The sequence below is a fragment of the Macrococcus sp. PK genome (genome assembly GCF_022501545.1).
Classification (GTDB): Bacteria; Bacillota; Bacilli; order Staphylococcales; family Staphylococcaceae; genus Macrococcoides; species Macrococcoides epidermidis.
In genome coordinates this window covers 1-57,671 of sequence record NZ_JAEPRF010000016.1, presented here as the reverse complement: position 1 = coordinate 57,671, position 57,671 = coordinate 1, and the positions used below count along the sequence as shown (strand labels likewise).

56 protein-coding genes and 3 pseudogenes (1 of these 59 running past the window's edge) are annotated in these 57,671 nt (G+C 32.8%); 15 read left to right on the top strand and 44 right to left on the bottom strand.

Translation table 11 applies throughout. The annotated features are described in order from the left end of the window. The 3 genes from JJJ02_RS10775 to JJJ02_RS10765 form a co-directional block, all read right to left on the bottom strand. Positions 1–390 carry the 5' portion of an LURP-one-related/scramblase family protein gene (locus JJJ02_RS10775; RefSeq protein WP_240838929.1) on the bottom strand. It extends 117 nt beyond the left edge of the window, so 390 of the gene's 507 nt are visible here — the first part of the coding sequence; its start codon is at positions 388–390; its stop codon lies beyond the left edge, outside the window. A gap of 87 nt (positions 391–477) precedes the next feature. Beyond that, positions 478–987, bottom strand: coding sequence for a hypothetical protein (locus JJJ02_RS10770; RefSeq protein WP_240838927.1), 510 nt, complete (start codon positions 985–987; stop codon positions 478–480). Then, on the bottom strand, positions 988–1,902 hold the full coding sequence (locus JJJ02_RS10765) for a hypothetical protein (protein ID WP_240838925.1): 915 nt from the start codon (positions 1,900–1,902) through the stop codon (positions 988–990). A gap of 142 nt (positions 1,903–2,044) precedes the next feature. On the opposite strand from JJJ02_RS10765, the gene JJJ02_RS10760 reads away from it, so the two are divergent. Then, positions 2,045–2,809, top strand: a complete 765-nt coding sequence (locus JJJ02_RS10760) for a hypothetical protein (RefSeq protein WP_240838922.1) — start codon at positions 2,045–2,047, stop codon at positions 2,807–2,809. 78 nt (positions 2,810–2,887) lie between these two features. Here JJJ02_RS10760 and JJJ02_RS10755 read toward each other — a convergent pair whose 3' ends face one another. Then, positions 2,888–3,457 carry an alpha/beta hydrolase gene (locus JJJ02_RS10755; RefSeq protein WP_240838920.1) on the bottom strand — a complete coding sequence of 190 codons (570 nt, stop codon included), beginning with the start codon at positions 3,455–3,457 and terminating at the stop codon, positions 2,888–2,890. A 129-nt stretch (positions 3,458–3,586) separates the two neighbouring features. Then, positions 3,587–4,546, bottom strand: a complete 960-nt coding sequence (locus tag JJJ02_RS10750) for a ring-cleaving dioxygenase (protein WP_240839037.1) — start codon at positions 4,544–4,546, stop codon at positions 3,587–3,589. A 192-nt stretch (positions 4,547–4,738) separates the two neighbouring features. On the opposite strand from JJJ02_RS10750, the gene JJJ02_RS10745 reads away from it, so the two are divergent. After that, complete coding sequence (locus JJJ02_RS10745; RefSeq protein WP_240838918.1) at positions 4,739–5,692, top strand: VOC family protein; 954 nt, start codon at positions 4,739–4,741, stop codon at positions 5,690–5,692. 99 nt (positions 5,693–5,791) lie between these two features. Here the strand turns inward: JJJ02_RS10745 and JJJ02_RS10740 are convergent, their stop codons facing one another. The 9 genes from JJJ02_RS10740 to JJJ02_RS10700 all read right to left on the bottom strand — a co-directional run bounded on the left by JJJ02_RS10740 (position 5,792) and on the right by JJJ02_RS10700 (position 13,833). Next, positions 5,792–6,256 carry a hypothetical protein gene (locus JJJ02_RS10740; protein WP_240838916.1) on the bottom strand — a complete coding sequence of 155 codons (465 nt, stop codon included), beginning with the start codon at positions 6,254–6,256 and terminating at the stop codon, positions 5,792–5,794. A gap of 4 nt (positions 6,257–6,260) precedes the next feature. Beyond that, the gene (locus JJJ02_RS10735) at positions 6,261–6,452 is read right to left on the bottom strand and encodes a helix-turn-helix transcriptional regulator (protein ID WP_240838914.1); all 192 of its coding nucleotides are present in this window, start codon (positions 6,450–6,452) and stop codon (positions 6,261–6,263) included. A 105-nt stretch (positions 6,453–6,557) separates the two neighbouring features. Continuing rightward, positions 6,558–7,079 carry a hypothetical protein gene (locus tag JJJ02_RS10730; protein WP_240838912.1) on the bottom strand — a complete coding sequence of 174 codons (522 nt, stop codon included), beginning with the start codon at positions 7,077–7,079 and terminating at the stop codon, positions 6,558–6,560. Between the two features lie 80 nt (positions 7,080–7,159). Beyond that, positions 7,160–8,758, bottom strand: coding sequence for a ribosomal protection-like ABC-F family protein (abc-f, locus tag JJJ02_RS10725; RefSeq protein WP_240838910.1), 1,599 nt, complete (start codon positions 8,756–8,758; stop codon positions 7,160–7,162). A gap of 185 nt (positions 8,759–8,943) precedes the next feature. Then, positions 8,944–10,320 (bottom strand): branched-chain amino acid transport system II carrier protein, encoded by a 1,377-nt coding sequence (gene brnQ / locus JJJ02_RS10720; RefSeq protein ID WP_240838908.1) that lies wholly within the window; start codon positions 10,318–10,320, stop codon positions 8,944–8,946. Positions 10,321–10,454: 134 nt separating this feature from the next. Next, positions 10,455–11,039: a DUF1349 domain-containing protein gene (locus JJJ02_RS10715; RefSeq protein WP_240838906.1), complete on the bottom strand. Its 585-nt coding sequence runs from the start codon at positions 11,037–11,039 to the stop codon at positions 10,455–10,457. 73 nt (positions 11,040–11,112) lie between these two features. Beyond that, positions 11,113–12,870: an ABC transporter ATP-binding protein gene (locus JJJ02_RS10710; RefSeq protein ID WP_240838904.1), complete on the bottom strand. Its 1,758-nt coding sequence runs from the start codon at positions 12,868–12,870 to the stop codon at positions 11,113–11,115. Between the two features lie 98 nt (positions 12,871–12,968). Then, positions 12,969–13,319: a hypothetical protein gene (locus JJJ02_RS10705; protein WP_240838902.1), complete on the bottom strand. Its 351-nt coding sequence runs from the start codon at positions 13,317–13,319 to the stop codon at positions 12,969–12,971. Between the two features lie 67 nt (positions 13,320–13,386). Further along, a complete protein-coding gene (locus JJJ02_RS10700; RefSeq protein ID WP_239242173.1) occupies positions 13,387–13,833 on the bottom strand; it encodes a MarR family winged helix-turn-helix transcriptional regulator in 447 nt (148 codons plus the stop codon). Positions 13,834–13,958: 125 nt separating this feature from the next. On the opposite strand from JJJ02_RS10700, the gene JJJ02_RS10695 reads away from it, so the two are divergent. Continuing rightward, on the top strand, positions 13,959–14,387 hold the full coding sequence (locus JJJ02_RS10695; protein WP_239242174.1) for an organic hydroperoxide resistance protein: 429 nt from the start codon (positions 13,959–13,961) through the stop codon (positions 14,385–14,387). 271 nt (positions 14,388–14,658) lie between these two features. Here JJJ02_RS10695 and JJJ02_RS10690 read toward each other — a convergent pair whose 3' ends face one another. From JJJ02_RS10690 to JJJ02_RS10670, 5 genes are all read right to left on the bottom strand, one after another. After that, positions 14,659–15,222, bottom strand: coding sequence for a TetR/AcrR family transcriptional regulator (locus tag JJJ02_RS10690; RefSeq protein WP_239242175.1), 564 nt, complete (start codon positions 15,220–15,222; stop codon positions 14,659–14,661). A gap of 345 nt (positions 15,223–15,567) precedes the next feature. Next, entirely contained in the window at positions 15,568–16,446 is an 879-nt protein-coding gene (locus JJJ02_RS10685) for an SDR family oxidoreductase (RefSeq protein ID WP_240838900.1), read from the bottom strand. A 268-nt stretch (positions 16,447–16,714) separates the two neighbouring features. Next, positions 16,715–17,155, bottom strand: coding sequence for a helix-turn-helix domain-containing protein (locus tag JJJ02_RS10680; RefSeq protein WP_240838898.1), 441 nt, complete (start codon positions 17,153–17,155; stop codon positions 16,715–16,717). A 123-nt stretch (positions 17,156–17,278) separates the two neighbouring features. Beyond that, entirely contained in the window at positions 17,279–17,935 is a 657-nt protein-coding gene (locus JJJ02_RS10675) for a helix-turn-helix domain-containing protein (protein WP_133446963.1), read from the bottom strand. Positions 17,936–18,063: 128 nt separating this feature from the next. Further along, the gene (locus JJJ02_RS10670) at positions 18,064–19,257 is read right to left on the bottom strand and encodes an NAD(P)/FAD-dependent oxidoreductase (RefSeq protein ID WP_240838896.1); all 1,194 of its coding nucleotides are present in this window, start codon (positions 19,255–19,257) and stop codon (positions 18,064–18,066) included. A 263-nt stretch (positions 19,258–19,520) separates the two neighbouring features. Between JJJ02_RS10670 and JJJ02_RS10665 the strand changes: the two genes are divergently transcribed. Next, positions 19,521–20,969 carry a YhgE/Pip family protein gene (locus JJJ02_RS10665; RefSeq protein ID WP_240838894.1) on the top strand — a complete coding sequence of 483 codons (1,449 nt, stop codon included), beginning with the start codon at positions 19,521–19,523 and terminating at the stop codon, positions 20,967–20,969. A 43-nt stretch (positions 20,970–21,012) separates the two neighbouring features. On the opposite strand, the gene JJJ02_RS10660 is transcribed toward JJJ02_RS10665, so the two are convergent. Then, positions 21,013–21,837, bottom strand: coding sequence for an arylamine N-acetyltransferase family protein (locus JJJ02_RS10660; RefSeq protein WP_240838892.1), 825 nt, complete (start codon positions 21,835–21,837; stop codon positions 21,013–21,015). Between the two features lie 187 nt (positions 21,838–22,024). Between JJJ02_RS10660 and JJJ02_RS10655 the strand changes: the two genes are divergently transcribed. Then, positions 22,025–22,546 (top strand): NADPH-dependent FMN reductase, encoded by a 522-nt coding sequence (locus JJJ02_RS10655; RefSeq protein ID WP_111715983.1) that lies wholly within the window; start codon positions 22,025–22,027, stop codon positions 22,544–22,546. A gap of 58 nt (positions 22,547–22,604) precedes the next feature. On the opposite strand, the gene JJJ02_RS10650 is transcribed toward JJJ02_RS10655, so the two are convergent. The 3 genes from JJJ02_RS10650 to JJJ02_RS10640 all read right to left on the bottom strand — a co-directional run bounded on the left by JJJ02_RS10650 (position 22,605) and on the right by JJJ02_RS10640 (position 24,668). Continuing rightward, positions 22,605–23,291 carry an LrgB family protein gene (locus JJJ02_RS10650; protein WP_111715981.1) on the bottom strand — a complete coding sequence of 229 codons (687 nt, stop codon included), beginning with the start codon at positions 23,289–23,291 and terminating at the stop codon, positions 22,605–22,607. Then, the gene (locus tag JJJ02_RS10645) at positions 23,278–23,664 is read right to left on the bottom strand and encodes a CidA/LrgA family protein (RefSeq protein WP_240838890.1); all 387 of its coding nucleotides are present in this window, start codon (positions 23,662–23,664) and stop codon (positions 23,278–23,280) included. Before JJJ02_RS10645 ends, JJJ02_RS10650 begins: the two co-directional genes overlap by 14 nt. A 92-nt stretch (positions 23,665–23,756) precedes the next feature. Continuing rightward, positions 23,757–24,668 carry a LysR family transcriptional regulator gene (locus tag JJJ02_RS10640; protein WP_240838888.1) on the bottom strand — a complete coding sequence of 304 codons (912 nt, stop codon included), beginning with the start codon at positions 24,666–24,668 and terminating at the stop codon, positions 23,757–23,759. Positions 24,669–24,850: 182 nt separating this feature from the next. On the opposite strand from JJJ02_RS10640, the gene JJJ02_RS10635 reads away from it, so the two are divergent. Further along, positions 24,851–25,324 carry a pyridoxamine 5'-phosphate oxidase family protein gene (locus JJJ02_RS10635; RefSeq protein ID WP_240838886.1) on the top strand — a complete coding sequence of 158 codons (474 nt, stop codon included), beginning with the start codon at positions 24,851–24,853 and terminating at the stop codon, positions 25,322–25,324. 161 nt (positions 25,325–25,485) lie between these two features. Here JJJ02_RS10635 and nagA read toward each other — a convergent pair whose 3' ends face one another. Further along, on the bottom strand, positions 25,486–26,628 hold the full coding sequence (nagA, locus tag JJJ02_RS10630) for an N-acetylglucosamine-6-phosphate deacetylase (RefSeq protein WP_240839034.1): 1,143 nt from the start codon (positions 26,626–26,628) through the stop codon (positions 25,486–25,488). Positions 26,629–26,769: 141 nt separating this feature from the next. Between nagA and JJJ02_RS10625 the strand changes: the two genes are divergently transcribed. Further along, the gene (locus JJJ02_RS10625; RefSeq protein WP_240838884.1) at positions 26,770–28,203 is read left to right on the top strand and encodes a protein adenylyltransferase SelO; all 1,434 of its coding nucleotides are present in this window, start codon (positions 26,770–26,772) and stop codon (positions 28,201–28,203) included. Between the two features lie 46 nt (positions 28,204–28,249). Further along, entirely contained in the window at positions 28,250–28,954 is a 705-nt protein-coding gene (locus tag JJJ02_RS10620; RefSeq protein ID WP_240838882.1) for a M15 family metallopeptidase, read from the top strand. 117 nt (positions 28,955–29,071) lie between these two features. Here JJJ02_RS10620 and JJJ02_RS10615 read toward each other — a convergent pair whose 3' ends face one another. The 7 genes and pseudogenes from JJJ02_RS10615 to JJJ02_RS10585 form a co-directional block, all read right to left on the bottom strand. Then, positions 29,072–29,890 carry a catalase family protein gene (locus JJJ02_RS10615; protein WP_240838880.1) on the bottom strand — a complete coding sequence of 273 codons (819 nt, stop codon included), beginning with the start codon at positions 29,888–29,890 and terminating at the stop codon, positions 29,072–29,074. A 675-nt stretch (positions 29,891–30,565) separates the two neighbouring features. Next, positions 30,566–31,717, bottom strand: coding sequence for a zinc-dependent alcohol dehydrogenase (locus JJJ02_RS10610; RefSeq protein WP_111715968.1), 1,152 nt, complete (start codon positions 31,715–31,717; stop codon positions 30,566–30,568). A gap of 174 nt (positions 31,718–31,891) precedes the next feature. Further along, a complete protein-coding gene (locus tag JJJ02_RS10605; protein WP_240838878.1) occupies positions 31,892–34,153 on the bottom strand; it encodes an ATP-binding cassette domain-containing protein in 2,262 nt (753 codons plus the stop codon). 64 nt (positions 34,154–34,217) lie between these two features. Beyond that, positions 34,218–34,286, bottom strand: a pseudogene (locus tag JJJ02_RS10600) (branched-chain amino acid transport system II carrier protein); the annotation flags it as partial. After that, positions 34,279–34,407: pseudogene (locus JJJ02_RS10595) on the bottom strand (pyrimidine dimer DNA glycosylase/endonuclease V); the annotation flags it as partial. The pseudogenes JJJ02_RS10600 and JJJ02_RS10595, both read right to left, overlap by 8 nt. Positions 34,408–34,493: 86 nt before the next feature. After that, a complete protein-coding gene (locus JJJ02_RS10590; RefSeq protein ID WP_240838876.1) occupies positions 34,494–35,618 on the bottom strand; it encodes a TIGR04053 family radical SAM/SPASM domain-containing protein in 1,125 nt (374 codons plus the stop codon). 109 nt (positions 35,619–35,727) lie between these two features. Further along, complete coding sequence (locus JJJ02_RS10585) at positions 35,728–36,012, bottom strand: MepB family protein (RefSeq protein ID WP_240838874.1); 285 nt, start codon at positions 36,010–36,012, stop codon at positions 35,728–35,730. Here JJJ02_RS10585 and JJJ02_RS10580 point away from each other — a divergent pair. Further along, on the top strand, positions 35,894–36,574 hold the full coding sequence (locus JJJ02_RS10580; RefSeq protein ID WP_240838872.1) for an SAR2788 family putative toxin: 681 nt from the start codon (positions 35,894–35,896) through the stop codon (positions 36,572–36,574). The two genes, JJJ02_RS10585 and JJJ02_RS10580, sit on opposite strands and share 119 nt — an antisense overlap. A 13-nt stretch (positions 36,575–36,587) precedes the next feature. Next, the gene (locus tag JJJ02_RS10575) at positions 36,588–37,091 is read left to right on the top strand and encodes a hypothetical protein (protein ID WP_240838870.1); all 504 of its coding nucleotides are present in this window, start codon (positions 36,588–36,590) and stop codon (positions 37,089–37,091) included. A gap of 158 nt (positions 37,092–37,249) precedes the next feature. Here JJJ02_RS10575 and JJJ02_RS10570 read toward each other — a convergent pair whose 3' ends face one another. The 5 genes from JJJ02_RS10570 to JJJ02_RS10550 all read right to left on the bottom strand — a co-directional run bounded on the left by JJJ02_RS10570 (position 37,250) and on the right by JJJ02_RS10550 (position 41,511). Then, a complete protein-coding gene (locus JJJ02_RS10570; RefSeq protein WP_240838869.1) occupies positions 37,250–38,074 on the bottom strand; it encodes a DUF4240 domain-containing protein in 825 nt (274 codons plus the stop codon). Positions 38,075–38,143: 69 nt separating this feature from the next. Next, positions 38,144–38,647 carry a GNAT family N-acetyltransferase gene (locus JJJ02_RS10565; RefSeq protein ID WP_240838868.1) on the bottom strand — a complete coding sequence of 168 codons (504 nt, stop codon included), beginning with the start codon at positions 38,645–38,647 and terminating at the stop codon, positions 38,144–38,146. A 262-nt stretch (positions 38,648–38,909) separates the two neighbouring features. Continuing rightward, on the bottom strand, positions 38,910–39,371 hold the full coding sequence (locus tag JJJ02_RS10560) for an 8-oxo-dGTP diphosphatase (protein ID WP_240838866.1): 462 nt from the start codon (positions 39,369–39,371) through the stop codon (positions 38,910–38,912). 265 nt (positions 39,372–39,636) lie between these two features. Beyond that, a complete protein-coding gene (locus tag JJJ02_RS10555; protein WP_240838864.1) occupies positions 39,637–40,530 on the bottom strand; it encodes an Abi family protein in 894 nt (297 codons plus the stop codon). A gap of 156 nt (positions 40,531–40,686) precedes the next feature. Beyond that, the gene (locus JJJ02_RS10550; protein WP_240838862.1) at positions 40,687–41,511 is read right to left on the bottom strand and encodes a DUF4240 domain-containing protein; all 825 of its coding nucleotides are present in this window, start codon (positions 41,509–41,511) and stop codon (positions 40,687–40,689) included. 112 nt (positions 41,512–41,623) lie between these two features. On the opposite strand from JJJ02_RS10550, the gene JJJ02_RS10545 reads away from it, so the two are divergent. Next, the gene (locus tag JJJ02_RS10545) at positions 41,624–41,878 is read left to right on the top strand and encodes a hypothetical protein (RefSeq protein ID WP_240838860.1); all 255 of its coding nucleotides are present in this window, start codon (positions 41,624–41,626) and stop codon (positions 41,876–41,878) included. A 244-nt stretch (positions 41,879–42,122) separates the two neighbouring features. On the opposite strand, the gene JJJ02_RS10540 is transcribed toward JJJ02_RS10545, so the two are convergent. The 3 genes from JJJ02_RS10540 to JJJ02_RS10530 form a co-directional block, all read right to left on the bottom strand. Then, positions 42,123–44,678 (bottom strand): DEAD/DEAH box helicase family protein, encoded by a 2,556-nt coding sequence (locus tag JJJ02_RS10540; RefSeq protein ID WP_240838858.1) that lies wholly within the window; start codon positions 44,676–44,678, stop codon positions 42,123–42,125. A gap of 2 nt (positions 44,679–44,680) precedes the next feature. Next, the gene (locus tag JJJ02_RS10535) at positions 44,681–46,657 is read right to left on the bottom strand and encodes a DNA methyltransferase (RefSeq protein WP_240838856.1); all 1,977 of its coding nucleotides are present in this window, start codon (positions 46,655–46,657) and stop codon (positions 44,681–44,683) included. Between the two features lie 454 nt (positions 46,658–47,111). Beyond that, on the bottom strand, positions 47,112–47,303 hold the full coding sequence (locus JJJ02_RS10530; protein ID WP_147329907.1) for a hypothetical protein: 192 nt from the start codon (positions 47,301–47,303) through the stop codon (positions 47,112–47,114). 240 nt (positions 47,304–47,543) lie between these two features. Between JJJ02_RS10530 and JJJ02_RS10525 the strand changes: the two genes are divergently transcribed. Further along, positions 47,544–49,112 (top strand): multicopper oxidase family protein, encoded by a 1,569-nt coding sequence (locus JJJ02_RS10525; RefSeq protein WP_240838854.1) that lies wholly within the window; start codon positions 47,544–47,546, stop codon positions 49,110–49,112. A 205-nt stretch (positions 49,113–49,317) separates the two neighbouring features. Continuing rightward, positions 49,318–49,644 (top strand): four-helix bundle copper-binding protein, encoded by a 327-nt coding sequence (locus JJJ02_RS10520; protein ID WP_239242204.1) that lies wholly within the window; start codon positions 49,318–49,320, stop codon positions 49,642–49,644. 92 nt (positions 49,645–49,736) lie between these two features. On the opposite strand, the pseudogene JJJ02_RS10515 reads toward JJJ02_RS10520, so the two are convergent. From JJJ02_RS10515 to JJJ02_RS10495, 5 genes and pseudogenes are all read right to left on the bottom strand, one after another. Continuing rightward, a pseudogene (locus JJJ02_RS10515) lies at positions 49,737–51,059 on the bottom strand (ISL3 family transposase). 241 nt (positions 51,060–51,300) lie between these two features. Then, positions 51,301–52,941 (bottom strand): mercury(II) reductase, encoded by a 1,641-nt coding sequence (merA, locus tag JJJ02_RS10510; protein WP_096636823.1) that lies wholly within the window; start codon positions 52,939–52,941, stop codon positions 51,301–51,303. A 24-nt stretch (positions 52,942–52,965) separates the two neighbouring features. Beyond that, the gene (gene merR, locus JJJ02_RS10505) at positions 52,966–53,358 is read right to left on the bottom strand and encodes a mercury resistance transcriptional regulator MerR (RefSeq protein ID WP_020220203.1); all 393 of its coding nucleotides are present in this window, start codon (positions 53,356–53,358) and stop codon (positions 52,966–52,968) included. 665 nt (positions 53,359–54,023) lie between these two features. Continuing rightward, on the bottom strand, positions 54,024–54,695 hold the full coding sequence (locus JJJ02_RS10500) for a response regulator transcription factor (protein WP_240838852.1): 672 nt from the start codon (positions 54,693–54,695) through the stop codon (positions 54,024–54,026). Beyond that, the gene (locus JJJ02_RS10495) at positions 54,688–56,076 is read right to left on the bottom strand and encodes a sensor histidine kinase (protein ID WP_240838850.1); all 1,389 of its coding nucleotides are present in this window, start codon (positions 56,074–56,076) and stop codon (positions 54,688–54,690) included. The genes JJJ02_RS10500 and JJJ02_RS10495 overlap by 8 nt, the downstream gene beginning before the upstream one ends. Before the next feature lie 711 nt (positions 56,077–56,787). Between JJJ02_RS10495 and JJJ02_RS10490 the strand changes: the two genes are divergently transcribed. Next, positions 56,788–57,405, top strand: a complete 618-nt coding sequence (locus tag JJJ02_RS10490) for a YdhK family protein (protein ID WP_188017775.1) — start codon at positions 56,788–56,790, stop codon at positions 57,403–57,405. 110 nt (positions 57,406–57,515) lie between these two features. Beyond that, positions 57,516–57,671 (top strand): transposase (locus tag JJJ02_RS10485; protein ID WP_240837207.1); only part of this gene is annotated, 156 nt, incomplete at its 3' end.

The following is a 57,671-nucleotide window of genomic DNA, read 5'->3' as shown; positions in this document are numbered from 1 at the left end:
AAATGTATCTCTCCATTGGAAGAATTTTTTACTAATTTCAGCAACAACACGTCCATTACCATCTTCAATCGTATATTCATAACTTAAGAAGTTCCCACGTACAATCCAGTCTTCTCCTTCAATTAGAAAAGTTGGTCTAAACGATAACATCTTCTTACGAATCGTTAGTGATTCATAACCATTCACTAATACATCCATTGTTGTAGAAAAAGCTGCTGCGCGTTGTTTAATAAACGCTAACTCATTACCATATGTATCAAGAATTCTTAACTTTCTACGTCCTAATAAATCATGCTGACCTTTCGCCGTATAAACGACTTCATCCTGTTCGTTCATAATCGAAAAATCTTGAGTCCACGAAAGTAACTTTTTCTTCGCATAAAGTTTCAATTTCAACAGCTCCTATTCCATAGTTTTCAAATAAATTATACAATATTTAATCATTAGTTGAAAGATTACACTCAGTTAATTATTTTCTTATTTATCAAATAATATTCTTTGCTCATTCTTATAAGCATCATCCTGATACCTTATATTAGTAAGTTCCCATCTATTACGGATTTTAGTGAACATGAAGATGACGTTGCCATAACAATAATGCATTTGGTACCCACTGAGGTATTCTAAATCTGGTTCTCCTAGTAACAATTTCATTTTCTTAACTGTGAACTCACTTATATGTGGGAAAACAAACTCTACAGTTCTTAATTTATATTTCTTTCGCTTATCTTTTTTATCCCCTTCAAACCACAATGCAAAATAACTCGCCTGTTCTTCATATTGATTACCATAAAAGTAAGCAACAATATCCTGAAATGACTTTAAAGCATTCTTTACTTTGTCAGTTGGTTGCCCATAAACTTCATAAAACTTTTGCGCTGTTATACCAAGTGATAATTCATTTTGAACAAACTTACCTGTTATTAATGTATCTAGAACTTCTTCGTTCAAAATATCTGGCAGTTTAATATTTTTATATTTCACCATCTAATGCTCCTCAAATTCAAATCTTTCGCGTTCTTTTTGTGCAGTCTCATCATTACCAAACCACACTTGTTTCACGTAAAACTTTCCTTCCCAATCCTTATCAAACGAGACATTGACGTTGCCATAGCGATAACTTTTATTGCCCAGTGCTATCCCTTTTTGCTCAGGTTTACCCCATATTTTCATGAATGCCTTCATACTAATATTCTTATGCATTTCATAATAATAATTAATATCAGTAAATACATAATCCCGTTCATCCATCCCTTTTGCGCCTTTAAAGAACGGAGAGATGATTGTATTATTATATCGACTGCGGTAATACAATGCAGTTACGTATTTTTCTCCCATATTGATCAATGCTTCTGTCGGTTCACCAAAGATTGCTTCAAATTCTTTTCTCGTAATACCGAATTTAGCATCTTTAAAGCCATAAGTTTTGCCTTTCATAGCTTTCATCACTTTCTTATCCAGTATATCCGGCAATTCAATTTCATGTACATTATCAGGAATTTGAAGTTTGTAATTCGGTTCGATGGCTTTTATCTTTTCTGCTACAAATCTAAAACGTGCATTTGGAATAATATCATAATCTGGATGTTCTGCATTACCAATAAATGCTTTCATCGATGCAACATCTTTAAATTCTTGTAATTCTAAAATTCTGAAACCATGAAAGGCTGCTAAATAATAGGATTGATCCAGCCAATTGACAGCGATATCAAACAATAATTGTCCCATGGTATGCGCCTCAACTGTATCCATATGCGTAGCAATATTTGAAACCAAATAGGCTAATTCTGTGTCCGCTTCTTCTTCCATAAAATATCCCATCACTTCATTAGCGTCACAATCTGCAACAATTTTTTGTAACTCATTAGGTAATTTATCTATCAATATATCTACAGACTTCATCATAACACCTCTTTATAATGTAATTGATACAATAATATAATCATTATAACTTTTACATACAATAAATGTATATTCTATTTACAAATGTTATTTTTCTTTTGTATTTGGGTAAAAATATATCATATGTAAGGAGTGATACTTTATGAAAAAATCATTAATCTATCCCTCAGTTGCATTATTACTACTCACAGGCTGTAGCCAGGAGAATGATTCATCCAATAATAAAGATGCGCAACAAGAAGCAGTCAAACAGCTTAAAGTAAAAGACTATCAAACATTATCTTACAAAGAAAAAGTTGACAGTACACCTCAAAAGATTGATAACAAATATGGGGCATTTAATTATGATTTTGTCAGAGATAAAGATGATGAGATATTTATGAAGCAGTTTATGAATAAGAAAAAAACGCCTCAAAAAGGAGATTTTGTTCTAGCTGTAGGTGCAAAACAAGATAAATTATATAAATTTAATAGCGAATCGATGACAAGCAAGACAACGGAAATGCATGTAGGTAAAGATTTTCAATTTACAGGCATAGCTTATAATAGATATCATCATTTTATAGAACTTTTTGAAGAAGCTAAAAAACCATCAATCAAAGGCGATCAATATACGTTCCAAATTAAAGATAACCCTAAGCTAATTCAACTTAATTCGGGTGGTATGTATCCACTATACACAGATAAGACTGCAGCAAATAGTAAAGAAATTAAAAAAGCATTAGAAAATATGAAAACATCAGTTGATGACAAGCTCGAAAAAGGCTATGTCACATTCACGCTTAAAAATAATCATATCCAAAAAGTAAAGTTACATGAAGTATTTAAAGGATTTGAACCCCATGAAGTTACTTACTCTTTCTATGACTTTAATCATAAAGATGATGTGAAATTTAATACAAAATAAAAATGAGATGCGCCCTGCATCTCATTTTTATTTTGTTATTTAATTTATTCTAAAATATCTGTCTAAAATTTCTAATACTTATAAAACTGATTTCAATTGCTGAATCTCTTTTTCTGTTATTTCATGGCCACCATCAAACAACATAAAGTTCACATTATCAAATGATGATTTAAACTGCATTTCTAATGCTTTAGCTTGTCCAGGTGATACCATATAGTCGTTTGCACCCGCTGTTATGATAACTTTCGTATCACGTTTAGCATTCGATACGTCATACTTTAAATCTGATGGGTGCATTAATACTGCCACATCTATCTCAATAGCATTCTCTAAGAATCCTATAATAAAGTTAGCGCCATTAGAATAACCTAGGAAAGTTACCTTATCATAAACTAAATTTAGTTCATTTATTACTTTTGTTACACGACGGACCGCATCATTATATGCATTACGATCCATCTCACCATTCACTAAAGGCGGGAAGAATCGTCTGCTCATTCCACTGCCACTATCACCTTCAAAGCTTAATACATCAGCACCAGGAAATAGTTCACCTGCTATTCCTAATAATTGATACTCATTGCCACCCGTTCCATGAAATAAAACAACTAATTCCTTTGAATCATTCTTCTGATAAAAGTAATTCATGACGCACCTCCTAAACACTTATTCGAATAATGTATTGCATATGTTTCTTATTTCTTTGTCTTTTATCTCTTATTTTTTTATCTTTTATATCTTATATTCTATATTTTATCTTTCTAGTTTCAATTATTACTATTTACTTCTTACTGTATCGATATGGCGCACTTGTGATTCGATATATTCACGTTGTCCTTCTAAAAATGGAGGTAATGATAATTTCTCACCTAATGTTTCATAAGGTTCATCACCCATAAATCCAGGACCGTCCGTTGCGATTTCAAATAGAATCGGCATAGCAAGTCTAGCATAAAGTGATTTAAAGAAGAAACGATCAACATAACCAGAGTTTGGTAAGTTACATGAATCTAATCTGTCAATCCATGCTCTAAGTGTTTCTTCATCTGGTACACGGAAAGCTACATGATGCACTGTTCCGAATCCTTGATAAGCAGTTTGACTAGTAGTGTCATCTACAATAATTACTGAAGCACCATTACCGCCTTCTCCTGTTTCAAATAAGTGATAATTGCCTTCTGATTGAGTTTCTTTAAATAAATATACCGCTTCAAATGCTGATTTAAACGCAGTAAATTGATTTACTGTAATAAACACTGGTCCTAATCCATAAATACCGAATTCTTCTGGTACAGGTCCATTTTTCCATGCGACACCTGGTGCTACACCATTATCATGCTCATCAGAGATAATTTGATATAACTGACCATCGAAATCTTCGAAAGGTAAAATCTTTTTACCGAACATTTCCTGAATGCCCTCATGTTTTACTTTAAATGATTCAAAACGATCTAAGAAATATTCCACCGCTTTGTCATTCGGTACTCTAAATGAAGTTCTAGCAATTTCATTTGTACCATGTTGTCCTTTTGAAATACCTTTGAAATCAAAGAATGTCATATCAGTTCCGGCATTCCCTTCATCATCTGCAAAGAATAGATGATACGTATTAATATCATCCTGGTTAACTGTCTTCTTTACTAATCTTAAACCTAAAATATCATTAAAAAAGTCATAGATTTTCTCGGCGCTACTTGTAATTGCTGTTACGTGATGTATTCCTGTTAATTGATTCATTTCGTTCATTTGATTCACTCCTGTTCTGATTTATAATTATATCTTCTTTAATATTTCAAACTGTTTTTCAACACTTAAGATATAATTAATATACTTAGTACATTTAATATACTAACAATCTAAAAAATTTGCAACACTTTATGCTCACAGTACATAATAAGTAATATCAAACATACAGTTAGGAATGGTTCTATGACAATTATCCATCACGTTTCCATCGTTAACCGCAATGCACGTAAGTCTTTTGAGTTCTATAGAGAGGTACTTGGTCTAAATTTACTCATGAAGACCGTTAATCAGGATGACAATAATATGTATCATTTATTTTTCGGCGACAAGACCGGACGTCCAGGTACCGAAGTAACAATCTTCGAAATTACTGAAGGCGTAGATAAACAGTTCGGAACAAATGATATTGAACGTTTAATGTTCAAAGTTCAATCTAAAAGTTCACTCGAGTTTTTTATGAAGCGATTTGAAGATTTTGATATTTGTCATTATGGCTTAGAGCAATATGCTGGCCGTGACATATTAAGATTTGAAGGCCCAGATGATACAAATCTTGGTTTAGCCGTTATGCACTCAGAAGAGAATATCATTGACTATGTTGTTCCAGAACATACTGATATCCCAGAAAAACATCGTATTATTGCCCTTGATTCTGTCCATCTACGTACACGTTATGACCAGGCTACAATCAAGGAAATTAAACACTATTTCGATTTTGAAACAATAGAGACAATCAACTTCTTTGATTCAAAGAATAAAGTAACCATCATGAGCAATCATAAGAAAAAAGACCGCCATGAGTTACACATTATTCATGATGACGTATCTCATGATAGTATCTCTGGTATCGGTTCAATTCACCATCTAGCTTTATCATCTGAAGATATCGAAGCGTTACAGGTGTTAGAAAACAGTTTAGAACAGAGAAATATTATGAACTCTCACATTAAAAATCGTGAGTTCTTCCAATCTATCTATTATAGAGATCCAAACAACATATTATTCGAAGTCGCTACGATGGATGGTACGAAACCACCTCAACCGAATAAAGAAAGCAAAGACTTTAATGAGATTCCAATTGTGTTACCCGGATATTTAGAACCAAAACGCGCTGAGATTGAAGCACATTTATCATAAAAAAAATGAGGTTGCGATATGTTGTTGATATCGCAACCTCATACTATATTTATTGGCTTTTTGACCTCTAAGTTGTGAAACATAGCTTTTATCGCAACCTTAATCTAATTCTTTATTTTTATTATATGACTTTCTTAATGAAATATAATCAAATAACAAATAAAAGATAGCGAAAAGTATCGACATAAATATATAATCCATACCTTCATATAAATTGTTTGGAATTCCCTTAATCACTAACATTACTATCCCAAAAAATATACCAGATAAGATTGCATGTAGCACAACTTCTTTTCTTGTTCTCTTATACTCTTTTTCAGTACTTATTTCAGTATGTTCCATACCTGATAATATATATCTAAAATAAGGGTAACCTATCAAAAGAACTGAAGATAAAAATAAGATTATACCCAAATCAATTTCCAAACTAACAAAATAATATAAACTCATAAAAACAAACAATAATACCACATTTACAACTAAAGCTTCTGCCATGAAATATAGAATTCTTGTTTTTTTATATTCGTCACTTGGTAGCAATCCATTTAAAAAAGATTTATTCATCTTATTAATCCTCCCAAAATAATTGATCTAGTGTTTTATCTAATGCTTTTGCAATCTCGATACATAAATTCAAACTCGGGTTATACTCACCTTTTTCAATTAAACCTATTGTCTGTCTAGTGGCATTAACTTTCTTCGCTAATTGTTCTTGCGTCATACCTATTTCTAATCTGGCTATTTTAATTTTACTAATCATTTCATCACCTAATGCAATATATATATTACTTATGTTAATTATATATTACATCATGTGCAGAATTAATGCAAATAAAAAAATCCTAAGATTTTTCTTAAGATTTTCCTATTCCACCAAAAACGCGACCTCTACCTGATCTTCAACAAACGAGTGTCGAATACTGTCTTCAAAAGGATTACTTACCGGATTTCCTACATACATTTGAACTGTATCTTTGCCTACCTTCATCGTATCTTTTTTCGGTTGCATGCCGTCATACGTCTTAATATTTACGTCACCCAGTACCAATCGATATTGATTTCCTTCCGGCACTGCAAATGCAAACCCGGAATATGTTGATTTATTTTTGTGATAAGAGACTTGAATCACATAGAACTGTGTCTTCCATGCTTTATTTGGTGTATAAATAGCAGAAACAACATCATCTGTCTTTATAATATTTTTCACCATTGCCTTCTGCGCATCTTCTGCCGAATCATATAACCCTTTCTCTACTGCAGTAATATGTTCTGACTTCACTTCCTGTTTATCTACTTTATCATGTGGCATCTTCAACCAGACGATACCCATAAACAATAGTATTGCTAACACTGACACCGGAAGTAACAATTTTTGTTCTCTACGCATACTTCCACCTCACTATACACTTTAATCCTATCTACATTGTATAATACATCAGCGTTTTTGTAAGCGTTATCACTTATAAATTATTTGTTTTCTAAGTTATCTATATGCTTTAGTTGTTCAGTAAGTGCATCCGCATTAACTGTTTCGTCAATTGTCGTTTTTGAGTCTACTACGTGTTTATCCTGCAGCGTTAATGTACGCGTCTTAATCATGTCACTAAAATATGCATCATGACTAACAAAGAGTACTGTGCCTTTGTATTGTTTAAGCAGATTAGCAATAATATCCTGCATTTCAATATCGAAGTAATTTGTCGGTTCATCGAGAATGAGTAGATGTGCTTTTGAGAAATAGAGTTTTACAAATGATAGCCTGCACTTCTCTCCCATAGACAAATTTTGAACGAGATCATCCATACGTGATGCATCAAATCTGAATGCTGCTAGTATCGTGCGTGCCTGAGTTACGTCAATTTCAAGTGCTGTTATTTCTTCCAGGACGGTATGACTTGATATTAAATTCTCAAGCTTCTGAGAAAAATATCCTATTTCAAGTGTGGGTGGTGTTCTTATCTCTCCATGTTGTATCGGTATTCCTCCGGTAATCAATTTGAGTAACGTTGATTTTCCTGAGCCATTCTTTCCTTTAATTTGAACGATTTCCCCGCGTTCTAATGAAAAAGTAACATGGTTAAATAATGGTTCATCAAATGCATGACTTACATCTATGCATTGCAATACGTATTTATTATTGATTTCACTCGCTTCAATATCATATTCCGTACGCACTGCTTTTTCTACTTTACCTTCAAAGTTTGACATTTCATGATTCAATCTCGATTCTCGTGCCTTCATCCTTTTTGCCATTTTGGCAAGCTTTTTCTGCTCCCCGAAATCTCGTACACTCGCTTTATGATTCATTTCATGATGCCATTCACGCATCTGCTGAATCATTTGTTTCATACGTTTCTTTTCTTTTTGTTCTTTTTCAACGCGTGCTGCATTCGTCTTCTCTTCTAGATCAATCTGTGATTTATATTGATCATATGTCATATGAAACTTCCTTAATCCATCACGCGTTAACTCCAATATATAATCTGCTGTTTGATTAATAAACGCTCTGTCATGACTGGCATATAGCATCGTAAAATCATTGTGTTTCATCCAGTTTACGAGCCAATCTTTCGTTTCATCATCAATATGGTTTGTGGGTTCATCAAAGATAAACTTTGTCTTCCCTGATAGCATCAAACGTATTAAAGATATTTTTGTTTGCTCTCCACCTGACAGCGTTACTACTTTCCTTTCAGCATCACTTTCAGATAAATTAAACTTATGCATCATCGTAATAATCTCAGATTCAAATGTATAACCATCCTGTTCCAGGTAATCACTCATAGCATTCATATCTGTGTCTAAATTTATTTTCAACTGATATAATTCTGGTCGTCCTTGCATTATATACTCGATTACCGTTAATTCGGATACGTCCGACTGTTTAAGTTGTTGTTCCAGCAGTCCAATTTCTTCATCTTGCGCTATCAATGTATTCAGTATTGTCGTCTTGCCGATGCCATTGTTTCCAAGCAAAGCAACATGCTTACCTGCTTCTATTTCAAAGTGTAAATCTTTGAACAATAATTTTTCCCCTGCATAAATGTCTGTTTTATTTAATCTCATAAACTCACCTCATAAAAAAAGTATCCCGCACAACGTTTGGGATACACAAAATAAGCCTATGAACGATAGACATACAATAAATAGACAGACTCATCCCGATAATTCAAACGTTGTGCAATTCAATTTGCTCAGTTTTCATTATCGAATGATCATCTCTAAATATTGATGCCTCCTTTTATATTTGTTTACAGTTTAACAGGTTTACGCATTTTATACAAAATAAATCCTATTGCAAAACCAATCAGTGCAGGTAATACCCACCCCATACCGATAGCAGAAAATGGCAAGAACTTCTCTCCGAAAGTAGCTACGCTTTCTCCAAAAGCAGATTTTGAAAGAAATGCAGGGCTAGCTTTTATACCGTCAATAATCGCTGCAATCATCGTGACAAAAGTCGTCCATTGATAGACAATTTTTGAATCATTGAAAGAACCACTAATTAAAGTTAACAGTATTAATGTAATCGCAAGCGGATATAAAAACATCAAGACGGGAATCGAATACTCAATAATCTTAGTTAAACCGACGTTTGCCAGTATAAATGAAACAATACTTACTACAGTAGCAAACATGATATAGCTACGTTTTGGGAATAGCTCAGTAAATGTTTCAGAGAAAGCTGTTATTAAGCCGATTGCTGTCTTTAAACAAGCTACGATAATAATTAATGACAGTAAAATAATACCGTAATTGCCCAGGTAATACTGCGCGATTTGCGCTAATGCTATACCACCATTCTCACTCACTTTAAATTGCCCTAAACTCATGGTACCGAGCAGTGCGAGTAACGTATAAATTACACCCATAAGTACAATGCTTAAGAAACCTGACTTCACTGTTTCCTTTGCGATATCAGATGGATTCGTAATACCTAGCTTCTTAATCGTTGTTACGATAATAATACCGAAAGCAAGTGAAGCTAAAGCATCTAATGTATTGTAACCATCAATAAATCCTTTAAGTAAAGCACCATCTTTATATTCCGGCTGAATTGTTGCATCTATGCCACCCATCGGCTTTACGAATGCAAGAATAAATAATACACCTAATAATAACAAGAATAAAGGGTTTAAAAATTTACCGATATACTCTAATATTTTAGATGGTCTTCTTGCAAATAACCACGCGATACTAAAGAATAACAGACTAAAAATAAATAAATAAAGACGAACATTTTCTTTAGCAATAAATGGTGTAAATGCAATTTCGAATGGCACTGTTGCAAGACGCGGTAAAGCAAACAATGGACCGATTACTAAATAAAGTGCAATTGTAAATATATACGCATATGTCTTATTCACACGTGAAGCAATATCAAATAAACCATTCGTTTTAGAAACACCAATTGCAATAATACCTAGGAAAGGTAATCCAATCGCTGTAATTAAGAATCCAAGATTTGTGACAAAGACATTTGCCCCACTCATCTGTCCTGAATGAATCGGGAAGATTAAGTTACCTGCTCCGAAGAATAAACCGAAAAGCATAGAACCGATAAAGATATTTTCTTTTAATGATAGTTTCGTTTTTGTATTAATAATAACTCCTCCAGAGCAAACCATAAATTTTTATACATTGTATTTAATAATAAATAATATAATTTTTTTATTATAGCATTATGAAACTATAAAATGAATTGAATTTTTAAAATATTTAAAAAACCACGAAGTAATGAGCTTCGTGGTTTTAGTACTTACTATACATGTGGTTCCCACTGACAAGGACCTACGTTCATATGAGTAAATTCTGCAACAAATGATGATGCTTCAGGTGAACATGCGTAAATACCAAACTGAATTTCCTCTTGCCCCTCATTTAAATGACAAATTCTCATCTGTTTGAAATCTTTACCATCTTCAGAATACTCGATACAGTAATCACTCTCGCGACGGCTCAGTCTATACCACATAGATGTTATGTCACTAGTAATATCAAATGATGCCCAGTCAGAATATCCATTATTTGTAACAACACTACCTAAACGCTGGAACGTATCATTCTCATATTCAATAGATGCTTTTAACCAGTTATCACTATCTAAATATATCACCACACCACATTGATCAAAGCGACGTTTCGTATTAAAATCTGTTCTTACTGTAAACGAGAAATAAGTTTCTGTCGTTGTCATTTGTAATACAGGAGCATTGTCATTTCGGAACCCATAATACGTCCTTTGCCATAAATCTGTATTAGGTTCTGTCTTAATCACTATACTTTCATCTGTAATTTCATAATCTTTCGGTGCTCTTGTCCAATGTAAATCTTTAAATGATGGCATCTTTATTATCTCCTTTATACATCTATAAAGTATCGTACTTATTTTCTACTAGATTATAACATCATCTAAATCATTAACTCACAATCTGCTCTTTCACATAATCTCGATATAATGCGTGTGTTGCAATTAATTCCTGATGCGTGCCAGATCCTGTAATCATTCCTTTTTCAACAAAATAAATATTATCTGCATCGACAATAGTAGATAAACGGTGCGCAATAACGAGTGTAGTGCGTCCTTCCATCAATTGATTTAATGCGCGCTGAACTTGTTCTTCTGATTGTGAGTCAAGTGATGCTGTTGCTTCATCGAGCATTAAGATTTGTGGGTCACGCAAGAAAGCACGTGCAATCGCAATTCTTTGTTTCTGTCCGCCAGATAATTTGACACCACGTTCACCAATTTCAGTATCTAATTGTTCCGAGAAATCTTTAACAAATGATGCTGCATAAGCTAAAGATAAGCCGTTCCATAACTCATCATCTGATAAATTTCTATCTAATCCATACTGTAAATTTTCTCGAATTGTACCTGCAAACACTGCACTGTCTTGAGACACAAATCCTATTTGACTGCGCCATGAATGCAGTTGTACATCATTAATATTGGTGTTACCAATCTTAATCTCACCATTACTCGGATGATAGAAACGTTCTAGTAATGAGAAAATTGTTGATTTCCCACCACCACTGGGTCCTACGAACGCCACGACGGTATTTTCTTTCGCTTCAAACGAAACATTTTTCAAGATTGGACGATCTTCCTCGTATTGGAATGATACATCTTTAAACAAGATTGTTTCACCTGAAACATCTTTTGTCTTCCCTTTATCAATCGCTTCTGAGGGCATATTCATTAATTGGACAACGCGTTCTGTCGCACCCATTGCTTTTTGTAATTGAGAGAAGAATGTCGCAAAACTACCAACGGGCATCATTATATTAAATAAATAAAGCAAGAACGCTACAAACTGGCCACTTGTTAAACTACCATCTTGTACACGTACTGCACCGTATCCTAATACTACTACGAATAATCCAATCATTGCTGTCATCATAATCGGTTGTAAGACCGCTTCAATCTTCGCATCTTTAATCCCTAACTTAAATACGTTCATAATGAGATTTCTTCCAGATTGTTTCTCATATTCTTCACCATTGCTCGATTTAATTAAACGAATTTCTGATAATTTCTCGCTGGCATCAGCATTAAATGCAGCAGTCGCAGTTTGTAACTGTCGACCTATTTTAGACATCATTCGCCCAATTGGTACCATAATTAAACCAATGACAGGTACGGCTAGGAACATTAATCCTGCCATCTTCCAGTCCATAATGAATAAAATAATCATCGAGCCAATCAACTGAATTCCCCCGGAAATAAAATTCGGAAAATGAGAAGTCATCAATTCTTTAATGACTGTCGTATCATTGACTAATCTTGAACTCGTTTCTCCTGATTTATGATCATCATAATACTTAACCGGCAATGTAAGCAGGTGATCCCACAGTTGTTCACGTAATGACTTTACAGTATGCTCTCCACTGAAACGCAACAAATAGCTCCCTAAAGCTCCAAATCCAAGCTGAGCAACAAATGCCAGAATCAAAGTAAAAAGCAATGACATATTCATCTGAGTTAATCTGCTACCATCAACTAAATTCTTTGTAAGCTGAGGTACGATAAGTGCTGCACCACTCGTTAATAGCGTAAAAAACATACCTATCATAAATACTCTCTTTTTAGGATTCATCTTTGTTACAAACTTTATAAAATCTTTTGTTTTAAAGTTTTTATTAGAGGAACTTTGTTTTTTATATAGTTGATCCATTATGTCCTCCTTATAATATCTACACTGACATTTCTAATTTTATAATTAGAAGATTACTATATACATATTTTCCATACAGATAACATATGAACGACCCTTTACGTCGCAGTGCCTAATTCTCGTTTTAAATTATTTAATACATTATGCGTAAACTGATTACCATAGATTTCTACTTGACGATCAATGACAGAAACTTTCATTTCATGTAAATCTGTCAGTTCGTTTGTTCCGGCAATACCATATAGGCTTGAGATAAATTCCAGCATATACGCAATAACTTCAGTATCTGTTGATTGCAATAAATAATTAATCGCTTCATCGATTAATTCATATGCTTCTTCTCCAGATAATTGTTTAATAATGCTATAAAATTTCGCACTGACTTTATCTTCATCAAAATAACCTTCGTCGTTTTTTAAAAATACGTCATCCAGCTGTTCTTTTAACATAACCAGACCTCCTCATCATATTTATACTCATTATATCACCTTATAATATCTCATCTCTTTAAGATATTCACTTAAGATTACTCTTTTGAATTGCCTCTATCAATCGATTGTTCTCTGCTATCAATTCACTTGCTCTCTCTTCAGTCAAACCTTCAATCGTTGAGAAACATGTTAACAGATGGCTTTCAACTTTCTTTTGTAACATACGCCCTTCTTCAGTTAACTGCACGATCAATTGGCGTTTATCTTTCTCAGGACGTAATCTCATCACATACCCCTTATCTTCTAAACGTTTAAGTAGTGGCGTTAATGTATTGCTTGCAAGATCCAGCTCTTTTCCTAATTCATTTAAAGTTTGACTCGGCTTCTCCCATAAACTGACTAATGCTAAGTATTGTGTATAAGTCAGATTAAATGATTTTAATGACGATTTATAAAACTGATTAAACAATCTATTCACATTATAGTATGAAAAGCATAATTGTTTTGATAAATTATTCTCCTGAGTATTCATGTTTTTCTCCAATCGTTCACGATATTTTATTTTAGTAAGTATATCATTTGACCTCAAAGATTATAAAGTTTAATATTATATTTATCAATCGCGCACGATTAATAATTCAAGAAGGAGTTTTTAAAATGGATAAAGTATTATATGAAACTACAGTGATTAGTAAAGGTGGTCGCAACGGTAAAGTGTTCAGTGAAGATAACACTTTTTATTTAGATATCGAATCACCAAAAGAATTAGGTGGTAAAGGTACGACTGAGTCAAACCCTGAACAATTATTTGCAGCAGGTTATGCAGCATGCTTTAACAGTGCATTAACATTACTATTAAAAAAAGCTGGTCATACTGATATTGACCCTGAAGTAAGAGGTACTGCAAAGTTAGTTTCAGATGAATCTGATGGTGGCTTTAAGTTAGCTGCTGAATTAGAAGTCCGCATTGAAGGTTTAGATCAAGCGACTGCTGAATCATTCGTAGAAAAAGCACACAATTTCTGTCCTTACTCAAAAGCTTTAAAAGAAAGCATTAATATTGAATTATCAGTAACTACTGACTAATAGATGAAAGACGCCTACACTTACGTAGACGTCTTTTTTGTTACTTCACTAAATCTAAAAATGCTTCTGTTGTCATCGTTTGACCTATCACTGGAAATACATTATCTATTGGGAATTGATGTAAATCCGCTCTAGGTGCGCTCACCATATCTGTAATAAAGTATTGATTATATCTATACTAATATTCCTTTTTGTAAATCGATTAATACAAGTGCTGTTTTTTTAAAGTCTATCATCTTTTTCCGTTATTATTATTAGATTCGTATTTAAATTATTCCATTAATCTTTCAATAAATATGTAGTGAATTCTATCTGCAAATGTTTTAGGTTGAACGTTTTTTTCAATACAATGGTGTTCAAATACGTCTTTCGAAAATGAATTTAGCATAATATCTGTATGGAAATCTGCATCTTTTACAATATTCAATGCTTCAACTAAATTTAATAAAGCAGCTTTAAGTTGCGGATAGAAATGTAAGTCCATCATAACTTTACGCTTACTGCCTTCAGTTTTCATTTCCTCTAACTTCTCTCGATTATCACTTATAAATGTAACAAATGAATGAAGGATTTCCTTCACCTTTTCAGAATCTGATAACTGCGTTTGTTGAATCTGTTTAATCTCTACAAACATCTCCTCTATCGCTTCATCCATTAAAGCTTGGCAAATCTCTGCTTTACTACTGAAATGTCGATATAAAGTGCCCTGTCCAATACCACAATCCGTAGCAATTTGCTTCATCGCCACTTCACTGACGCTATTTGCACTAAATAAACGATTTGCTGTTTCTAGTATACGTTTTTTATTATGTATGGCATCACTTCGTTGCTTCATACGTCACCTCCAAAAATCATTTTATTGACAAATATTACTGATGTGATTATTATAAATGAGAATAGTGTCCGTTTACAAGCGAAAGGTTGACGACAATATTTATGCTCATTAATGGTATTATGATTCCAATTTCAGCTTACTTAACGTCTAAATATTCTACAAGACGATTATTCAATACAGCATTAATTTTATTTATGATTGAATCAAGGCATTGACTTTACCGAATTCACAAACGAAATAGTAAACACAACAATAAAAACCATAATGAAAAGACATGCCGGCTGGCATGTCTTTTCATATCTATATGCAAATAAGTCGTTAATTTTAATAAATTTAATAAATATATTAATTAATTGGAGAACCACCAGTTACACCATACACTTGACCTGTAATAAAGCTTGCATTATCACTCGCAAGTAACACGTATACATCAGCAAGTTCTACAGGTTGACCAGCACGTTGTAACGGTTCTTTCTTACCAAATTCAGGAATTTTCTCTTGCGGTTGTCCACCACAAATTTGAAGTGGTGTCCAAACTGGACCAGGTGCTACAGCGTTGACACGGATACCTTTAGGGCCAAGTTGTGCTGCTAATGCTTTCGTCAATGAAATATTACAGCTCTTCGTCATTGCATAGTCTAATAAATGTGGACTTGGTTTTACACCCTGGATAGAACTTGTCAAAATAATACTTGCACCAGGTTGTAAATATTTCAATGCAGCTTGAATTGAGAAGACACCAGAGAACACGTTCACTTCAAAAGTGTCACGTAATTGCGCTTCATCTAAGTTTTCAATATCATATTCATATTGCTGCATACCAGCGTTCAATACTAATATATCTAACCCACCAAGCGCTTCGTGAGCTTTATCTACCATATCTTTAGCAAATTGCTTATCACGAAGATCACCAGGAATTAATACACACTTCTGACCAGCTGCTTCGATAACTTGTTTAACCTCTTCAGCATCAGACTGTTCATCCGGATGATAGTTAACTGCAACATCTGCGCCCTCTTTAGCATAACTAATAGCAGCAGCACGACCTATACCAGAATCTCCGCCTGTAACTAGCGCTTTCTTACCAACTAACTTCTCAGCACCTTTATAACTCTCTTCACCACAATCAGGAACAGGTGTCATCTTACTTTGAATACCAGGATATTCCTGTGGCTGCTCTTCATATTTTTCGTTAAAATGCTTATTTAATGGATTGTTACTCATTTGTAATTCCTCCTTTAAAATTTATATTGTATATATACCCCGAATATGAGAAATTAATAGTTGAACTTATCTTATATATCTTACATAATATTTGAATTTCTATTTTATCTTTAACAAACATGTAAGCAGTTTTTTTACTTTCGTCATTTCAAAATACATTTAACCCAAGAATAATAGCTGGCTTTACGGTAATACTTAAAGTCTATTTACTGTTATTAAAGTTAGACTTATTTTATCTTTTATAATAGTGGCTGATTTTATTGTAAACTCAAAAAAGACAATCCAAAGATTGTCTTTCAATGGTTTTTACATTGTATTTAGCTTTTAATTTTTCAATTTTAAAAGCATAGTTAACTCCTACGAGCAGTAACCCAAATGTTATAACTAAACCCCAATCTCCTAAATACTTCTGTACTGGTCCAATAGAAAGTGAACCTAATATCATAAAGATTAACATCAACCACGAATACTTACTCATACTACTCTTATCAATTACATTTCTCATTTCATCTACATCTCCTTTAACAAGTTCGTCTAAAGAAACGTTGAATAGAACACTGAGTGCAATCAAATTATGTAGGTCAGGATAACTTCTCTCATTTTCCCAGTTTGATATTGTCTGATTTGAAACATAAATCTTCTCTGCCAAATCTGCTTGAGAATAATCCATTCCTTTTCTATATTTTCTTATTTGATTTCCAACATCCATATCCAACAGCTCCTTCCCATTCACCATAACTTGCCAAAGCTAATGCTCGCCATCTAATATCTTTATAATACAACAAAATAAGAACTATAAAATGATTTATAGTCCTTATTTCCCTGGGAATAGTTAATATGGAATGCCTATAAAATCTTTCTCCATATTTTGTCGATATAACTCCGGTATTGCTTCCCATTTTATAAAAGCCATTTTTTCTACATATTGACCTTTATGTTTTACTATTGCGTAATTTCTTCCTTCTGGAGGTTTCCCACCATAAAAATCTAAAACAGAAGTGTCCCCAAATGGTGAGTCTAATACAACAATATTTTTATATTGATCTGGATATTGTTTCTTTTTTCTAGTTGAATTATATTTCTTTCCATCGTTATAAGTAACTTCCTTGGGTAATACGGCATATCCTATTTTATACTCCATTAATGGATTGAATCTATCAACCATCGCATTTCTATCCTGATAAATATATAAAAAGAGGGTCAAAGTAATAATCGACAATCCAATGAATAGGAGAAGGTATTTATAAATATTCTTAAACCGTAAATCTTTATCAATTTTTTTAATCATCTCATCGTCTCCTTTTAAAAATGTGTCTAGAGATAAATCAAACGTTTCTGCTAATTTTATTATCATAGAAACATCAGGATAAGTTCGTCCTGTTTCCCAACTTGATATTGTTTTATCAGAAACATTTAATATATCTCCAAGGTCTTTTTGTGTTAAATTTTTTAATATACGATTTTCTTTTATCGCTTTATTGATTTCCATTTAGTTGTCCTCCTCGAAATCATTATTACTTTTACTATACACTGAAGCTACCTCTCAAATGTAGAAACCATAAAAATAAGCATTCTACGATGTGTAGAATGCTTATTTATTAACTATCTATCTATTAATTATCGCTTTAACTTAAAAATCTCCGATAACGGATTGTACTTCCCTTCGATCATATCCAGCAGTAGTTTGCTACCAAATGATGAGTAAACTGTTCCATTACCACCATATCCATATAATCCATATACTTCAGCATCTTCTTCTATCTTCCCGATAAATGGTTTCCCATCCTTCGTTTCACCAAATCTTGCACCGTAAGCATAAGCTACTTCTAATTCAATGTCCGGATACAGTTTATTAAATGCTTTAATTAAACGTTTGCCTTGCTTTTGAATATGTTTTTCGTTCGGTATCTTATCTGTCTTTTCATCCAGACCACCGATTAACACTCTATTTCCCGGGACATGTCTTATGTATAAGTATGGTCTTGCAGATTCCCAAATCATCGCTTTATCTTTCCAGAATTGATTTTCTTCAATCGGCTGCGTCACAACTGCATAACTCGCGACAAATTTTTCACGATGAATATAACGTTTCGTTATTTTATTTTTCGCATATCCTGTTGTCATGATTAATTTATCTGCAGTAATAATTCTATCTTTTATATGACAAAGAATTTGATCATTATTCTTCTCATATTTCACTAGTTCCGTATTTTCAAGGACATCTAAATGGAAGTTACTATGTGCGTATTTCACGACTTCATTTACAAATACATACGGATTTATTTCAGCATCTTCATGCGTAATAAGTGCATTATATTTTTTGATGCCATATGCTTCTTCAAGTTGCTCTGGATCGACGTAATCTACAGGGAAATCAAAGTGTTTCAACGCCTCGTATTCATCTTTAATGATTTTTTTATCACGCTTAGTAGAAGCGATAAATAGACTGTCACGTTTAATGAAATTTACGCGCGCGTCTAATAATTTCGAAATCGCTTCGATATCCTCCAGGCCTTCTTTACTTGCTTTATAAAAGTGATAGGCTTCAAGCGCTCCAAAGTCTTTTACACATTCATACAACAATTTATCACTCATATATTGCATTAACCCAGTGTTGGCTGCACTGCTCGCGCTCCCTATTTCACCTTTATCAATGAGTAATGTATGATGTCCTGCCTGTGCTACTCTAAAAGCTGTCAATGCTCCACTCATTCCACCACCAACAATCACTACATCATAATGCGATTCAGTTTCATCCAAATATTTTTTCTTTACGTAAGTTTCCGGCCAATATAATTTTCCGTTATGCATAACTAGCCCCCCGTTTTTAATTATATATATATTATTTTCATCATACCCATTTCAATTTTGAATAATCTTAAGTTATGGCATCGCCTAATTTTAATAAGCTTATCTATATGTAAAAGATAAATTTTATGTTTTATATAGTACAAATAACTTGTGTTGTAATTTTACATATACTATACTAGTAAAATGTATTTAGAAACCAACATTATTATTGTCTATAAATATCTTTTTTATTTTACTAATATAATTAAAAGGAGTAAACAAACATGTTCAAAGACTTTCAGGCTTTAAAGAAACATCCTGTCTTATTTTTATCGCTTATCGTTATTTTATTCTTGCCCATTATTTATAGTGCCGTATTTATCTACTCTATGTGGGATCCTTACGGTCAGACACAAGATCTTCCCATTGCAATCGTTAATAATGACGAAGGCGCTAAGATTCAAGGCAAAGAAGAGAATCTTGGGAACCGAGTAATCGAGAAACTCAAAGAAAATGATGATTTCAAATGGGAATTCATCGATTCAAAAAAAGCTAAAAATGGCATTGAAAAAGGAGATTACTTTGCTGTCATCGAGTTTCCTAAAAACTTCTCAGATGATGCTTCTACAATGCTCAATCCAAATCCTAAACATATGGAAATGCACGTTCAAACTAACCCAGGTTATAGCTATTCCGGACAAAGTATTGGTTACAAGAGTATTCAAGCGGTTAAAGATAACATTTCATTATCTTTACGTGAACTTTATTTAAAGAAAATATTTGGTTCAATTAAAGATATGCGTGGTCAATCTCAAGAGCTTTCTAGTGGTTTAAAGAAGATGGAAAAAGCTGAGCTTGATTTAGCAAATGGTTCTAAACAAGTTGATAGTGGTCTTGCTAAAACCCAAACTGCATTACCTCAATTACAAAATGAGCAGTTTAATCAACTCATCACCGGTTCAAGTCAAATCACTGATGGATTAAATAAACTCGCTGAAAATACAAATCAAATCACTAAAAATATCGATAAATCATTAAAGCAAACCGACAATTTATCTTTTAACAAAGATAATGCAATGACCATTAGTGATCCAGTCACTACAGTTGAACATAATGTCACAAAGGTAGAAAACTATGGACAAAGTTTCGCACCTTATGTACTAAGTTTAAGTCTATATGTCGGGGCCATAGCATTTGTTACAATTTATCCAGTCGATAAACGCGTAGGGGAATCAAAGAGCGCTGTTAACTGGTGGCTGAACAAACTTGGCTTAATGTTAATACACGGCTTGTTACAAGGTTTATTCTTATCTTTATTTACACAGTACGTAATAGATATTGAAATTGCCAATCGTGGATACTTCACACTTACTTTAATCGTTTGGTCTATTGCTGCAGTACTGATCGTATCATTTTTGGTAGCAGCATTCGGCAACATCGGAAAATTCCTGGCGATTATTTTATTAATCTTACAGCTTGGTTCAAGTGAAGGGACTTTCCCGATACAGTTAACTAATAAATTCTTCCAGACATTACACACATATTCACCGATGACTTATGTTATTAAAGCATTAAGAGAATCAATATTCGATTTTGAAGGCAATATTCCGATTAATACAGCTATCACAATTATCGCTATAATTGGAATCGTTGCTGGTTTCTTGCTTTACTTCGCTTATTTAGGCCGTTTAAATCTTAAAAATATACGACTAAATACGAGAGATTTAGATTAATAATGAAATAACGCCTCGGTTGCAATCGCAACCGAGGCATTTTTTACTGTTCATCAATTCGTTTAATATCTATATTTAACCCAAAGTTTTCTTCCAAAAGCTTACGATAATTATCTTTATTCACGGGAGTTGTTGTTTTTTCCCCGTGATCTGTTATTGTCATTTGACGATGCGTCATGGTTTTACGTCCATCAGGATTTGGCATTGTAATTAACAACTGCTTAACAAAAATAGATTCCGGATTGTATTGATTATATTCTATATTGTCTTTAAAATCCTGTAACTCCTGCGCATGAATACTTGCTTCATATTTCGTTTTGTATTCCCCGTCAACAAGCTTTTGTACGAAAATTTGATTGTTTATCTGAATGGCACGGAATGTTCCATTAATATCCGTAACAGTCTCAAAATGTTCGTGAGTACCAATTGGAATAGCTTTCATCGGTAAATCTCCGAATCCAACATCAGCAATATAGCTTATATGATCGATTTCTACGATAGTTGTCATATGGGAACCTTCACGACTTCTTCCTTTTGGTGTAACAATCGTTGCTGATGTATTAAAGGCAACGAAATCTTTTTTCTGCAAGTAATGTCTGAAGAATGTATTCATTTCATAACAGTAACCACCTCGATGATTTGAGATGATTTTATCGTAAAGTCCATCGAGTGTTAAATTGATTTCCTGTTTATTTTGAACGTTAATGTTCTCAAACGGAATTTTTAACATATATTTTGATATTAATTCATCGAGATACTCTGCTGTTATATTTTTATCTGCTTCTTTATTATGAAATTCTATATAGTTATCTATCTTTTCTTCTTGTTTATTTGATAAAGCTTCTTTATGTGTTGGTAATACAGCCATGTTTTTCTCCTTAATCTCTAATAATATAATATGAGCAAATTATATATGAGAGAAGTGTCCGTTTCAACTTTGTTGATTATATCAGTAAAGTATCGATTGTAATATTAAAAGTGTTGATTGCTTGATAAAAAGGTTGTTTTACAATACTATTTCAATACAATAAATAAAAAATATAGGAGATAAACCCATGAAAATTGTTGGCATTAGCGGAAATCCTTATCCAAATTCAACCAATTTAAAAGTACTCGAGAAAATTGGTAGCGAACTTACTATATTAGGTCATTCATTTGATGTCATTTATGAAGTAAAAGAATTACCGTTATTTAACCCTCAAACTGAGTTTCAGGAGCGCTATGAAATCGTTAATCAAATGAGAAATAAAATTAAAGCAGCTGATTTTTTGATCATTGTCAGCCCTGAATATATGGGGGGCGTTCCTGCTATTCTTAAAAATGCATTAGAATGGATGTTATCAGAAGCTACGCTCATGCAAAAACCAGTCGCATTTGTTATTCATTCACCTATTGGTAAGCATGCAGTTGAAGCACTGAATAGACACTTAAGTATTATGGGTGCAGAGCTGAAGGATGAATGGCAATTACTTATTAGTTACAATAAACGTCGTCAACGAGAAGATGGATGGTTCCAGGATGAAGCTATCAACGAACAGGTAAAGACTTTCATACAAAACATTAATAGTAAACCATAAAATCAGATTATTCACTCATAAAACAAGAGACCTTTTAATATCAATAAAAGGTCTCTTTTCAATATAAAAACATTAAAAATATAGGTAATAAAAATGAACTTAATATCGCTGAAAGTATCATTGCGACAGAACTAAATGCACCTGATTCGTTATCAATTTCTAAAGCTCTTGCAGTTCCAAAAGCATGAGATGCATTCCCGAAAGACATTCCTTTAGCGATACTTGATTGAAAGTTTGATTTCTCGAGGAGATAGGAACCTAAAATACTGCCAATTATCCCTGTCGCCAATATAAACAATATCGTAATGGTATCATCTCCACCAATTTGTTTAGAAATTTGCAATCCCACTGCTGCCGTAACTGATCGCGGAAGTAAAGTAGCGATATCTTCTTTAGCATATCCTAAGATTTTTAACGTACTAAATATAAGTAAAAAGTTAAGGATAATCGCTGAAAATACACTCAAAAAAATCGTCGGTGCATATTTTATTATTTTATCGGTATGTAAATACAAAGGATAAGCCAAACTCACTACTGTACAGCCTAATAAGTAGTTAATCCATTGCCCACCCAACATATACGTGTTATAGCTGATATGAAATAGTTGTAGAATCACGATTATACCAATACCTGCTATAATTGCGGGATTCAGTAAAGGCGAATGCCACTTTTTTTGTATCATCTTGGCGATGATAAAGAAAACTATTGTAATAATAATCATGCTAATTGTTTTAATGACTAACATCTTGTACACGACCTTTTATACGATTGATAGATTTCTCTGCAATATAACCTGATAAGTAGGCAACAGTGACAGTACCAAATGCGATCAATAAAAAGAAAATTACAAAGTTACTATCCATTTGGCCTATAATATTCTTTACTCCTACAATAGAAGGCAGAAAGAAGAATATCATTGTCGTCAAAAATAAATTGGCACCTGATTTAATCCAGGTTTCCTTTACCACGCCAGTCATAAGTAAGATGTAAAATAATACAAGACCGATAATACTACCTGCAATCGGTAGATGCAGAAATTGTTGCAGGAAGTTGCCCACACTCGTAATTAAAATAATCAATAGTAATTGAAATAGCGTAATCATGATTTTTTTCGCCATTCATTTCGCCCCCCAGCTATATTATTGTAATACAAAAAATCTATCGATAAAAATAGCAATTATCGATAGATTATATGAAAAAATTTCATGTATCATTGATTTAAATGAATCGTCATATAATCAATCCATTTTCTAGATACTTGATTTAAGTAAACGTTCTTTTTCCAGATTACACCGATTTCCCATGAAAGTATCTCTTTTTCAATCGGTACAATTGTTATTTTAGGGTTTTTATTGAGTGTCTTAGCAATATTTTCCGGTAATATCGTTACACCTATATTCGATGTAATTAAATACTCTATAATATTCCATTGCGTTATCTTAGCGATGACTTTCGGTACAAACCCCTGTTGTCTGCATACTGTCTGAATTAAATCATTGATATAGTAAGCTTCATCAAACATAATAAACGATTCTTCCTTTAAATCGTTTAATTTAATAACATTTTTACTGCATAACACGTGATTCTTTAATAAAACAATATAGAAATGTTCTTTATAAATCGGTAAGTAATCAAAATTATTTGTATCAACCGGAAGTGATGTTATACCAAGATCCAATTGATTACTCAATATTTTCTGCTCAATTGACTTTCCACCGCCCTGTGTCAGTTGATAAGTAATCTTCGGATATCTATCATGATAAGCTTGAAAAGTATTCATGAATTTATTAGCATCTGCAATCGTAGATAATCCAAAACGAATATGCCCGGTTTCATTACCGTCTTTTTGATGTAATTCATCCGGTAATTGATTGTATAACCGAATCAATTCTAAAGATTGATCATATAGTAACTTTCCTTCGTCTGTAAGTATAAGACGTCTGTTTTGACGAGTGAATAATGAAGTATTAAATTCCTTTTCTAAATCTCTAACCGCCTTACTCAATGTAGATTGTGACATATATAATTGATCAGCGGCCTCTGTCATGCTTTTGTGTTGTACAATCTCTACAAAGTATTTTAACTGCTTAATATCCATATGATCATCACCTTTTTTCAGCATACAATATAATATCTTCAGTTATTCTACCATTATTGCTCCGAATACTTGGGCATAACACTTTAATAAATACCGTCTATTACATTCAAGTATATATCATTATAGTCAATAAATTTATATATATATGAATAATTTCCCATTAAGATGGGTATTATAATAATATCAATAATATGGAGGGATTAAGTATGAGCAGCAAGCAATCTTATGATAAGTTATTTGAGTTAATCGAGAAGAACGATATTGCAATGTTAACAACAATCCACCAAGATAAATTAGTATCTAGACCGATGAGTTATCAAGATGTAGATGATAAAGGTAACATATGGTTCTTATCAACACTTACAGAAAAAACTGAAGAAATAAAAAAAGATAACCGTGTGAATTTAGCATTTACGAAAAAAGGTTATGTATCCATTGCAGGACATGCTGAAATTATAAATGATGATGCGAAGAAAAAAGAATACTGGAGTAAAGGTATCGAACTATTCTTAAGTACATCATATGATGATCCAAATGTAGTGCTTATTAAAGTTGTTCCAGATTCAGCTGAATACTGGGCAACAGATGATAAAGTTAAAACTGTTGTAGAAGGTATTAAATCATTAGTTTCTAACGATACTGGTAGCGATACTTCAATCAATAAATCTATAGAGTTATAAAATATAAAGAAAGTGGCCGAGTCATAAATTGGTCTCTATAATAATAAAAACACCAATTTTAGGGAATGTAAAATAGACTATGTGAGTAGCGTGCGTACACCTCTACTTCGCAGTTTATTTTACATTCCCTTCTATCACAAGATTTATAATTTAATTCATAATTAAAATTCATATCGTTTACCTGACTTGATCGTCGATATAACTTCAAAATTCTCATCTAGTATAACAATATCCGCATCTTTTCCCTCTTTAATTGAACCCTTACTATCATCTATCTTTAAAGCAACCGCCTGATTTAGACTTGTCACTCGCCAAAGTTCGCTTAAATCTTTCCCACTATATTCTAATAATTGCTTAAGACCATGATTCATCTTTAATACACTACCTGCAAGTGCGCCAGAACTTATTCTGGCTTCTCCATCTTTCACAGTTACTGCCTGGCCCCCTAAATCATAAACACCATCTGGTTTTCCTTTCGCTCTCATTGCATCTGTAATTAAATAAAATTTCTCATTACCTTTTGCTGTTATAGCAAGTTTTACACTTGCCGGATGTGCATGCAATCCATCTACTATTAATTCCGTATGAATATTATCATTAGTAAGCGCCATTCCTACTACACCAGGTTCACGGTGCTGGAAACCTGAACTGCCATTATAAAGATGTGTAATGTGTCGTGCACCGTTAGCTACTGCTTGTTCCGCCTGTTCATAAGTTGCAGCAGAATGCCCAATTGAGAATATAATCTCAGGGAAACTTTCAATCATTTCTTTTGCACCCTCTTTTTCAGGTGCAAATGTAATAATCTTTATTAAATCTCCTGACTGTTCCTGGAATGTTTTGAGTTGTTCTACATTTGGCTGCTGAACGTATTTAGGATTTTGTGCACCAATTTTCTCCTCAGAAATAAACGGACCTTCTAAATGTACTCCTAATATTTCTGCACCTTCATATTCATCATTGTGCACATTTTTTATATTTTGAAGTGCTTGAATAATATTGTCATTCGATTGTGTCATTGTTGTGGGAAGAAATGATGTTGTGCCCTCGCTCAGCAAAGATTTCGATAAATGCTTTAGTCCCTCAAATGATGCATCCATAGCATCTTCACCATATCCACCGTGAATATGAATATCTATAAATCCTGGCATTATATAAGCATCATGATAATCACATACACTGTCTTCTCCAGAATATAAACCCGTTTGAATGGCTTCTATCTTTTTATTATTAATAACAATATAACCATCAACTATACCTTCTTCAGTAAATATGTTTTTACTTTTAATCACGTAACGCATCAGATCATCTCTTTCTTGTTAGACTTTATAAGAAAATATCAGTAATATCTTATCCATCATTATTTTATCATTAATTTAAAATATCATCATTTTGTCCGTCTTAATGTTAAGATGAAACTACAATATCCTTTCAAGGAGGTTCACATGTTTAATCTTCGTTTCGACAACTCTTATTTAAAGTTATCTGATGACTTTTATGAAATTAGTCAGCCCGACAAACCCGCTCAACCTGAAGTTGTTATATTTAATACAAAATTAGCGGAGCAACTTAATATAGATGTATCCATTCAAGATCATCCTGAATATTTATCAGGAAAAGAGATACTGCCCGGAAGTCTACCTGCTGCACATGCATATGCCGGACATCAATTTGGTCATTTCACAATGCTTGGAGATGGACGTGCACATGTGCTTGGTGAACATTTGACAGAAGACAACAAGCGTTATGATATACAGTTAAAAGGTTCTGGTCGTACAATCTTTTCTCGTTCAGGCGATGGTCGCGCTGCTATTGGTCCGATGCTTAGAGAATATATTATTAGTGAAGCGATGTATCAATTAAATATTCCTACTACAAGAAGTCTTGCAGCGTCCCTCAGCGGAGACAATGTTTACCGTGAAACATCTTTACCAGGTGCTGTACTTGTTCGCATTGCTCAAAGTAATTTACGCGTCGGCACATTTGAATATGCAGTACGCACTGAGAATAAAAATAATATTAAACAATTAGCAGATTACGCAATATCACGTCATTATCCAGAAATAAAGCACAATCATAACCCATATCTTTCTTTACTTAACATAGTGATTGAAAAGCAAGCTTCTCTTATCGCACAATGGCAATCGATTGGATTTATCCATGGTGTAATGAACACAGATAATATGACGATTAGTGGTGAAACAATTGATTATGGTCCTTGTGCTTTTATGGATACGTATCATCCATCGACTGTATTTAGCTCAATCGATCAATATGGTAGGTATGCTTACGATAATCAGCCGAGTATCGCACTTTGGAACTTAACACGCTTTGCTGAAACGCTTATTCCATTAATTGATGATGATGATGCACTAGCAATACAATATGCAGAAACTGCACTTGGTACGTTTCAGGATTTATATGTTTCTCATTATATGAAACGCTTTGGTCAAAAGATTGGCATTGAGAACATTCAACAACAAGACTTCCAACTCGTGATTGATTTACTTGCATTATTAGAGAAATATGAACTCGACTTTACGAAGACTTTCAGAAGTTTAGCGACTCACACATTTAAAGAAGAAGTATACTTTAAACACGATGATGTACAAGCCTGGTATAAACGATGGGAAGATATTATTCAACAAGATGAAACAACCGATGCATTTAGTTTAATGCAATCCGTCAATCCTGCAGTAATCCCAAGAAATCATCTCGTAGAAGAAGCACTGAGTGATGCTACACTTGCTCAGGATTATACGAAGTTACATCAATTACTTGAAGCATTAAGTCATCCTTTTGATGATCATCATGACGCACAGTATTTAAGTCCAGCCCCTCCAACTGACAGAGTATATCAGACGTATTGCGGGACATAAAAAGCATAGTATAATATAACAAGAACATATTATAAGGAGACTTCATATGAATGCATTTGCTAAATTGAGCCTGGTTGGTTTAATTGTCGCCACAACATTCCCATTACATGAGACACATGCAGCTAACCATAAAAGTTGTTCTATTCATGTCAGTAATAATACAATATCTAAAATCAATGGTATACCTATAGCGAATAAACAATACTATATGTCTCGAAAATATAATCCAGGTGCCAATAAAATGATGATTAAGTGGTACAACAAGATGAAAGCAGATGCTAGAAAGCAAGGTATCAATCTTGAAATCGTTGGTCAAACTGGAGCATATGGCTATAGATCGTATGCAACACAGCAATATCTTTATAATAGTTATGTCGCATCTTACGGACAAGCTTATGCAAACCGTATTTCAGCAAGACCTGGTACAAGTGAACATCAATTGGGGCTTGCCATGGATATTAAAGATGGCACGAATTATGGTACATTATCGACATCATTTGAATATACTGCTGCGTCAAAATATCTTCAGAAAAATGCTCATAAATACGGATTTATCATCCGATATCTAAAAGGTAAAGAACAAATCACAGGATTTATGTATGAACCTTGGCATATTCGATATGTAGGACGTACACATGCAGCACGTATCAAATATAATAACGTAACATTAGAAGAGTATTTCGGTATTCAGGGGAAGAAACGTCTATCTTCCGGCAAACACACAGTACGTGGTGTGATTTGTAAATACTAATGTTCTGCTCTTACTTAATTATATATATACTAATTCTCTCATATTAAAAAAGTGAAATACGATTAAATATCGCATTTCACTTTTTGCAATAAATAACACATTCAAATCGACTGTTTCTTAATCCAGCTTCTCTAAAGGTATAACATTATCATAATCAATACCTTCTGCAATCCTTCTCTGATGTGAAATTGTATAAAGTTCTGATCTTAATTGAATTATCTCATCATCAGCTAACGGAGTTAAGTTAGAACCCGTTTGAAATAAATCAAAGACCTCAATATTTTCTTTAACCGCTTCTCTAATTTGAATAGTACCTATTTCAACCAACTGATAATCATTCGGTAATTCAGAGATAGGATGGGGTTGTTGGTGAATCTCTACTTGTAAAATAATCGTTTCACCTTTTAACGTTGTTCTAAATCTTACAAATTTACCCTCATTCGTTTTAAAGTAATGTAGATTGTAATACGTTTTCTCTTTAAACGTTGGCAGTATTGGTTGATTGAAGATAAATTTCTTCAAATCTTTATTGAATCCTTCAATCTTCATTAAATGTCTGAATAAATTAAGCTTAACACCTACGTTATCTTCATCATGAATTGCATTGCTATATTGTGCAATCTTGTATATTGAGTCGGCCTTAGTCCACGGAAAATAAGGAAATGTCACTAATACTAAATCGAAGGGATTAGACCCTTCGAAACGAATCGCCATACCTTTTAGTGGAACTAACTTTGTAATATGATTTTTAGTTGTTAAAGCATCCGATAATCTAACACGAGCATTGTGATACTGACCTAAAACCTTTTGTCCTTCAACATTCAGTTTAACTTCTCCAGAATAATTAAATCCTTTCGTATGCGCACGCTTACCACCTTTTGAAGTTTTCGCTAACCTTTCGATGGTCTGGATGATATAAAGTGCTTTATCTTTCATAAAATCTCCTCCTTTAGTTTTTAATTACCCTAAAAAAGAGGTCTTTACATCATTTGGTATTATATGTAAAATGCTGAAACAAATAAAATATACATATTTGATTCGTCTATCGTCTCAAATCATCAGATAAAATAATTTGATACAAAACATTATCCAATACCTATTAATAGATTTCATGAAATTTTCTTTCCAGTTCATAACCATCTCTCCTATGGTTAATATTTTTTATGTATGTATATATAAAAAGCGAAACCCGAAAATTTTTTTCGAATTTCGCTTAGCTATGGTAAATCGAAGGTTTACTTACTTATGCACCAGACCTTTTTAAATTAATAATTCCATCATAAATCTGAAAAGTACCTATGCCTATTACTGCATTGCCTATCCAGAATTGCTAGTATATCTGACTACTTTCTTTATGCGTCGGTATGTAAAAATAAACATGGCATTACAACAAAGCCACACATCGCAGTTAATAATACACCATCAGATGCTGAACAGATTTCTTTTGTCATCTCATCATAACAGTGTTCCCACTACAAAAACTAATAAAAAATAATCTCGTCAATAAAAACCGCCAGACCAGTCTCAAATATATAGCCAAATCAGTTTTATATCTTTTCAGATTTAACGCTTTTGAGCAATGTATTGCTCTCCTAACTTATCCTTAAATAATTATTCTGGCTTAAATACAACCTTAATATTATTATCACGCTTTTTATCGAAAACTTTATAAGCTTCATCCGCTTTTTCTAGTGGGAAAGTATGCGTGATAATTTCAGTTGGATCAAATACTTCATCTTTAATCATTTCATATAATTTAGGCATTAAGTGAATAACTGGTGCCTGCCCAGTAGTTAAACGAACATTCCTATTAAATATTAAATCAAGTGGAAAGTTATCAGCTGGTGTACCATAAATTCCTGTCAGTTGAATCGTACCAAATTTACGAACTGATTCTGCAGCAGTAATAATCGGACTAATTGTTCCTCTTTGTTGAGATTTTTTTGAAAGTTTTGGTTCTGGGCTTGATTGTGCGCCATCAAATCCAACACAATCGATAACCACATCTGCACCACCGCTTGTTTGTTCTTTTAATAACTTTCCTATTTCTTTTTCTTTATCAAAATTATAAACTTCCGCACCATTATATTTTTTGGCATGCTCTAGTCTATGTTCGACATTATCTATTGCTATAACACGATCAGCACCTTTTAGCTTTGCAAATTTTTGTGCCATTAATCCAATAGGACCACATCCTAATACAATAACAGTATCTCCTGCTTTCACACCTGCATGTTCAACACTCCAATATGCAGTAGGTACTACATCAGATAAAAATAATACTTGTTCATCTTTTAAATCACTATCCGGGACTACAAAAGAAGAAAAATCAGCATGAGGAACTCTTAAATATTCTGCTTGTCCACCCCAGAAATTGCCGTGCATCTTCCCAAAACCAAATAATGCACCGTTATCCATCTTCCAGTTGGCAGGTTCTTCATTAGATTGATCACATTGCGATTCCATTTGATTATTACAGTAGAAACAGTCACCACAACCTATATTAAACGGAATGACTACACGATCACCTTTTTTTAGTTTTTTAACGTCTTTACCGACTTCTTCAACAATTCCCATCGGTTCATGCCCGATAACAAAATCTTTATCCATAAACATATCGCCTTGATGATATAAATGTAAATCCGACCCACATATACCCGAAGCGGTAATCTTAATAATTGCATCAGTTGGCTCAATTATCTTTGGATCTGGAACTTTTTTCATTTTCATTTTCTTCTTACCTTGAAATGTTACTGCCTTCATATACAACACTCCCCTTTTATATTGTGTTACATACGAAATTAATACCCCGTACTTGGAGTAATAAACATCTACTAGCAGTGTTTGGAACCATCTCTACACTCCTTGCAGTGACATTCAGAAAACATAGTGAAAAACTGTTTTTTGTATATAAGCATCTGTTTATGTGCAATATTTTTAATTGTTTTGATTAACAAATCTCATCAAATGCTTACCTGTTAATGATTTTTCTTCATAAACAATTTCACTAGGCACGCCACTATATAGGACTTTACCTCCGGCTAATCCTGCACGAGGTCCAATGTCTATCATCCAATCTGCATAAGTCATCATCGTTAAATTATGTTCAATTACAATCACTGTATTATCTTCATCAATCAAATAATCAAAGATGCTTTTTAAGTTATCTATATCAGCTTCATGTAAACCCGTTGTAGGTTCGTCAAAGATAAATATCTTATCTGTCACACCTTCATTAATGTATCGGCTGAGTTTCACACGCTGACTTTCCCCACCCGATAAGGTATCTAATGACTGTCCTAAAGTCATATAGTCAAGCCCTGTACGCTTTACACTCTTCAACACTTGATTAACAATTGCTATCGGAAAGAAATCGATTGCTTCTTCTACAGAAAGCTCCAGCATGTCTGCAATAGAATACCCTTTAACTTTAGCATCAAGTACTTCTGGTCTATAACGTTTACCGTGGCATACTTCGCATTGCTGAACAAAGTCTGACATGAATGCTAGCTCCGTTTTTATGACACCTTTACCGTTACAATTTGGGCAAGCACCTTCAGAATTATAACTGAACATTCCTTTGTTAAGTCCTGTCTCTTTGCTATAGTATGCTCTAATATCATCAAAAACATCGAGATAAGTCAGTAAATTTGAACGATTTGTCGCATGTACAGGTTTTTGATCGATATAAATCACATCTTCTCTTGCGCGAAGTCCTGTTTGTATTAACGTACTCTTACCCGATCCTGCAACACCTGTTACAGCAGTTAACACATGTTTAGGGATATTTACTGATACATCTTTCAAGTTATTCTTCGTAATATTTTTTAGTTCTATATCTTCATTTGACACTCTTACTTCTGATTTAAAAGCATGTGGCTGAGATAGTGCCTTACCTGTCGGGCTACTACCTTTGAGCAATTCATTATATTTCCCGGTAAATATAATCTCTCCTCCATGCTTTCCACTTCCTGGCCCTATATCAACACAATAATCAGCAATCTTAATGACATCAGGATCATGCTCAACAACGAGTACGGTATTACCTTTATCACGAATCGAAAGCATGATTTGATTAATATTTTCTATATCTTCAGGGTGCAGACCAACACTTGGTTCATCAATAATATAAACCAAATCCGTAAGTGGACTATTTAAATGACGGATTAACTTGATTCTTTGAGACTCTCCCCCTGATAAAGTAGTCGTTTCTCGACTTAATGTCAAATAACCTAAGCCAATACGCTTTAAAGCTTCTAATTGTTTAACTAAAGGCTCAATAATATATTGTGCTTTATCATCATCAATCTTATTCAAGAACTTAATCTCATCATCTACCGTTAGTTCACAAAATTCAGCAATATTTAAACCATTGATTTTACAACTTAATATTTTGTCATTTAGACGCTTACCTTTACAATCCGGGCAAACCTGTTTTGTAACGATACGATTCACATCTTTAATAAATTTCTTCTTTTCATATGTATCGTTAATTAGAAACGACCTTCTGAATCGATAAATTAGTCCTTCATATTTAGCCGTCTTTGGCCAGTTTGATGGTGGATTTTTTAATTTTATAGGTTCTTGATATAAAAATGTATCCATTTCTTCTTTAGAATAATCTTTCAATTTCTTATCATTGTCAAATAATCCCGTATTTAAATAACGTCTACCACGCCATGTATTGGGCCCAAAAGAGGGGAACTTGATTGCATCTTCATTTAGTGAACGATCGAAATGTAATAATTCATTTAAATCAATATCTTCTACATAACCTAACCCATCACACGTTTTGCACATGCCATTCGTATTGTTAAAAGAAAAATCCATAGAATATCCTACAAATGGCTGTCCAATACGTGACCATAACAATCTCACACCAGAATAGATATCTGAAATTGTTCCTACCGTCGATCTTGAGTTTCCACCAATTCTATCTTGTCCAATGACCATTGATACAGGCAAATTCTCAATACGATCGACAACAGGTTTATCATAATGATTAAGCTGATTTTGTATATAAGTACTATACGTTTCATTTAATAGGCGCTCGCTCTCTGCAGCAATCGTATTAAATACTAGAGAAGACTTCCCAGAACCCGAGCGTCCTGTAAAAACAGTCAGTTTATGTTTCGGTATCTCAAGAGATATATCTTTTAAATTATTCTGTTTTGCTCCAATAATCTTAATCGGTTTCATCGACTCACTCCATAACAGTTTACCTATCATATACCCTAATTAATTGGAAGTATGACTTATGAATACCTGCTGTTTGTCCGAAGTGTATCGGGAAAATTAAGTTTCCAGCCCCGAAGAATAATCTAAATAACATTCATCTCTGCAAGACATACTCTAATAATCTGACATAGTTCCAGTACTTGCTTAGATAGTCTCCTATTATCCAAATATTGCGCACTTATTTCATGATTCGGATGAACTCTAAAAATTTGCAAAACAATACTCCTTAAATTTATTTACTTTATCATATCGTATTTACATAATTTTCATAAAAAAATAGCCCTATAAGGACTATTTCAATTCATTTTAAACTTCGTTTATGTCTAATCCACGCTTTCGGTTGATATACACAATAAGGTTCAGATTCCATATAATCACCTGTAACCGCATATGCGCGACTTCTTGACCCACCACACACATAACGAAATTCACACATGCCACATTTACCTTTCAACTTATCTGGTGTTCTTAAATCTTGTAATATTGCTGAGTTAACATAAATATCACTTAAAGGTTGGTGTCTCACATTACCACAGCTTACTGGTAATAAACCACTTGGATAAACATTTCCTAAATGAGATACAAATACAAATCCATTACCATCATTCACACCTTTTGGCGCACGTCCAAGTCCATCAATCGTATTAATATCCATCGTTGTTAAACTATCTTCATAGTTAATCGCATTAAATGTACCGTCTTTCTTCATCTGACGTATCTGTTCCTGCAATACAACACGTCGATAGTGCTGGGCTGATGTTGTCTTTATACCGAATGACACTGTCTTTCTTAATTTATTCAAGAATCTGAAGACGCGTTCATGATCTTCCGGGGATACCATATCTTCAGTCTTACCACGACCTGTTGGTACTAAAAAGAACACACTCCATAACACACAACCCAATTGTTCTACCATTTCCGCCATCTCTTCTAAATAATCTATATTATATCTACTAATTACCGTATTGATTTGTAAAGGCATCTTAAGTTCCTTTAAATAATCAATCGCCTGCATCGTTAAGTCAAAACTGCCTTCAGTTCCTCTAAAGTGATCATGAATCTCTTTAGTATGACCGTCTATACTAAATGCCCATCGTGATAATCCTACATCCCGTGCACGCTGCATGTTCTCTTTTGTTACATTGGGCGTTGCACTTGGTGTCATCGATACACGTACACCTTTTTGTACTGCATATTCACTCAGTTCAAATATATCTTCACGCATCAATGGGTCTCCACCTGTGAATACAAGCATCGGACCATCCATTTGTGCAATATCGTCAATTAACGCTTTACCTTCTTCAGTTGATAACTCAAATGGATTTCTATTCACTTGTGCTTCAGCACGACAATGTAAGCAATGTAATTCACAGGCTCTCGTTACTTCCCATATTACAATAAACGGCTTTTCATTATAATCAATCATGTTTTCACCCCAATGTTTTTATCCAGAATCTATACATCGATTATACACTTTAAAGTTGCATTTTAAATACAACTTTTAAAAAGTCTGATTTTTGTCACAAATATAACTGCTAAAAAAAATTGAGATGCCAATGCATCTCTACTTCTGCAGTTTTATTCAAATCTTTGACCCATGGCGGATAGACTCTAAAAGCCAATTTTCCCTTTGATTTTTCCGACTGAATAATACCTTTTTCAATTAAGACGCTAACAGAAAAAACAAACTGTCCCTCATTATTGTTATCTAGAATATTCGGAGAATTAGAATTAAGTGCAGCAGAAAATGAATATGATTTTTCTAATTTAAAGGTTGAAAGTGTAAGTAAAGATGAAATCGACAATCTTTCTAAAGTCATAGAAATTCATGAAAACAAAAATTCAGAAACTCTAAATATTATTGGAGAATCTGAAGATACAAGTTTCGAACTAAACTACGATATCGAAAACAATGAAGGTAATATAGTATTAGATGATAGAGATAATAGTTTTCAGAAATATTCATACTCTATTGTTAATTTCGTATCAGAAGATGATTATGAAGTTATAGTTAAAAATTTAGATAACAATGAAGAAATTATATATTCAGCAAAAGAATTTAATGCAAGTAACCCTCTAATAATAGGTTATATTATTAGGTATGGTATTAAACAAGCCATTAAAAAGTACGGGAAAGATGCTGTAAGACTAGCGAGACTTGCTATAACAAAATCAAATAGTCCGGTATGGAAAAAATTTAAAAGTGCGAAAAATGGTAGAAAGACTAGCGGATCAGGAAAAAATAAGAGATACTACGAATGGGACAATAGACACAAAGAAATAGAAGTATACAATTCTAATGGAGTACATATCGGAGTTATGGATCCTTTGACAGGACAAATGACTAAACCGGCAGTAAAGGGTATAAGAATAAAAGTATAGAAAGTGAGAGTTTATGAAGAAAAATAGAGGACTTAAGAGGAAATTTAAATCGACATTATATGATTATAACGAAAAGTTAAATGAATATAGTGGATATGCAGAATTATATGTCCCTCAAATAAATTATGTTAACGAAAATATAAGCGGTTATGAATATCAAGTTATTGATTTTCTGATTGAAAATACTAAAGATTCTATTCCTGAATCTGCGGCTTTTATGTATATCATTGATGAGATAAATGCTTTGAATAGTCATTTAATTATTAGTGACGATAATAATGAATTAAATTTAAACCTTATACAAGAACAATCAGAAAAAATTCCTAATTATATCAAACAACTTGAAAGTAAATATAATTTGAAGTTCACACGTAAGGTATCTGTAACGGAAATGAATTTTACTGATTATGTTAATTTAGACGAAGAGGATAAATTTGATATACTATACTACATAAAGAAAGACAAAGAAAAAGTAATATTCGTGACAAATGTATTATGGACTTGGATTAGTAGGTGACAATAAAATAAAGAAAGTAGCTACTTGTTTTGGAATGTCTTTTTGTTGTCTTATATAGTTATAAAGCTCATTACTTATGATATGACTCAGCGTATCGGTTAAGAGTGAGGTTTTTTATAAAAATTAAATGCCAATTCTCAGGTAATGAGAATTGGTATTTATTCTATATTCTTCATTTTATCATAATCAATCAGAACTCCTCGAAGTTCTAAAGCTTCTTCTGCTGCATAAAGTAATTTCTCAAAATCATGATTATCATCACTTAAATCTAGAATTCCTGATTCTAGAATCTTTTTATAATATAATTCTCCTCTTGAGACAACATAACACTTAGTATATAAAATTGCATCTTCAGATAAGTAATCATCATTTTCTACTAAGGGATCATACACTTTTAAAACAGATAGATTTTCAATCATGTTAGCAAGAGTATTATGAAACTGAATAATTTCATCTTTTTTTAATTCAGATAGTTTTTTTATCAACAACTTACTTGAATCATAATTGGCTAAATATTCTTCGATAATTTTCCAAAAAAGGGGTAATGCCATAAAAATATATTCTGATTTATTTTTTTCCAATGTCTGTAGCAGTGCAATTTTTTCTTTATATCTAGAGTTATCATGTTTTTCTAACCATTCATAGTATAAAGATATCGTCGATAGATTCTCGTATAATATCATATCATTAATTTTTATATGGCTGACATCTAAATTTCCTATAACTTTATATAGATTAGAATTTTGTTGAAATTTATCTCCTCTACTTTGATAGTCCATTTTTCTGGTTATAACTTTATTTAAAGCAGCTTTCATTAACAAAGGATTTTCAAGAGTAGGTATTTCTTTAGAAAAATACTTACTTATCATAACTAAAGCAGAATTTTCCTCATAATCTACTTCTAGAACTATCATACAACCATAAAATGAATCTGGTAAACTCTCCAGGATAACATCTCCAATTTTTAAATCACTTATGTTCATTTTTATCTCCTGTGTCCTCTAGGTTTTGGTAATCTGTTCTTTCCTGCTGACATATTGAAAACACCCTTTCTATTCTCTGCTGGCTCTTTGAACAATATGATGCACACCATTCTTTTCAAATACTTTATGTTTTTTCATTCCTATTTTTGATGCTACTTTTTGAGATGGCAAGTTATCTATAGTTGAATATGAATATATCTTTTCAAACCCCAAAACATTAAAAGCATATTCCATACATGCTTTCGCCGCTTCTGAGGCATAACCTTTGTTACAGTATTCTTTGATAATATGAAATCCAATCTCGGGTAGAACCTCTCCATCAATATTTTGCATCGTTATACCACAGTCACCTAAAAAAGTTCCATCTTCTTTCAGAATAACCGCCCATAGACCACAATTATATGTAGCATAATTTTCGATATTCCACTTAATCCATTCTTCAACCTCATGCTCATTAAACGGATGATCATAGTATTGCATAGATATAGGATTAGAGAGGACTTTAGCTATTTTTGCTTTGTCATCTTCTCTTAGCTCACGTAGGATTAAACGTTCCGTTTCTAAAATATTCAAATAGATCACACTCCCTAAAAAGTCTGTTTTGTATTGCTAGTTCGCATCTCTATATTCTATTATCTTTTTTGACTATTAAATTAGTTGCTAAATATTGTTTTACGAATTTACCTTATTCATTAGTTTATTATGTCATCAGTTTTAATAAAAAAGTTATACATGTAATCATACTTTCAATGAAAAACTCCCTACTGACTTTTAAATACATTAATTTACAATAGGGAGTTTATTCAATTAATTATTTATTTCGAGATTTTATGACTTAATATAATTTAATATCCCAATGCTCTCCATCCTCATTCAACTCATAAAAAAATTCTGATAGCTCTGGATTGATAAATATTTCGTACATTTCCATAAAGTCATTACTTACTTTATAATGTTTTAATTCATCCTTTTTTATCCAAAATACCTCTCCTTCTGATGACGATTGCAAATCACCTGTAAAGTCAGTTGCTTTATAGAGTAACACAATATATCTCTCATCTAATTCAGTTATAAATTGTTTAATACCACATAGCTTAGGATTTCGAACAGTTAATCCTGTTTCCTCCAGAACTTCACGAACGACCGAATCATGAAAGGATTCACCCTCTTCAACATGCCCTCCAGGAAATGTTACACCTGGCCACGCTTTACCTTGTCGATCCTGAACTAATATATAATCATCAGGTCGTTCTACCATGCACATATTCGTAATAATTGTCATCTTTGCTCTACTCATCATATGCCCTCATCTCAGTCCTGTTTTATTCGATTATATCATTTCCTATAATAAATATTAGCGTATCTCTGAAGACTACGGTATTTCCTAGAAATAAACGTATCATTTGTGGAAAACTTCAGTAGATTGGTTAATAGCGAGCTGCATATATATAAACAAAAAAGACATGTCAAATCGACATGTCTTTCGCCTCTATCCGCGTGGTTAGACGCAGCAAGGTAGGTCTTCCCTTATTCCTTATATTCAATAATAATTGAAAAGTCACCTATTCGCAAGTATTTATTTCAATATAGTGATTAATTACCTTACTAATACTATCAATATATTTTATTATATAATTGTAACTATCATAGTAATCTCTGTTTAATAACAACCTTTGTAGTAGTCTTTGAAGATTACTAGAAGCTCTATTTTTTATAGATTGATTGCAATACTTATTATGAATCATCAACAATGTTGCAATATCAATAAATGGTTTAGACTGCTTAAAATGTACCTCAATGTTATGCAAACTGAAATAACTATTTAATTCCGGAGTTACATTCGTATCATCAAATAATGGGACATTAATTACAGAATTATGTGCACAACTATTTCTTATATTCCTCACTAACACCAACTGATTACTAGCCAACTTAAATCTTCTATTTTTAGAAGTTTCATAATAAAAAGTTACAAATTTTTCAAAATGATAAAAACTCATAATTTCAAAAGCAACCCAATATGGCGTATTCTGATAAAACTTTTCCCATTCTGGATAAACTTCGTTTTTATTCATTTTATATTTAAAAATATCTCTCTTAGTAATATTTGTTTTATCTATAAATTGATCAATTATATTATATCCATCTTCATTTGGTATCATACTTAAATATTTGTTTAATAATACTTTTAAAGAATGCTCTATATCTAACGTTAATTGTAGTAACGTATATCTCATTTCCATATCAATAGATGCTAATTCTGATAAATAAGCAAATTCTACATTATAGCAACCATCTAGATTTTTTCTAAAATTTTTTCTAAAGTAGAATAGTTTAAATAAATATGTTTTTTCTAATAGAACAATTTGAGCCTCTTCTTCACTAATAATATTGAAATATATTCCTTTATCCTTTAACTTCTGAATTTGTGATGGAACAGGAAGCTTATTTTTCATTTGTTATCACCTTCAATATTTTATGCTATATTCATTATAACATAGAATACGAACATATGTTCTATTTATGATAAGCCTCAGCGTATCGGTTAAGAGTGAGGTTTTTTATAAAAATTAAATGCCAATTCTCAGGTAATGAGTATTGGCATTTAGTATTTATTCTATATTCTTCATTTTATCATAATCAATCTGAACTCCTCGAAGTTCTAGAGCTTCTTCTGCTACATAAAGTAATTCCTCAAAATCATGATTATCATCACTTAAATCGAGAATTCCTGATTCTAGAACCTTTTTATAATATAATTCTCCTCTTGAGACAACATAACACTTAGTATATAAAATTGCGTCCTCAGATAAGTAATCATCGTTATCTACTGTGGGATCAGATACCTTTAAAACAGATAGATTTTCAATCACGTTAGCAAGAGTATTATGAAATTCAATAATCTCTGTTTTACTTAATTTACTCAATTTTGATACTAGCATCTGGTAAGACTCTTTATCAACCAAATTTGTTTCAATTAAACTCCAAAATAGATGTTCACTCATATATTTATATTCATAGTTTTTAGAAGTCGACAATTCAAATTTATTTCTTTCCAATATTGTATGATATTCTTTAGGTGATTCTTTAGATAACCAGTTATAAAATACGGGTAAAGTGCTTATTTCACCAAAGGGATAATTAGTTCTATCAGGTATATTATTCAAATTTCGTATATTACCGATTAATTTATATTTCTCAAGTTTTTGACTAAATTTATCTCCTTTTTTTATATAAGGTAAGTCACATGTCCCTGAACTATCTATTGCGGGGGTTATAATTCTTTTATCACTTAAATCCGGAATTTCTTCATCTATAAACTCAGATATCAATACTTTATAGATACCATCATTATAGTCTAAAATAACCATACAACCATATTTGTTTCTTGGTAATTCTTCAACCAATACATCACCAATGCTAAATTTTTTTTTCATATTTACCTCCTTTTATATCCACGTGGTTTAGGTATTTTATGTACACCGGTTTTCGGAGCTGTTGTTTCTGGGGGTATTAGTTACAGTGCTATGTATGCCTTAGGGAAAAGACATGTCGACGAATGCTATATGGTATGTCAGGAGATTATTGAAACTGAAAAAGCAGATACTTAATATCAGAAATATGTTCTTAAAAAAGAAAGAGTTTGAGTTATCACCTGATGCAGTTATTATCAATCGAAAGTTAACACTCTCTACAGATGAACAGTTAGTTCAAATGTACAACAAATATTCCGGTTCGGAAAATCATTATAAAAAGATGATTATAGTTAGACATCTATTAGAAGATAGGAATTATAAAATTTAATGAATACGACGATCAATGGATAAAGGAGTAATAGTATTATGCATGAAAAAATCAAAGGTTTTTCAAAATCAGCAGGAAATGTTGGAAAGAGAGTAGCTAAAATGACAGGTAAAGGTGCTGAAGGCGTTGTAATTGATTAATATCAATCAGTACTAGACTAATCTTAGGAAAGGGAGTTAGACATGACGTCTAGCCCCTTAAAATATTATTTTTTATTGTTTGTATTTTTAACAATGGCAAATAGTTAATTTAATAGTCGGTTATTAAACTGTTCTTTAAATTCTTTTCTTTTTGTTGAATCGTCAGAATAAAAGCATAGGCCTACTAATCTGACATCATTATTTTCAGCAAGCACTTCAATATCATCTCTTTCACTCAGTGATAACATAAATCGTTCTTTCCATTTATCGTTTAATAATAGATGTTGGCCTTTAGGTTCTACAAATACCTGATAAGTGTATTCACTATCCTTCAAGTACAACAAGAAATCAGGCATGAACCCTCTGACACCATTTATTTCCCTAAACTTAATTTTACGTTCGTTACGTATTAAATAAACTTCTTCATATTTATTATGTAAACCTTCCATCATATTATTTATTAAATCAATCAAATCACTCTCAAGACCATTTACAATAGCTTTATCATAAATATACCAATCATGTTGGGCCATATTTTTTGGTCGTTTCTGATTCTCTAAATCTGAAACATCTCTATTAACATTATTAACTTCAACAACGTAATCATCGATTAATTCTGACATCTTAATACCTTCAAAAATCGTTGTACCTTTAACTTTAAGATAATTATTTTTTATTTTTGTTTCTAGTTTACTTAAATAATCATTTAATATAGATAATTTTATTTTAGGTGAAATTTCATTAACATCCATACTTTGAGGTATAGTTACACTTATGTCTATATCTCCTAGAAAACTTTTTGATTCAATAAATGTCTGCATACTCGTAATACTAGGTACATACTTTTTTAAATTAGAATATCTAAAGAATGGATTACTTCTTAAAGCTTTTTGTAGTATTGGTTTATTAAGCTTTAATCTTACTTCTTTACGATCTTCCGCTATAGCTTTAATACCTTGAGTTAAATTTGACTCACTTACTTTGAATAAATCTCGCCTGTATTCCCTAGACGCATTATAGTTTTCCAAATTCTTATAGTCCTCAGCAGTCGTTGGTATTGTTTTGTTGACATATATTTTGCCAAATTTAAAAAGGTCAGTTTTTTTAAATTTATTTTTCACCCTACCTTCGTGTACCTCACTTATATCAGCATTTGTCTGAACTTTTGCTTCTGTTAAAGATTGGTGTAAATTTTTAATGTAAGAAGAATCATTTATTGTATGATAATGTAAAGTTTCGATTGCTTTTAAATCACTAAATTCTTCATCAAATCTTCGCTTATAAGATTTTTCTTCTTCATAAATAAATGGATAATATCTAGCTCCCCGACCAATGAGTTGCGCTTCTGCATTCGTCGCGTTTTTATTGACCTTTTTCTTTTCATCAACTTTGACAATATCGAAAAGGTTTAAGACGTCCCAACCTTCATTAAGTTTGTATACTGCAAATATAGCTCTTATAGGGTTATCAAGATCTTCTAGATTATTTAGTAATTGCGCATTTTTCTCTTTCTCTTTTTCATTATTAACATTTAATGTTGTTTGTTCATTAAAATCCCATTTCAAATCATCTAATACTTTTAATAAGTTAGTTTTTTTATAAAAACTGAACACTTTACTCCAAATACTATTTTGACCACTGTAAAATTTAAAACCATTATCAATAATTGTTTCTAATTGCTCATACGTTAACTGTTCTAAACGGTCAAGCATCAATTGATGAATTTCTTGTGAGCCTTTAATAGAAGTGGATTGAAACATGATGACTGGTTTAAGCGTTATCTGGTTTTTATCAGCTATATACTTTTTATATTCACTCATTAATAAAGCATGTAGTATTTTATCTTCATTATCTTCACTCGCATATAAAAGCGTAACATTTTTTGAATAACCTTGTTGCATAAATTCCTTTAAATCATAGCGATAAAGAATTCTATGTTTATATTTTTCATAAATATCATCTTCCAACTGTACTGTAGCTGTAAATTCTAACAATTTATTCATTTTGTTTTGCTTCATAAGCCTATCAACGGTTACTTCCCAGTTAGTTTCTTCAATTTGCTGAGTAGTTTTTTTGCCTTTTTTCTTTGTGCTAACATTAAGATGATGGGCCTCATCAGCTAATAATACGATAGGGTAATGAGCTAAATCTTCATAGGTGATTTCATTTTCTCTTGGGTAATTTAATTTATCATGCAATGCATTAATCGTTGTTAATTTAAGATAAATCGTATTTTCATCAGGTAAGATGGGATAATTATCTACTACTTGAATATTTATCAATTTTCCATCAATGACAATACCTTCTGGGTTAAACAAATACTTACTAGATGACGTGTTAGTTAAATTATCATACGTTTTATTAACAATTGCAGTACTATTCACAAAAAACAAGAAATTTTGATAACCTTTTTCTTTAAAGAAATAAAGTATGGATGCAGCTAAAACAAGTGTTTTACCAGAACCAGTCGCCATATTAAACATCAATTCTTTGTTGTATAAATTACTTTTACCATTCTCCTCAAGAAACATTAATCTTTGCACAGCTTCTTCTTGGTACGGTCTTAAGCGATGGTTCAAGTTGTCAATAATATAGTTAGGGATATCTGGATATTGTTTAAATAATTGGTTTTCAATACGATCATGTAGCATTTCATTCATTTTTACTCACCTCCATAGAAACTATGGTTAAATGCTATTTCATCTTCTGTGAAATTATATGATGAATCTTCAATATCAGCGTAATTAACATATAATTGATTACTATCTAATACTCTAATTAGCACTTCTTTTTGGTCTTCAAGTTTTAATTCATGAAATTCTTTTTTAGTACTTGTAAACTTATCAAAATCCACTTCATAATTTAGCACACCATTGCTTAGTAAATCATCAATTTGTTGGTTAAGTTCTTCTTTAGTATCGCAGCGTATTATATTTTCAATAATTTCTTGATTTTCTTTTGCCAATTCAGCATATATAAAAGAGCCTCCACCTTGCCATTTTATATCGTTTGAAATACCATTATTCTTTTTATTGATTAAAGTGTTTTGCAATCTATTAATTGTAATATTATTAATATAATCCATTTGTTCAATCAATATGAATCTTCTATTCAATTTTAAAGCAACTGCACCAGTAGTTCCTGATCCAGCAAAAAAGTCTAATACTATATCATTTTCATTGGAAGTCATTTCTATAATTCTTCTGACTAGTTTCTCTGGTTTTTTTCCTTTTTTAAAGACTACCCCACCTTCATTATGTAAATCGTTTGGTAAAACATCTGTCCATATATCTGTTGCCGGAGATCCAAATGTTTTTAAACCATCTATCTCAACGAGCCTGTCTTCTAAAAATAATATTGCACTACCATTTTTAATATAATAATCTTTATAATCTTCTCTTTCTATTTTAAAGTACTTTTGAGGATTTTTTTTTGATAATTTTTTTATTTCCTTAGCTTTTTTGCTGATTTGATTATCATCTAATGAAACAAACTGAAAAACTTTAGAGACATTATTTAAGACAAATTCTTCTAATTGAATTTCATAATCATTGCCTAAAACTTTTTTTAGCTCTCTTTTAGGTATATTTTTATCTTTAGCGAAGGCTTCTAGTAATGTAGTATACTGCCACTGAGAGTAATGATCGTCTCGATTTATTAAAAAACTATTATAACGTTTATCTCTTTCCTTAGTTGAATAAACCCTGTTTGGTTTCCATAATTCGCTATTTCTACTATAAATTATTATGTATTCAGATACATTCACTAAACCTTTATTAATTACTTTTGCTCCTGAAGCACTAGATCTTTTTATAGTAACAATATTTTGAAGGTTATTTTTACCAAATATTTCATTACATAGTAACATGAGTGGCGCTAGCTCGTGATGGTCGATGACTACACTTATACTTCCATCATCACTTAGTAAGTCTTTAGCAACTTCTAATCTATTTTTCATAAAAGTTAACCAAGTACTTTCATTGAATCTATCATTATATTTAAAACTGTCATTATTAGTATTGTATGGTGGATCAATAAAAATACTTTTTATTTTTTTGTTAAAGCGCTTCTTTAAACTATGTAGAGCTATTAAATTATTACCTTTTAGTATTAAATTTTCTTTTTCTTCGATAGTATTAATATAATGTGAGTTTTCTCTATTATATTTAATACTATTTTGAAGAACTTTAGGAGAAAATAAGGTATCTATTTCATTTTTTGCAATTACTTGATTATAAAATTTTTCATTATTTTTTAAAACACTATCTTCTTTAGTCATACCGCCTTCAAGTACACAATCTTTAAATGGAAAATCTAAAATCACATCAGAATTATAATTTAAAAACTTGCCATTACTTGTTAAGCCAATTTTATTTGTATACTTAGTATAGCTATCTTGCCAGTAATTTTTATAGCGTAACATTGAAATAAATGCTTCTTTGTCAAAAATCTTATACCCATCTACGTCTTGGACATAAGTTTTGGTAATGGTTATATTAGATAAAAGCTTTGAAAGCAAGTTAATATCATTGTTTCTTAAATCTTCTATTATTACTTGTTTTGCTAATTTATTATTTATCCAGTACTTTTCAATTCCATTTAGAACTTTACTGATTTCATCTAATATGTTGGTATTCATAAAATCTCTCCATATATTGAATTTTCATATCAGTTCTAATGATAATAGACTTTAGTAAAAAAATACATAGAGAATCGATTATTATAGCTTTTACGATGAAATTATAATAGATCTGATAAAAAACATATAATTTATGATAAGCTTCACAAAAAGACAATTCTCATAAACCTTATACGTTTTGATACGTTCAAATTGTCTTATAAAGATGTTGAAAAAACCGCATCATTTGTGATAACTTTCAGCGTATCGGTTAAGAGTGAGGTTAATTTATAAAAATAAATACCCTTCGGATTCACATCAATTGACCACCTTTCAAGTGCTTTTCATTTATTACTATAATTTTTAATATCAAATTTTATAACCAGTAAAGCATTCCGAATAAAATATAATTAACAAGTTTTTTACGAATTACTTATTATCTCATCAATGTTTTAGAGAATACCTTTAATAACATTTATCTAGTATTTAAGTTAAATGCATATGAATCATCGCTTCCAATACTGATATAAAATGCTCGTTCATTCTTAATCTCAATCACAAATCTTTTTCTATACTTTTCAAAATGAACTGTGTCTAAATCTAAATTTTCATCTAAAAAATACACACCCTGAACATTATAATTACCATCATGACTAGTACAGTTCATTATTTCCCTTATGATATTATCATCTAATTTATAATCAAAAAATATATGATTACACTTTTCTCGATAATCTATATGGTTTTTTGTCAAATAATCCATCGTTTTTTAAACTTAATTTTACATGTAGTTTTTGTCACATTAAATACTCATTTTATGCACGGATTCTCGAAAATTATAATCTAGTCTAATACATAAAGGAATGACAAGTTCTTTATTAAAAAGAGAAAGAAGGGATTGTAAAGTATGAGAAAAAAGAAACTATTGATAAGCTTGTTTTCTCTAATGATGGTCATTGTTTTATCAGCTTGTACAAGCAATGACGAAGGAGCATCTGTAGAAGATACTAACCATGGAAAGCATTCAAATAAAGAGATGAATATGAATGAGGACAATGAAGGTTCTATGGAAGAAAATATGAATGGCTCCTCCAGTGAAGGAGAAATGAATAATGGTTCCATGGGTAATGGTCATATGGATCATGATGATGTGGTAAGTCTAATTGATTCGACAGGAGAGAATGAACTGAGTATCCCCCCTGTACTCAAAAGCGACAGCAACAAAGGTATTGAATATACAATACGCGCGCAAAAAGGAGAAACAGAAATATTTGATGGCGTTCAAACAAAAACATATGGTTATAATGGCTCGTTTTTAGGTCCCATGCTTCAATTTGAAAAAGGAGATACTGTGAAGATAAACTTAATCAATGAACTCGATGAAAACACCACTTTTCACTGGCATGGATTGGAAGTGCCGGGGAATGACGATGGCGGTCCACATAATGTATTAGAGCCAGGCAAAGAGAGTACTATTGAATTTGAAGTGACACAGGAAGCTGCCACATTATGGTTTCATCCCCACCCGGAAGGAAAAACTTCTGAACAAGTGTACAACGGACTTGCTGGGTTAATTTATATCGAGGACCAAAATTCAAAAAAACTCGAATTGCCAAGCGAATATGGAGAAAATGATATTCCTCTCATTTTCCAGGACAGAGTCTTTGATGACGAAAAACAGTTGAATTATAAAGCAACAGCAAATGAAGATGGCACAGTCGGGGATACATCATTAATTAACGGCACATTGAATCCAAAATTAACTGTAGATAAAGAAAAAGTAAGGCTTCGACTTTTAAATGGCTCAAATGCAAGAAATTACACCTTTAAACTAAATACAGGAGATGCTTTTGTACAAGTCGCAACGGACGGCGGGTTTTTAAATGAACCGGTCTCAATGGAAGAAATCACACTCACGCCTTCAGAACGGGCCGAAATAATTATTGACTTCTCACAAGTTAAAACTAATGAAGAGATTGCTCTAGTAAACGAAGAAGGTACCACGCTCTTACCTTTTGAAATCACAGATCAAACAGATAAGAACATGGATATATCTGATGAAATGAATGACTTTTCAGTTACGGAAGAAGAAAAGAACCTGCCAGTAACAAAAGAAATTGAACTTTTTGGCATGATGGATCATGTAACGATAAATGGTAAAAAATTTGACCCTGAAAGAATTGATTTTACGCAGGAACAAGGTGTCACCGAAGTATGGGAAATCTATAATAAACCAGACATGATGGGCGGCATGATTCATCCGTTCCACATCCATGGCGCTCAGTTTAAGATCCTTTCCAGGAATGGAGAAACACCACCTGAGAACGAAAGAGGCTGGAAAGATAGTTTTTCCGTTGCCCCGGATGAGACTGTAAAAATTGCCATTCAGTTTAAAAATAAAGGCATATATATGTTCCACTGTCACATACTTGAACATGAGGACAATGGGATGATGGGACAGGTTAAAGTAGAGTAAGCTCCAAAGCTTCAATCTAATAACAAAAAAGGAACTATTTCTTGATTTTTTCTAGACGAATTACAATATTGAGTAAGTTGGAGAAGGACAATCATCATTAAAATTATGTGCAGTTTCTATGGAGTTTTACCATATCGGTTTATATGCGAAATGGATGGGTATTCAATTAATGTAAGTGCATTCAATTCTATAGGAGGGATTTATAATGGTTCATGAACAACATCAACAACTGATTCAGACGTTACATGAATGTATGGAAGCCTGTAACCACTGTTACGATGCCTGTCTGAGGGAAGAAGACGTAAAAATGATGGCGGAGTGTATCCGATTGGATCGTGAATGTGCAGATATCTGTGCATTTTTAGAACAGGCTCTGACAAGAAATTCACCATTTTCTTCTGATCTGGCGGCAGTATGTGCCAAGGTCTGCGAAGCATGCGGCAACGAGTGTCAAAAACATGACCACAATCACTGCCAGAAATGTGCAGATGCGTGCTTCAAATGTGCAGAGGCTTGTAAAGAAATCGCCTAAGCACAATACTTAGAAAGAAGTGGTATGTCGGAACTTATTCTGGACATACCACTTCTTTTATTGGGTATTCGGATTTTATGGTGGAAAAGGGCTTATAAATCACCCTTCTCCAAATTCTTAATAAGTGTGGAAAAATCGACGCCAAAGTTGTCTGTAATGTTATGATCATTCACTTCATACCAATTGAAATTATCGTGTAACATAGCTTTATTGAAAGCACTTGAATTAAATCGTGGCTTACGCTTTTTATGGAGCTTCTCATTGAAAAGGATTTTGGCTCGTAAGGCATCAAACGAGTAACCTCTACCCATTCGCTCTACCTGCCTAATAATGCTGTTAATTGACTCCGTATAAGCGTTAGTGAGCCTTTTATCAAAGTAGTTGAATATTTCGACATGCCAGTTGTCTACGGCTCTCACGAGGTTTTTATATGCATCTTTAGAGTTACTGGACATACAACGGTGTCTCCATTGACTATAACGAAGACGACCTTCATCTGAATCAGGAGTATCCCATATCCAGTAAAACTCTTCTTTGAGTTCATAGGCTTCTTTTAAGGCAGGGAGATTACCTAACCAAGTCTCTAAGAGGAATGATTCACGTTCATTTAGATCGTGTTTACGCTTTAGAAGGATAAACCTTTCACGCATAAGGGTACGTCTTTCTTTTTGGCTCATATGAGCTTTCAAAGACTTTCTGACGTTATCTAAGGCTTGATTAGCCATTCTAACTACATGAAACTTATCTACGACCACTTTAGCGTGTGGAAGGATAGTGTTCACTGCGTCTTTGTAGGGCTTCCACATATCCATTGTGACGTACTCAATATAAGTCCTGTCACTGATTTCTGAAAGACGTTGGATGACTGTTTCCTTGTTACGGTTAGGCTTGATGTCATAAATAGTCCTGCGTTCAATATTAGTCAATACAAGCCGAGGTCTTCGGATAATATGTATCTCGTCTATCCCAAGCCACTTAGGAGTTTCAAACTGGTATTCACGTTCTTTGAGTGCCACATAGTCCTTAAAAACATTCCTAATAGTTTTCTCGTCAACGCCAACGCTTTCTGCGACTTCTACAAAGGTCTTAGACATGGATTGCTAATGAATAGACTTTAAAAGCCTTTTGGTCATACTACGCTTTTCATCTACAGATACTAGGCGTTCCCAGAAGGTAGATCCGCATTCACGACACTTGTATCGTCTACGGTTCAATTGTAAGCCCACTCGCTTTAAACGAATGGGCAAATCCATAATTAGTTGATTTCTTGAACTGTGTTTGTACAATTTGTCAAAACCACATTCAGGACAACGTTCAGGTGATCCGACTGCTTCAACTTTAAACATCATATCGATTTCATTTTCTTGTGGTGATTCTATTGTTTTAATGTCTGGTAGGGATAATAAATCTGACATATTGTTCATCCTTTATTACTCTGCGGTGTTAAGGTATCAAATATAGATTTGATGTCGAAATCATCAGTGTTAAATTATTTTTGTGACCACAAATGCACTTAGAAAATCCCTTAAAGCATTTATATAATGGGTGATCGCAAAATAGTGTATGAAATCCTTTTGTAGACTTTGCTAAACTACTGCACACTTTAGTACAGTATTAGCTGGTTCACTTGAATAGGGAATTGTAAAAAAAGTTCCCTTAGACTGCACAACAAGATAATTTCGAAACATTTTTATCGAACGTAAGTGCAGCTAATTTTAGCCCTTCAGCCATTGTTAAATATGGTGCTAGGGTTTCTGTTAAATCTTCTATCGTTAAGTTAAATTTAACAGCTAATGATGCTGCATAGATGACATCTCCTGCATTCTCAGATACAATATGAACCCCTAATACTTTTAGTGTTTCTGCATCTGCTACTAGTTTAAATACACCGGTTGTTTCACGGTTTACAATTGCTCTTGGAACAGCATCTAAAGGTAATACAGATGTCTTCACATCATACCCTTTCTCTTTTGCTTGTTCTTCTGTTAAACCAACCGTTGCAACCGTTGGATTCGTAAACGTAACAGCAGGAACTACCGATAAATCTATTTTTTTGTTTAATCCACCGATAGCATTATCAGTAATAATTCCACCTTCATAGGCTGCTACATATACAAATTGCGGTCCTAACGTCACATCTCCTGCTGCATAAATCTTTTCATTACTTGTTTGACCAAAATCATTGATCAGGATTTCATTATTTTTTCCGGTTTCAACACCTGCCGCACTTAAATTTAAAGAATCCGTATTTGGTTTTCTTCCAGTGGCAACAAGTAACTGATCTGATTCAATAACTTCTTTACTGCCATTTACTGTTACGTAAACCTTTTTTATCTCTTCACTTTGTACAACACGCTCAAAAGTTGCCCCTTTGACAAGGCTTATCCCCTGTTCAATTAACGCTTTTTCAACTGACTCTGAAATCTCAGGATCATACTCCTTTAAAAGTCGCTCACTTCTTTGCATAAGCGTTATTTCTGAACCTAAATGATGAAATAGTTGTCCAAGCTCCATTCCAATGTATCCTGAACCAATTACAGTTAATCGTTTTGGTATTTTCTTTAACTCAAGAAGTGTTGTACTAGTTAAATAGTCCATTTCTTCAAGTCCTGAAATTTGGGGCAATGAAGAAGATGCACCTGTTGCAATTAAAAAGCGTTTTGCAGATAACTTTGCCCCATTGACCTCAACCGTACTAGCATCAACGAATTTTGCTTCACCTTTAATTAAATCAAAATTATATTCATCAATTAAATCCACATATTTTTGATTCCGAAGTTCGCTCACCAATTTATCCTTTTGCGTGATTAAACTAGCTAAATCCACTTCTCCAGCGGATGTTTGTAAACCTATAAACGGGTTGTCTTTTGATAAATGATTGATTTCCCCTGCCCTAAGAAGAGTTTTTGACGGAACACAGCCAATATTCACACAGGTTCCCCCAACCGTTCCACGCTCAATCATTCCAACTTTTGCACCGTATTCTATAGCTTTAATTGCCGATGAAAAGGCAGCAGCACCAGAACCAATAATAAGAAGGTCATAATTGTCTTCATTACTTAACGCCACGTTTTCTAGTGATGATACTTCTTCAATTTCTCTGGCTTTGTAATTTGCTTCATCAATCGCCTTTATTGCACTTTCAACCTCAATTTCATTGGGTAGTTCAAATACTACTTCACCACGACGAAAACTAGACTCAATATTTTTAGCACCTATCTTTTCAAGTGCTGATTCAACGTGTTTTTCACAACCCGCACAGGTCATTCCTTGAATGTTTACCTTAAATTTATTCATAATAAAGCCCCTTTCGTTAATCTCTCATGTTAATGTTTCTATTATTGGACACGAATGTAATTGCTTTTCATCTGGACATCGTTGTTTTAAGTCGTCTAACATAGTTTCAATTCGTTTTAAATCCTCTATTTGTTTTTGAACTTCCATTTGTTTTTTAGAAACAAATTCGAACATATCTTGACAACGAACTTCATCTTTATCTACAACACCAAGTAATTTATAAATCTCGTTTAAAGAAAATCCAAGTTCCTGTATTCGTTTAATAAACCCAACACGCTTAACGTCATCATATGAATATATCCGATAACCAGCTTCCGTTCGGTGAGGTTCTTGTAGTAAATTTTTTCGCTCGTAATATCTAATCGTTTCTTTATTAACGCCACATTTTTCTGCAAACTCACTAATGCGGTAAATCATCTTATTTCACCCCATGAATATTATAAACCGTGTACCATAGTACACGGTCAAGTAAATTGGACTATTTTATTTTTTTCCCAACGTATCACTCGTATGTGATTGATACTTTTATAATACTATTGATTGTCCTAACATCCCACTAGAAAATTTGATTTAAACACCAGTTGTTTTTAAACTATTAAAAAAGTAATTCCACTATATATTCCGAAGACCCCTTTTATTTCCGGTTAAGATTGTACCCAGCATTTTAACGAAAATATACATTAAGGTGTATTTGCATTATTAATTAAGAGTGCCCTTGATTTTGACAATACTTATAAGAGACGCCTTAGTTTAGACAAGGTTATAAAAACAGTTGAGTTCGCTTAGAACCATCGTTGCAAGGAGGAGTAAACCGAATTCCCTTCAAAACAGTCATTAATGTATCTGTTAATTCATATAATAAAAAGAGCTTATCCATACAGATTATCCATTTGAGGTAGATAATCCAGTAAAGATAAGCTGTCTTTTTTATATTCACTCATTAGCATCACCTCAGAAATAATAGTCTCTAAAACATATGCCTATGGTTTGTGCAGTTAGTATGCAGTTTTTAAAATATTTCAAATTAATTTTAGCAATGTGCTCAAAATCTACATTTTTAAGCAGTCGATAATATGAGAAAGCTACTTTCTAATCCACTTGTAGCCCACGCCCCACACCGTGTGAAAGTAATCATCGATAGGAAAGCCGACTTCCCGAATTTTTTTCCGCATATTTCTAACATGGGAATCCACAGTACGTCCTTCCGTTTCAGAATGCATGCCCCACACTAAATCAATCAATTGATCTCTAGAAAATATCCTTCCTGGATTTTTCATGAGTAATCCAATGATTGCAAATTCTTTTGGTGTTAATTTTACAAGCTGTTTTTTATAGGATAGTTCAAATTTATCTTCGTCCCATAACAGTCTTTCGACTTCAATCCGGTTGACAGGTCTTGTTCTTCTTAGTAATGCATCCATTCTTGCAACCAATTCTTCTTCATTAAAAGGTTTTGTTATATAGTCATCTGCACCCAGCTTGAGTCCTTTTACAATATCTTCTTTCTGCTCACGTGCAGTCACCATGATAATAGGTACATCTGAGTATTGCCGTATTTCTCTGCATACTTCCCATCCATTCATTTCAGGCATCATGATATCCAGTAGAATAAGATCAAACTTCTCTTCTTTAACAAACTTAAGCCCTGCTTTTGCACCTACTGCTTTTCGACAAAAATAAGGGTAAGGTTTCAAGTATAATGTCAACAGTTCGAGCATTCTCTCTTCATCATCGATTAACAGCACTTTATTCATTTACATTCTCCTTCTTTAAAGATATGACGAAAACAGTCCCCTTGCCAAGTGTACTTTCTACTCCAATCTCGCCACCATGCAACTCCACAATTTCTTTAGCGATTGTCAGCCCGAGACCAGACCCTCCGCTTATCCGAGATCTAGACTTTTCAGAACGATACAGTCGATCGAATATAAAGGGTATATCTTTTTCTGGGATTCCTTCTCCTGTATCTGAAATAGTTGTTAAAATTTCATTTTTATTTTGAATAACTTCCATTGTGATATGACCTTTCTCGGGAGTATACTTTATTGCATTATCTAATATATTCAATATAACTTGTTGAATTCTTTCGGGATCTACCATAACAACCAAGTTGTCCGGACAATGAAAGAAAAGCTCTATCTTTTTTTCATTGAGCGCTGGACGGATTCGTGCTAAAACCGTCTCAATCAAAGCGCTAAATACTACCCTCTCTTTTGTGATGGCAAATTCATTATGATCGATTTTAGCTAATTCAAACAGATTTTTTATCAGGTCTGCTAAATGCTCTGTTTCTTCCTGAATGATTTTAATGTATCTATTCCTGTCCGTCGTGGATATTTCTTTTCTGCCAATAATATCCGTATACCCTTTCATATAGGTTAAAGGTGTTCGTAGCTCATGCGATATACTCCCTAAAAATTCATTTCTCTCGTTTTTTAAACGTTCCAAATCTTGCGACAGCAAAGTAATCGAAGTCGCCAAATCTCCAAGCTCATCTTTTCGATGTGTATACAATTCCACGTTATGATTGCCTCTACTTAATTGTTCTGTCGCTTTTTTCATCCTCAATACCGGTTGGGTAATAACTCTGGAAAGAATAAACACCGTTATAACAGTCAGAAGTATAGTCAATAGACCCACAAGCCAAAACTTATGGCTGAGATGATCAATAATTCGTTCGATGCTATCACTTTCAGCAAACATAAAAACATGCCCGCTATGAGTTTCGTTAAAAGTAAGTGGGCTGTCTGTAGAGACATATTTTTCTTCTGACCAATTTGATTTCAGAATGGCTCCTTCTTGTGGTATTTCATCATAATCAGTATGTTCAATGACAGTTTTCATTTCTGGTTCAACTGGATCAGAACTGATGATTACTTTTCCATTCTCATCTGTTATCACCGCAATAAAATCTGATTCTGACTCCATAATAGCAACATGCTCCAGTGTCGTGGTTGTATAGTTTTCTTCTAATACGTCTCTGTGTGTATTCCCCCGAGCCAATAAATCCCCCATCACTTCCTCCACACGATCAGCGACCAGATTTGTATATAGGATATAGAATAATATGATTTCAATAATAAGAATCACCAGAAAAAACAAAAGTCCGATTTTTAAAGCTAATTTATTGAACATAAAAGCCTCCTCAGTTTTCTGCAACAGTATAAATCGTAATATATCATCTTATCATTTTGTTTATTAGTCATATTATATAGAAAAGTAGTATTTTTATTATGAATAATTCAGCTTATTTTACTTTTCCCACAACTAAAATTTTCTTCCACTATTCTTATGAGCCGTCATTAGACACATAACTATTTCTGTTTATAGTCTAGATTGCTAACTCATCTTCGTTCTGTGGATTGATTGCAACATACAAAATACCATCATCTTTCATTTCCACTATCTTTCGATAAAATAACCTAGCAGAGGTAGCAGCTGCAACGAAGTTTTAGTCTGAAAAATGTATGACTAAGTATAACACCTGACCGTCAATATTTTTTAAATTTAAAGGGTGACTCGAAGTTACATGAGTGATTTTACCACATCCCGCTAAAAATATAGATGATAATATTATATTATTAATTATTAATTTTCTTGGTATCATGATTATATTCGCTACTCTCTTTATAGATTTTATTATTTAAATATCGATTTTTCATGCAGATTTGAAGGAAGCGCTGAGATATCATCCACGGTTAATAAACCTTTAAATTGAAATCCAATATGTCGAGTCGGTAATATTATTCTTGATTAAATACATTTATTTTTCATTGAATCTGCACGTAAACTGCAAAATTTATTGGTAAAGTTCTCAGTATAACTAATAAAATGGAGGGTATATACATGGTAAAAAACAAAATATTATTAGGACTTCTTTCCATATTTGCTGTATTTTTAATGGCTGCCTGTGGTAATGGGGAAACTCAGCCTAATGAAGAAAGCCAAAGCACTGAAACAGAGTCTAGATCTGAAGAGGAAATGGACATGGAATCACATTCTGAAGGTCATATGGAACATTCAGCCGATGAGATGTCCAGTTCGGGTGAAGTGCCTGAAGATTTGAAAGAAGCAGAAAATCCAACTTATGAAGTCGGAAGTCGGACAATTATTGAAGCAGAGCACATGCAAGGTATGGATGGTGCTGAAGCAACAATTTCCGGTGCTTTTGACACGACTGTCTATACTGTCTCATACACACCTACGAATGGTGGAGACCCTGTGGAAGATCATAAATGGGTCATCCATGAAGAATTGGAAGGTCCAGGAGAAGCACCACTGGAGCCCGGCACTGAAGTGACCTTGGATGCGGATCACATGAAAGGCATGGATGGTGCAACAGCCACGATTGACTCAGCTGAAGAAACGACTGTCTATATGGTAGATTTTGTTACAACAGATACTGAAGAAGAAGTGCAGAATCATAAGTGGGTTACAGAAAGTGAACTGGCACCTGTGGAATAAATTATTGAATAGTAATATAGGATAAAAGCATGGATTCCTGATTACAAAGAAAAAATCCGGCAAATCTGAAGTGCACCCCTAAAGTTGAACCTTAAAATTCAACTTTAGGGGTGTTTATTTTGAATAAAAAGCATGAACTTGATTTTAAATTAAGAATTATTAAAGAATATAAAGATGGAAATATTGGCTATGATTCATTGGGTAGAAAATATGATATTCAACCTTCAATACTAAGAACATGGATTTATCAATTTGATACCTTCGGT

Excerpts from the sequence above, each read along its gene's own strand:
- JJJ02_RS10770 (WP_240838927.1), bottom strand. The coding sequence starts at position 987 with ATGGTGAAATATAAAAATATTAAACTGCCAGATATTTTGAACGAAGAA.
- JJJ02_RS10765 (WP_240838925.1), bottom strand. The coding sequence starts at position 1,902 with ATGAAGTCTGTAGATATATTGATAGATAAATTACCTAATGAGTTACAA.
- JJJ02_RS10760 (WP_240838922.1), top strand. The coding sequence starts at position 2,045 with ATGAAAAAATCATTAATCTATCCCTCAGTTGCATTATTACTACTCACA.
- JJJ02_RS10755 (WP_240838920.1), bottom strand. The coding sequence starts at position 3,457 with ATGAATTACTTTTATCAGAAGAATGATTCAAAGGAATTAGTTGTTTTA.
- JJJ02_RS10750 (WP_240839037.1), bottom strand. The coding sequence starts at position 4,546 with ATGAATCAATTAACAGGAATACATCACGTAACAGCAATTACAAGTAGC.
- JJJ02_RS10745 (WP_240838918.1), top strand. The coding sequence starts at position 4,739 with ATGACAATTATCCATCACGTTTCCATCGTTAACCGCAATGCACGTAAG.
- JJJ02_RS10740 (WP_240838916.1), bottom strand. The coding sequence starts at position 6,256 with ATGAATAAATCTTTTTTAAATGGATTGCTACCAAGTGACGAATATAAA.
- JJJ02_RS10735 (WP_240838914.1), bottom strand. The coding sequence starts at position 6,452 with ATGATTAGTAAAATTAAAATAGCCAGATTAGAAATAGGTATGACGCAA.
- JJJ02_RS10730 (WP_240838912.1), bottom strand. The coding sequence starts at position 7,079 with ATGCGTAGAGAACAAAAATTGTTACTTCCGGTGTCAGTGTTAGCAATA.
- abc-f (WP_240838910.1), bottom strand. The coding sequence starts at position 8,758 with ATGAGATTAAATAAAACAGACATTTATGCAGGGGAAAAATTATTGTTC.
- brnQ (WP_240838908.1), bottom strand. The coding sequence starts at position 10,320 with ATGGTTTGCTCTGGAGGAGTTATTATTAATACAAAAACGAAACTATCA.
- JJJ02_RS10715 (WP_240838906.1), bottom strand. The coding sequence starts at position 11,039 with ATGCCATCATTTAAAGATTTACATTGGACAAGAGCACCGAAAGATTAT.
- JJJ02_RS10710 (WP_240838904.1), bottom strand. The coding sequence starts at position 12,870 with ATGGATCAACTATATAAAAAACAAAGTTCCTCTAATAAAAACTTTAAA.
- JJJ02_RS10705 (WP_240838902.1), bottom strand. The coding sequence starts at position 13,319 with ATGTTAAAAGAACAGCTGGATGACGTATTTTTAAAAAACGACGAAGGT.
- JJJ02_RS10700 (WP_239242173.1), bottom strand. The coding sequence starts at position 13,833 with ATGAATACTCAGGAGAATAATTTATCAAAACAATTATGCTTTTCATAC.
- JJJ02_RS10695 (WP_239242174.1), top strand. The coding sequence starts at position 13,959 with ATGGATAAAGTATTATATGAAACTACAGTGATTAGTAAAGGTGGTCGC.
- JJJ02_RS10690 (WP_239242175.1), bottom strand. The coding sequence starts at position 15,222 with ATGAAGCAACGAAGTGATGCCATACATAATAAAAAACGTATACTAGAA.
- JJJ02_RS10685 (WP_240838900.1), bottom strand. The coding sequence starts at position 16,446 with ATGAGTAACAATCCATTAAATAAGCATTTTAACGAAAAATATGAAGAG.
- JJJ02_RS10680 (WP_240838898.1), bottom strand. The coding sequence starts at position 17,155 with ATGGATGTTGGAAATCAAATAAGAAAATATAGAAAAGGAATGGATTAT.
- JJJ02_RS10675 (WP_133446963.1), bottom strand. The coding sequence starts at position 17,935 with ATGGAAATCAATAAAGCGATAAAAGAAAATCGTATATTAAAAAATTTA.
- JJJ02_RS10670 (WP_240838896.1), bottom strand. The coding sequence starts at position 19,257 with ATGCATAACGGAAAATTATATTGGCCGGAAACTTACGTAAAGAAAAAA.
- JJJ02_RS10665 (WP_240838894.1), top strand. The coding sequence starts at position 19,521 with ATGTTCAAAGACTTTCAGGCTTTAAAGAAACATCCTGTCTTATTTTTA.
- JJJ02_RS10660 (WP_240838892.1), bottom strand. The coding sequence starts at position 21,837 with ATGGCTGTATTACCAACACATAAAGAAGCTTTATCAAATAAACAAGAA.
- JJJ02_RS10655 (WP_111715983.1), top strand. The coding sequence starts at position 22,025 with ATGAAAATTGTTGGCATTAGCGGAAATCCTTATCCAAATTCAACCAAT.
- JJJ02_RS10650 (WP_111715981.1), bottom strand. The coding sequence starts at position 23,291 with ATGTTAGTCATTAAAACAATTAGCATGATTATTATTACAATAGTTTTC.
- JJJ02_RS10645 (WP_240838890.1), bottom strand. The coding sequence starts at position 23,664 with ATGGCGAAAAAAATCATGATTACGCTATTTCAATTACTATTGATTATT.
- JJJ02_RS10640 (WP_240838888.1), bottom strand. The coding sequence starts at position 24,668 with ATGCTGAAAAAAGGTGATGATCATATGGATATTAAGCAGTTAAAATAC.
- JJJ02_RS10635 (WP_240838886.1), top strand. The coding sequence starts at position 24,851 with ATGAGCAGCAAGCAATCTTATGATAAGTTATTTGAGTTAATCGAGAAG.
- JJJ02_RS10625 (WP_240838884.1), top strand. The coding sequence starts at position 26,770 with ATGTTTAATCTTCGTTTCGACAACTCTTATTTAAAGTTATCTGATGAC.
- JJJ02_RS10620 (WP_240838882.1), top strand. The coding sequence starts at position 28,250 with ATGAATGCATTTGCTAAATTGAGCCTGGTTGGTTTAATTGTCGCCACA.
- JJJ02_RS10615 (WP_240838880.1), bottom strand. The coding sequence starts at position 29,890 with ATGAAAGATAAAGCACTTTATATCATCCAGACCATCGAAAGGTTAGCG.
- JJJ02_RS10610 (WP_111715968.1), bottom strand. The coding sequence starts at position 31,717 with ATGAAGGCAGTAACATTTCAAGGTAAGAAGAAAATGAAAATGAAAAAA.
- JJJ02_RS10605 (WP_240838878.1), bottom strand. The coding sequence starts at position 34,153 with ATGAAACCGATTAAGATTATTGGAGCAAAACAGAATAATTTAAAAGAT.
- JJJ02_RS10590 (WP_240838876.1), bottom strand. The coding sequence starts at position 35,618 with ATGATTGATTATAATGAAAAGCCGTTTATTGTAATATGGGAAGTAACG.
- JJJ02_RS10585 (WP_240838874.1), bottom strand. The coding sequence starts at position 36,012 with ATGACTTTAGAAAGATTGTCGATTTCATCTTTACTTACACTTTCAACC.
- JJJ02_RS10575 (WP_240838870.1), top strand. The coding sequence starts at position 36,588 with ATGAAGAAAAATAGAGGACTTAAGAGGAAATTTAAATCGACATTATAT.
- JJJ02_RS10570 (WP_240838869.1), bottom strand. The coding sequence starts at position 38,074 with ATGAACATAAGTGATTTAAAAATTGGAGATGTTATCCTGGAGAGTTTA.
- JJJ02_RS10560 (WP_240838866.1), bottom strand. The coding sequence starts at position 39,371 with ATGAGTAGAGCAAAGATGACAATTATTACGAATATGTGCATGGTAGAA.
- JJJ02_RS10555 (WP_240838864.1), bottom strand. The coding sequence starts at position 40,530 with ATGAAAAATAAGCTTCCTGTTCCATCACAAATTCAGAAGTTAAAGGAT.
- JJJ02_RS10550 (WP_240838862.1), bottom strand. The coding sequence starts at position 41,511 with ATGAAAAAAAAATTTAGCATTGGTGATGTATTGGTTGAAGAATTACCA.
- JJJ02_RS10545 (WP_240838860.1), top strand. The coding sequence starts at position 41,624 with ATGTCGACGAATGCTATATGGTATGTCAGGAGATTATTGAAACTGAAA.
- JJJ02_RS10540 (WP_240838858.1), bottom strand. The coding sequence starts at position 44,678 with ATGAATGAAATGCTACATGATCGTATTGAAAACCAATTATTTAAACAA.
- JJJ02_RS10535 (WP_240838856.1), bottom strand. The coding sequence starts at position 46,657 with ATGAATACCAACATATTAGATGAAATCAGTAAAGTTCTAAATGGAATT.
- JJJ02_RS10530 (WP_147329907.1), bottom strand. The coding sequence starts at position 47,303 with ATGAACTGTACTAGTCATGATGGTAATTATAATGTTCAGGGTGTGTAT.
- JJJ02_RS10525 (WP_240838854.1), top strand. The coding sequence starts at position 47,544 with ATGAGAAAAAAGAAACTATTGATAAGCTTGTTTTCTCTAATGATGGTC.
- JJJ02_RS10520 (WP_239242204.1), top strand. The coding sequence starts at position 49,318 with ATGGTTCATGAACAACATCAACAACTGATTCAGACGTTACATGAATGT.
- merA (WP_096636823.1), bottom strand. The coding sequence starts at position 52,941 with ATGAATAAATTTAAGGTAAACATTCAAGGAATGACCTGTGCGGGTTGT.
- merR (WP_020220203.1), bottom strand. The coding sequence starts at position 53,358 with ATGATTTACCGCATTAGTGAGTTTGCAGAAAAATGTGGCGTTAATAAA.
- JJJ02_RS10500 (WP_240838852.1), bottom strand. The coding sequence starts at position 54,695 with ATGAATAAAGTGCTGTTAATCGATGATGAAGAGAGAATGCTCGAACTG.
- JJJ02_RS10495 (WP_240838850.1), bottom strand. The coding sequence starts at position 56,076 with ATGTTCAATAAATTAGCTTTAAAAATCGGACTTTTGTTTTTTCTGGTG.
- JJJ02_RS10490 (WP_188017775.1), top strand. The coding sequence starts at position 56,788 with ATGGTAAAAAACAAAATATTATTAGGACTTCTTTCCATATTTGCTGTA.